At 40.0% G+C, this 57,671-nt stretch carries 57 protein-coding genes and 1 pseudogene (1 of these 58 only partly in view); 21 read left to right on the plus strand and 37 right to left on the minus strand.

The genetic code is table 11. The features are described 5' to 3' along the window. Nucleotides 1-120: 120 nt before the first annotated feature. From BST97_RS14130 to BST97_RS14140, 3 genes and pseudogenes are all read right to left on the minus strand, one after another. A pseudogene (locus tag BST97_RS14130) lies at nt 121-1,128 on the minus strand (ligase-associated DNA damage response exonuclease); the annotation flags it as partial. Nucleotides 1,129-1,179: 51 nt separating this feature from the next. Next, on the minus strand, nt 1,180-1,725 hold the full coding sequence (locus tag BST97_RS14135; RefSeq protein ID WP_085767845.1) for a hypothetical protein: 546 nt from the start codon (nt 1,723-1,725) through the stop codon (nt 1,180-1,182). Nucleotides 1,726-1,811: 86 nt separating this feature from the next. Continuing rightward, on the minus strand, nt 1,812-2,537 hold the full coding sequence (locus BST97_RS14140; RefSeq protein WP_085767846.1) for a hypothetical protein: 726 nt from the start codon (nt 2,535-2,537) through the stop codon (nt 1,812-1,814). Nucleotides 2,538-2,822: 285 nt separating this feature from the next. Between BST97_RS14140 and BST97_RS14145 the strand changes: the two genes are divergently transcribed. The 5 genes from BST97_RS14145 (at nt 2,823) to BST97_RS14165 (ending at nt 11,408) form a co-directional block, all read left to right on the plus strand. Then, nucleotides 2,823-3,794 (plus strand): NAD-dependent epimerase/dehydratase family protein, encoded by a 972-nt coding sequence (locus tag BST97_RS14145; RefSeq protein ID WP_085767847.1) that lies wholly within the window; start codon nt 2,823-2,825, stop codon nt 3,792-3,794. A gap of 89 nt (nt 3,795-3,883) precedes the next feature. Further along, nucleotides 3,884-4,312 carry a TerB family tellurite resistance protein gene (locus BST97_RS14150; RefSeq protein WP_085767848.1) on the plus strand — a complete coding sequence of 143 codons (429 nt, stop codon included), beginning with the start codon at nt 3,884-3,886 and terminating at the stop codon, nt 4,310-4,312. A 179-nt stretch (nt 4,313-4,491) separates the two neighbouring features. Next, nucleotides 4,492-5,052, plus strand: a complete 561-nt coding sequence (locus BST97_RS14155) for a hypothetical protein (RefSeq protein WP_157111683.1) — start codon at nt 4,492-4,494, stop codon at nt 5,050-5,052. Between the two features lie 92 nt (nt 5,053-5,144). Beyond that, the gene (gene secDF / locus BST97_RS14160; protein ID WP_085767850.1) at nt 5,145-8,228 is read left to right on the plus strand and encodes a protein translocase subunit SecDF; all 3,084 of its coding nucleotides are present in this window, start codon (nt 5,145-5,147) and stop codon (nt 8,226-8,228) included. A 177-nt stretch (nt 8,229-8,405) separates the two neighbouring features. Continuing rightward, nucleotides 8,406-11,408 (plus strand): T9SS type B sorting domain-containing protein, encoded by a 3,003-nt coding sequence (locus tag BST97_RS14165; protein ID WP_085767851.1) that lies wholly within the window; start codon nt 8,406-8,408, stop codon nt 11,406-11,408. A 76-nt stretch (nt 11,409-11,484) separates the two neighbouring features. Here BST97_RS14165 and corA read toward each other — a convergent pair whose 3' ends face one another. Continuing rightward, entirely contained in the window at nt 11,485-12,561 is a 1,077-nt protein-coding gene (gene corA, locus BST97_RS14170) for a magnesium/cobalt transporter CorA (RefSeq protein WP_085767852.1), read from the minus strand. Nucleotides 12,562-12,576: 15 nt separating this feature from the next. Further along, nucleotides 12,577-15,369, minus strand: a complete 2,793-nt coding sequence (uvrA, locus tag BST97_RS14175) for an excinuclease ABC subunit UvrA (RefSeq protein ID WP_085767853.1) — start codon at nt 15,367-15,369, stop codon at nt 12,577-12,579. Between the two features lie 237 nt (nt 15,370-15,606). Between uvrA and BST97_RS14180 the strand changes: the two genes are divergently transcribed. Together BST97_RS14180 and BST97_RS15890 are read left to right on the plus strand one after the other, a co-directional pair. After that, nucleotides 15,607-16,191, plus strand: a complete 585-nt coding sequence (locus tag BST97_RS14180) for an RNA polymerase sigma factor (protein ID WP_085767854.1) — start codon at nt 15,607-15,609, stop codon at nt 16,189-16,191. Between the two features lie 62 nt (nt 16,192-16,253). After that, complete coding sequence (locus BST97_RS15890; RefSeq protein WP_157111685.1) at nt 16,254-16,403, plus strand: hypothetical protein; 150 nt, start codon at nt 16,254-16,256, stop codon at nt 16,401-16,403. Between the two features lie 77 nt (nt 16,404-16,480). Here the strand turns inward: BST97_RS15890 and BST97_RS14185 are convergent, their stop codons facing one another. After that, a complete protein-coding gene (locus tag BST97_RS14185) occupies nt 16,481-17,173 on the minus strand; it encodes an endonuclease III domain-containing protein (protein ID WP_085767855.1) in 693 nt (230 codons plus the stop codon). Nucleotides 17,174-17,207: 34 nt separating this feature from the next. Here BST97_RS14185 and bcp point away from each other — a divergent pair, with 34 nt between their 5' ends. Further along, nucleotides 17,208-17,657 (plus strand): thioredoxin-dependent thiol peroxidase, encoded by a 450-nt coding sequence (bcp, locus tag BST97_RS14190; RefSeq protein ID WP_085767856.1) that lies wholly within the window; start codon nt 17,208-17,210, stop codon nt 17,655-17,657. On the opposite strand, the gene BST97_RS14195 is transcribed toward bcp, so the two are convergent. Further along, nucleotides 17,652-19,130 carry a nicotinate-nucleotide adenylyltransferase gene (locus BST97_RS14195; RefSeq protein WP_085767857.1) on the minus strand — a complete coding sequence of 493 codons (1,479 nt, stop codon included), beginning with the start codon at nt 19,128-19,130 and terminating at the stop codon, nt 17,652-17,654. The genes bcp and BST97_RS14195 overlap by 6 nt on opposite strands. 82 nt (nt 19,131-19,212) lie before the next feature. Here BST97_RS14195 and BST97_RS14200 point away from each other — a divergent pair, with 82 nt between their 5' ends. Both BST97_RS14200 and BST97_RS14205 read left to right on the plus strand, forming a co-directional pair. After that, on the plus strand, nt 19,213-19,986 hold the full coding sequence (locus tag BST97_RS14200) for an MBL fold metallo-hydrolase (protein WP_085767858.1): 774 nt from the start codon (nt 19,213-19,215) through the stop codon (nt 19,984-19,986). Between the two features lies 1 nt (nt 19,987). Then, nucleotides 19,988-20,491 (plus strand): hypothetical protein, encoded by a 504-nt coding sequence (locus BST97_RS14205; RefSeq protein ID WP_085767859.1) that lies wholly within the window; start codon nt 19,988-19,990, stop codon nt 20,489-20,491. Nucleotides 20,492-20,495: 4 nt separating this feature from the next. Here BST97_RS14205 and BST97_RS14210 read toward each other — a convergent pair whose 3' ends face one another. The 8 genes from BST97_RS14210 to BST97_RS14245 form a co-directional block, all read right to left on the minus strand. After that, entirely contained in the window at nt 20,496-21,167 is a 672-nt protein-coding gene (locus BST97_RS14210; protein WP_085767860.1) for an alpha/beta hydrolase, read from the minus strand. Further along, complete coding sequence (locus BST97_RS14215; RefSeq protein ID WP_157111687.1) at nt 21,164-21,514, minus strand: hypothetical protein; 351 nt, start codon at nt 21,512-21,514, stop codon at nt 21,164-21,166. Before BST97_RS14215 ends, BST97_RS14210 begins: the two co-directional genes overlap by 4 nt. A 2-nt stretch (nt 21,515-21,516) precedes the next feature. Beyond that, a complete protein-coding gene (locus tag BST97_RS14220) occupies nt 21,517-22,767 on the minus strand; it encodes a dihydroorotase (protein WP_085767862.1) in 1,251 nt (416 codons plus the stop codon). Continuing rightward, nucleotides 22,764-24,644: a BatA domain-containing protein gene (locus tag BST97_RS14225; protein ID WP_085767863.1), complete on the minus strand. Its 1,881-nt coding sequence runs from the start codon at nt 24,642-24,644 to the stop codon at nt 22,764-22,766. Before BST97_RS14225 ends, BST97_RS14220 begins: the two co-directional genes overlap by 4 nt. Before the next feature lie 74 nt (nt 24,645-24,718). Beyond that, complete coding sequence (locus BST97_RS14230) at nt 24,719-25,489, minus strand: TIGR02757 family protein (RefSeq protein WP_085767864.1); 771 nt, start codon at nt 25,487-25,489, stop codon at nt 24,719-24,721. A gap of 38 nt (nt 25,490-25,527) precedes the next feature. Further along, complete coding sequence (locus tag BST97_RS14235) at nt 25,528-25,935, minus strand: DUF2721 domain-containing protein (RefSeq protein ID WP_085767865.1); 408 nt, start codon at nt 25,933-25,935, stop codon at nt 25,528-25,530. Nucleotides 25,936-25,960: 25 nt separating this feature from the next. Further along, nucleotides 25,961-26,623 carry an ABC transporter ATP-binding protein gene (locus BST97_RS14240; RefSeq protein WP_085767866.1) on the minus strand — a complete coding sequence of 221 codons (663 nt, stop codon included), beginning with the start codon at nt 26,621-26,623 and terminating at the stop codon, nt 25,961-25,963. Nucleotides 26,624-26,673: 50 nt separating this feature from the next. Further along, the gene (locus tag BST97_RS14245; protein WP_085767867.1) at nt 26,674-29,136 is read right to left on the minus strand and encodes a DUF5916 domain-containing protein; all 2,463 of its coding nucleotides are present in this window, start codon (nt 29,134-29,136) and stop codon (nt 26,674-26,676) included. A gap of 113 nt (nt 29,137-29,249) precedes the next feature. Here BST97_RS14245 and msrA point away from each other — a divergent pair, with 113 nt between their 5' ends. After that, a complete protein-coding gene (gene msrA / locus BST97_RS14250; protein ID WP_085767868.1) occupies nt 29,250-29,780 on the plus strand; it encodes a peptide-methionine (S)-S-oxide reductase MsrA in 531 nt (176 codons plus the stop codon). Between the two features lie 13 nt (nt 29,781-29,793). Here the strand turns inward: msrA and BST97_RS14255 are convergent, their stop codons facing one another. Beyond that, the gene (locus BST97_RS14255) at nt 29,794-30,480 is read right to left on the minus strand and encodes a hypothetical protein (protein ID WP_085767869.1); all 687 of its coding nucleotides are present in this window, start codon (nt 30,478-30,480) and stop codon (nt 29,794-29,796) included. Nucleotides 30,481-30,623: 143 nt separating this feature from the next. Between BST97_RS14255 and BST97_RS14260 the strand changes: the two genes are divergently transcribed. Continuing rightward, complete coding sequence (locus BST97_RS14260) at nt 30,624-31,481, plus strand: phosphatase PAP2 family protein (RefSeq protein ID WP_211277439.1); 858 nt, start codon at nt 30,624-30,626, stop codon at nt 31,479-31,481. Nucleotides 31,482-31,542: 61 nt separating this feature from the next. Here BST97_RS14260 and BST97_RS14265 read toward each other — a convergent pair whose 3' ends face one another. Beyond that, nucleotides 31,543-32,079: an inorganic diphosphatase gene (locus BST97_RS14265; protein WP_085767870.1), complete on the minus strand. Its 537-nt coding sequence runs from the start codon at nt 32,077-32,079 to the stop codon at nt 31,543-31,545. 177 nt (nt 32,080-32,256) lie between these two features. Between BST97_RS14265 and BST97_RS14270 the strand changes: the two genes are divergently transcribed. The 3 genes from BST97_RS14270 to BST97_RS14280 all read left to right on the plus strand — a co-directional run bounded on the left by BST97_RS14270 (nt 32,257) and on the right by BST97_RS14280 (nt 35,561). Beyond that, nucleotides 32,257-33,402: a vWA domain-containing protein gene (locus tag BST97_RS14270; protein ID WP_157111772.1), complete on the plus strand. Its 1,146-nt coding sequence runs from the start codon at nt 32,257-32,259 to the stop codon at nt 33,400-33,402. Between the two features lie 156 nt (nt 33,403-33,558). After that, nucleotides 33,559-34,182, plus strand: coding sequence for a porin family protein (locus BST97_RS14275; protein WP_085767872.1), 624 nt, complete (start codon nt 33,559-33,561; stop codon nt 34,180-34,182). Nucleotides 34,183-34,217: 35 nt separating this feature from the next. Beyond that, a complete protein-coding gene (locus tag BST97_RS14280) occupies nt 34,218-35,561 on the plus strand; it encodes an MFS transporter (protein WP_085767873.1) in 1,344 nt (447 codons plus the stop codon). Nucleotides 35,562-35,608: 47 nt separating this feature from the next. Here BST97_RS14280 and BST97_RS14285 read toward each other — a convergent pair whose 3' ends face one another. After that, nucleotides 35,609-36,019: a glyoxalase gene (locus BST97_RS14285; protein WP_085767874.1), complete on the minus strand. Its 411-nt coding sequence runs from the start codon at nt 36,017-36,019 to the stop codon at nt 35,609-35,611. Between the two features lie 221 nt (nt 36,020-36,240). On the opposite strand from BST97_RS14285, the gene BST97_RS14290 reads away from it, so the two are divergent. The 4 genes from BST97_RS14290 to BST97_RS14305 all read left to right on the plus strand — a co-directional run bounded on the left by BST97_RS14290 (nt 36,241) and on the right by BST97_RS14305 (nt 40,474). Next, on the plus strand, nt 36,241-37,599 hold the full coding sequence (locus BST97_RS14290; RefSeq protein WP_085767875.1) for a UDP-N-acetylmuramate--L-alanine ligase: 1,359 nt from the start codon (nt 36,241-36,243) through the stop codon (nt 37,597-37,599). Between the two features lie 11 nt (nt 37,600-37,610). Then, nucleotides 37,611-38,453 (plus strand): 16S rRNA (adenine(1518)-N(6)/adenine(1519)-N(6))-dimethyltransferase RsmA, encoded by an 843-nt coding sequence (gene rsmA / locus BST97_RS14295; protein WP_085767876.1) that lies wholly within the window; start codon nt 37,611-37,613, stop codon nt 38,451-38,453. 68 nt (nt 38,454-38,521) lie between these two features. Then, the gene (gene mgtE, locus BST97_RS14300) at nt 38,522-39,871 is read left to right on the plus strand and encodes a magnesium transporter (protein ID WP_085767877.1); all 1,350 of its coding nucleotides are present in this window, start codon (nt 38,522-38,524) and stop codon (nt 39,869-39,871) included. A gap of 129 nt (nt 39,872-40,000) precedes the next feature. Then, nucleotides 40,001-40,474, plus strand: a complete 474-nt coding sequence (locus BST97_RS14305; protein ID WP_085767878.1) for a hypothetical protein — start codon at nt 40,001-40,003, stop codon at nt 40,472-40,474. Nucleotides 40,475-40,556: 82 nt separating this feature from the next. Here the strand turns inward: BST97_RS14305 and BST97_RS14310 are convergent, their stop codons facing one another. From BST97_RS14310 to BST97_RS14320, 3 genes are all read right to left on the minus strand, one after another. Beyond that, on the minus strand, nt 40,557-40,754 hold the full coding sequence (locus BST97_RS14310; RefSeq protein WP_085767879.1) for a hypothetical protein: 198 nt from the start codon (nt 40,752-40,754) through the stop codon (nt 40,557-40,559). Beyond that, nucleotides 40,754-41,356, minus strand: a complete 603-nt coding sequence (locus BST97_RS14315; protein ID WP_085767880.1) for a MarC family protein — start codon at nt 41,354-41,356, stop codon at nt 40,754-40,756. The genes BST97_RS14310 and BST97_RS14315 overlap by 1 nt, the downstream gene beginning before the upstream one ends. 93 nt (nt 41,357-41,449) lie before the next feature. Then, nucleotides 41,450-41,671: a hypothetical protein gene (locus tag BST97_RS14320; protein ID WP_085767881.1), complete on the minus strand. Its 222-nt coding sequence runs from the start codon at nt 41,669-41,671 to the stop codon at nt 41,450-41,452. Nucleotides 41,672-41,838: 167 nt separating this feature from the next. Here BST97_RS14320 and BST97_RS14325 point away from each other — a divergent pair, with 167 nt between their 5' ends. Continuing rightward, nucleotides 41,839-44,187, plus strand: a complete 2,349-nt coding sequence (locus tag BST97_RS14325; protein WP_085767882.1) for a T9SS type B sorting domain-containing protein — start codon at nt 41,839-41,841, stop codon at nt 44,185-44,187. Between the two features lie 10 nt (nt 44,188-44,197). On the opposite strand, the gene BST97_RS14330 is transcribed toward BST97_RS14325, so the two are convergent. From BST97_RS14330 to BST97_RS14380, 11 genes are all read right to left on the minus strand, one after another. Further along, entirely contained in the window at nt 44,198-45,112 is a 915-nt protein-coding gene (locus tag BST97_RS14330) for a hypothetical protein (RefSeq protein WP_085767883.1), read from the minus strand. Nucleotides 45,113-45,504: 392 nt separating this feature from the next. Further along, nucleotides 45,505-46,467, minus strand: a complete 963-nt coding sequence (tsf, locus tag BST97_RS14335; protein ID WP_085767884.1) for a translation elongation factor Ts — start codon at nt 46,465-46,467, stop codon at nt 45,505-45,507. 36 nt (nt 46,468-46,503) lie between these two features. Beyond that, nucleotides 46,504-47,283, minus strand: a complete 780-nt coding sequence (rpsB, locus tag BST97_RS14340; RefSeq protein WP_085767885.1) for a 30S ribosomal protein S2 — start codon at nt 47,281-47,283, stop codon at nt 46,504-46,506. Nucleotides 47,284-47,465: 182 nt separating this feature from the next. Continuing rightward, nucleotides 47,466-47,852 (minus strand): 30S ribosomal protein S9, encoded by a 387-nt coding sequence (gene rpsI, locus BST97_RS14345; protein ID WP_085767886.1) that lies wholly within the window; start codon nt 47,850-47,852, stop codon nt 47,466-47,468. A 1-nt stretch (nt 47,853) separates the two neighbouring features. Next, the gene (rplM, locus tag BST97_RS14350) at nt 47,854-48,309 is read right to left on the minus strand and encodes a 50S ribosomal protein L13 (RefSeq protein WP_085767887.1); all 456 of its coding nucleotides are present in this window, start codon (nt 48,307-48,309) and stop codon (nt 47,854-47,856) included. Nucleotides 48,310-48,517: 208 nt separating this feature from the next. Then, nucleotides 48,518-48,799: a DUF427 domain-containing protein gene (locus tag BST97_RS14355; RefSeq protein ID WP_085767888.1), complete on the minus strand. Its 282-nt coding sequence runs from the start codon at nt 48,797-48,799 to the stop codon at nt 48,518-48,520. Between the two features lie 6 nt (nt 48,800-48,805). Then, nucleotides 48,806-49,774, minus strand: a complete 969-nt coding sequence (locus BST97_RS14360; RefSeq protein ID WP_085767889.1) for an L-histidine N(alpha)-methyltransferase — start codon at nt 49,772-49,774, stop codon at nt 48,806-48,808. A gap of 59 nt (nt 49,775-49,833) precedes the next feature. Continuing rightward, nucleotides 49,834-51,000, minus strand: a complete 1,167-nt coding sequence (egtB, locus tag BST97_RS14365; protein WP_085767890.1) for an ergothioneine biosynthesis protein EgtB — start codon at nt 50,998-51,000, stop codon at nt 49,834-49,836. A 70-nt stretch (nt 51,001-51,070) separates the two neighbouring features. Next, complete coding sequence (locus BST97_RS14370) at nt 51,071-51,922, minus strand: hypothetical protein (protein ID WP_085767891.1); 852 nt, start codon at nt 51,920-51,922, stop codon at nt 51,071-51,073. Between the two features lie 74 nt (nt 51,923-51,996). Continuing rightward, nucleotides 51,997-52,449, minus strand: a complete 453-nt coding sequence (locus tag BST97_RS14375; protein ID WP_085767892.1) for a FeoB-associated Cys-rich membrane protein — start codon at nt 52,447-52,449, stop codon at nt 51,997-51,999. Between the two features lie 235 nt (nt 52,450-52,684). After that, nucleotides 52,685-53,509, minus strand: coding sequence for a thymidylate synthase (locus BST97_RS14380; RefSeq protein WP_085767893.1), 825 nt, complete (start codon nt 53,507-53,509; stop codon nt 52,685-52,687). A 256-nt stretch (nt 53,510-53,765) separates the two neighbouring features. Here BST97_RS14380 and BST97_RS14385 point away from each other — a divergent pair, with 256 nt between their 5' ends. After that, the gene (locus tag BST97_RS14385; RefSeq protein WP_085767894.1) at nt 53,766-53,990 is read left to right on the plus strand and encodes a hypothetical protein; all 225 of its coding nucleotides are present in this window, start codon (nt 53,766-53,768) and stop codon (nt 53,988-53,990) included. Between the two features lie 117 nt (nt 53,991-54,107). Here the strand turns inward: BST97_RS14385 and BST97_RS16190 are convergent, their stop codons facing one another. The 5 genes from BST97_RS16190 to BST97_RS14405 form a co-directional block, all read right to left on the minus strand. Beyond that, a complete protein-coding gene (locus BST97_RS16190; protein WP_245833588.1) occupies nt 54,108-54,494 on the minus strand; it encodes a nucleoside transporter C-terminal domain-containing protein in 387 nt (128 codons plus the stop codon). Further along, a complete protein-coding gene (locus BST97_RS14390) occupies nt 54,454-55,797 on the minus strand; it encodes a NupC/NupG family nucleoside CNT transporter (RefSeq protein WP_245833590.1) in 1,344 nt (447 codons plus the stop codon). The genes BST97_RS16190 and BST97_RS14390 overlap by 41 nt, the downstream gene beginning before the upstream one ends. A gap of 10 nt (nt 55,798-55,807) precedes the next feature. Then, the gene (locus BST97_RS14395; RefSeq protein ID WP_085767895.1) at nt 55,808-56,416 is read right to left on the minus strand and encodes a bifunctional nuclease family protein; all 609 of its coding nucleotides are present in this window, start codon (nt 56,414-56,416) and stop codon (nt 55,808-55,810) included. A gap of 100 nt (nt 56,417-56,516) precedes the next feature. Continuing rightward, a complete protein-coding gene (locus tag BST97_RS14400) occupies nt 56,517-57,485 on the minus strand; it encodes an electron transfer flavoprotein subunit alpha/FixB family protein (protein WP_085767896.1) in 969 nt (322 codons plus the stop codon). Nucleotides 57,486-57,555: 70 nt separating this feature from the next. Further along, nucleotides 57,556-57,671: the 3' portion of an electron transfer flavoprotein subunit beta/FixA family protein gene (locus tag BST97_RS14405; RefSeq protein WP_085767897.1), read on the minus strand. Its footprint extends 631 nt past the window's final position; 116 of the gene's 747 nt are visible here — the last part of the coding sequence; its start codon lies off the right edge, out of view; it ends in the stop codon at nt 57,556-57,558.

Here is a 57,671-nt window from a genome sequence, read left to right on the forward strand (position 1 = left end):
TTTATTTCCCCCTTTGGGGTTTGGGGGTGCTTTCTGAGAACTCGGTTTTGCTTTCGCGGTAGGATCTAAAAGCGATCCAGATCTTTGCGGTTTGTCAGAGGCATCTTCTTCGTTGTCTGCATCTTCTTTTTTGTCGAGCGATTCCCCTTCATACTGAGTGTGTTCACTTATGGCATTGAGACCTTTTTCCTCTCTCAAATAGCGGGCAAATATCTCTTGATACCCGTGGGTGGTAATCACATTTTCACATCCGGTAGCCTCAATACTGCTGAGCAATCCATCCCAATCACAATGGTCAGACAGGACAAATCCCTTATCAATCGCTCGACGGCGACGCGCTCCCCTGAAAGTCATCCAGCCGCTGGCACTTGCCGTTGCATATGGAACAAATCTACGCATCCAGGCCGAGCCATGTGCGCTGGGTGGTGCTACGATGATATGACCCTTAGTTTCTTCTTTAGGTGTTTCTCGAGTCACTAACGTTGTTTCTGGGAAATCGATAAGCTCTCTCAAGACTTCTGTCATTTTGAAGACCGCACCGTGACAGAAAATCTTCATTTGTGAAGTGTCTAGATGTTTGATCAATCGCTGGGCTTTCCCTAATGAATAGGCAAACAGTACAGATGTTTTTCCTTCTGCATGATTCTGCGCGCACCATTCATTCATATCCTTCATCACGTCTTCTTGGGGTCGCCACTTAAAGGCGGGTAGTCCAAAGGTGCATTCTGTAATAAAAGTATCACATTCCACGGGCTCGTAAGGTGTGGATATACCATCGTCTTCCGTTTTGTAATCACCGGTAAATACCCAAACTTCTCCCTTATGTTCAACCCTTATCTGGGAGGAGCCTGGTATATGTCCCGCTGGATGAAAGCTGAAGTTAACATTGTTGATATTTAAGCTTTCGCCATGAGCGACACCTTGAACATTGATATCTCCCAGTCTATGGGAAATAATAGGTACATTATCAAAGTGGGTAATGTATTTTTTATGTCCCCAGTAGCTATGATCTGCATGACCGTGGGTAACAAGGGCTTTATCCACAGGTTTCCACGGGTCTAGATAAACCTTTGCGGGTGGACAGTAGATTCCTTTTTTAGTGAACTTGAGTAAGGGCGTTTTTGCCATGGTTTTAAAATTATGGCAACACGCACGGGTAGTGAAGGAATTAAGAGAAGTTTAAATGCTGTCTTGTGCTATGGAATCACGTCGCTCGCGTTCTGCATCGAGTCGGCGCTCGCCTTTGAGCATTTCTATAAGCTCCTGACGACTAGGGTCGGTGGCGTTGAGTTTTATGTTGAGCTGGTTCTTGACTTCATCCCAAGCTGTGATCATTTCGTTGTATTTTTTCTCGTGATCAGCTGCCGTTTTTACCGTATAATTTAAAAATGAATTCAGCATGCCTACTCTTGTTCTGAGGATGAGTGTTCTAGACCTTATGGGAAGGTCGATCACGCTGCTATCTGCCGTTATCAGCATATCTGCGGTAGATTCTAGTAGTTGTTTGGTGCTGTTAGGACTATGATCGTAGTTTTCAAGTTGTGTTTTGAAATTTTGAAATCCGTTCCATTCCAGCGATTTTTTGAGTGCTTGGCCTTCAAGGTTTATTTGGCTCTGTTTTAATTTGAGATCTGAAACAGTATAGGTTTCTTGAGGCAGTTGAACTGAATTTTGCTCATCACCACATGAGACAAATAATATAAGGACTATCAGTAGGTATTTCATTTGAAGATTGAATGCAACAAAGATGCCTCATTTACAAACAAAAAAAAAGCACCGATTGTAACGGTGCTTCGAAGTGATTTATAAATTTAGTCATTCATTTCTTCATTGTATTCTTCCATGGCATCACGGTAGCGTTCTGACTGGGTCTTGTTAGACTTGTCTTTTATTTCTTCCATAAACTCTTCCATAGCATCTTTGCGGTTGTCTTCAAACTTTTTACGCGCTTTGATGATTTCTTTTTCCAGATTGTCAAATGCTTCCTGAATTTCTTTCACGTTTTGATCGTGTTCTGCGGGTGATGGGTTTTCTTTTGCTTTGTTCTCCTCGTAGTCCGTCAGCTCTTTTTCAACATCCTTGATTGCCTCGTTAACATCATCTCGCCTTAAATAATAAGGTATGGTGTTCTTAAATACATCAAAGCTTTCCCTTAAGGTAAATTCAGACTGTACCTCAGTTTCTGGAGTTGAATTTGCAAAAATGTCCAAATAATTACGCATATCAGAGTAATCGCTGTACCCGCGAATCTCTGAAATGGAACCGTCCGCTATGCGCACGTTGTATGTGATATCATCTGCCATGCGGTTTGCTTCGTCCTGTGAATAGTTTCTAGAAGATTTCCAGTCTTGTATATTGTTGTCGTATTCAGGTAAAACTCTCACCGAGTCAGTTTCCTTATCATCTCCTAAATCTGATTTCTCAGCAACCTCACTGCTGATGACAGATGTGGAATTTTCAGAATTGTTTTTACTGCTGTCCTTGCAGCTCATTAAAACGATTGTGGATAGGATTAAGGTAAAAAGCGTTTTTCTCATTTTGTCAATTCAAGTTTGAAATTTCAAAATAAGCTATGAAGATTGTATTAACACGTTTAATAAATGATAAAATATTAAATGATTTGATATGTAGATAGCGATATTTTAACGTTATGCACGTAAAAGTAGTTTTATATCTTAAAGTGTGGCTTAAGGTTAGGTAAGGACAGACCGTCTTGATCCTCAATTTTCTTGATATTCCGCTTTCGCGAAAGCGAAAACCATTTCAATCCTTTCCTCTATGAGGATATGCAGTCCATTATATTTGTAATTAAATACAGATTAATGACTATACTGGTAATAGGTGCCTGTGGGCAAATAGGTACAGAGCTCACCATGAAACTGAGAGAGATTCATGGAAATGATAGAATCATCGCTGCAGACATACGTGAAGGTAGTGAAGAGCTTATGGCTAGCGGGCCTTTTGAGATTCTTGATGCCATGAACAGTAGCCAGGTAGAAGATGTGTGTTTGCACTACGAGGTAGAGGAAGTTTATCTTATGGCGGCTATGCTCAGCGCCACAGGTGAGAAATTCCCAGAGAAGGCTTGGGATCTGAATATGGGCTCACTATTCATTATTCTGAATTTAGCAAAGGAAAAAAAGATCAATAAGATTTTCTGGCCATCGAGTATTGCGGTTTTTGGGCCTACAACTCCGCAAGTTGATACCCCACAGCATACAATCATGGAGCCTTCCACAGTTTATGGCATAAGTAAACAAACAGGTGAACGATGGTGCGAGTATTACTTTAATAAGTATGGAGTTGATGTGAGGTCTATAAGGTATCCAGGGTTGATATCTTGGAAAACGCAGCCTGGAGGAGGTACTACTGATTATGCCATCGACATTTTTCACAAGGCGCTCAATGAGAAGGAGTACGAGTGTTTTCTCGAAGCTGATACCGCATTGCCTATGATGTATATGGAAGACGCGATTAGAGCCACACTTGAAATTATGATGGCGCCAAAAGAACACATTAAGATCAGGTCTTCTTACAATTTGAGCGGAATGAGCTTTACACCTAGTCAGATAGCAGCAGATATCACCCGTCATATCCCTGAATTCAAAATAGATTATCGTCCAGACTTTAGGCAAGAAATTGCAGACAGCTGGCCAGGTTCTATTAATGACGATCGCGCACGTAAAGATTGGGGCTGGAAACATGTCTATGATCTAGAGACTACGGTCGAGACCATGCTTGAAAATTTAAGATCCACCACAGGTTCTTCTATTGATAAGCCGACCAAGTTCTGATCCCATTTTCTTGCTTATGAATTTTTTAAGTGAAGCGGTTACTGTGACTTCTTCAATAGAATTATATTTGTGGCCATAAACAACCCGAAATGTCCTATTCTAAATTATTTGAGTCTGGTGCAAGTACCAGAAACAAAAGCCACTTTGCTACACTTGTAAGCCTCGCTCAATCCAGTGGTGAGATCCACCCTGATCAAGAGAAGGCACTTATACGCTTTAAGTCGATTTTAGACATTTCAGATTCTAGTTATGAGGCCATCTTAAAAGATCCTTCTTTGTATCCCGTTACGCCGCCTAATGATAGCGAGGAGCGTATAGCATGGTTGCACGATCTTTTCAAGATAGTTTTTGCAGACCTTCACCTTCATGAGGAAGAGCAAAAGTTGTTGAGGAAATATGCACGTGCTTTAGGTTATAATGAAGAAGATGCCAATTATCTCGTGACACGATCCATTGAAATCTTCTCTGGGTCACTTAATCTAGAGGATTATAGGTATTTGTTGAATAAGAATAGGTAAGCTATCCTTCTTTAATTTTTTCCGCTTTCGCGATCCCGATAATTATCGGGACGAGATTTCTCAAAGACTTAGAATAGGTTTAAGTTAATTGGGATTTCAAGAATCTTCGGAATACGCTGCCCTACTTGATTGTTAGTAATAAAGGTTGTAAGAAATAGTCAAAAGACTATATTTGCCGCGTGAGATTTAAGCTTTTCATAACACTCTCAGTATTCTTATTACTCGGTTTCTTGGGTGCTCAGTTGTCAGAGCAGGCGCGGGAGCAGGAGTTGGTATTTGAGCAAGTCTCCATAGCTCAAGAAAGCAGCATAGAGCTTAGTTCCCTTTTTGAAAAAGCCCTTGAAAATTTAGGAGTGGATGTTCAAAGTATCGAGATCCATGATTCTGGGTTTAAAATCTCCTACGATACACATCTACAGGTAGAAGATGTTGAACTTGCACTAGCATCTTTACTTAAAAATGAGCAGGAAGATAAACCTTTTACCAATCTAGAGATTTCTTTTGCTGGTGAAAAGGGAAATGCAGCTTCTGGTGCAAAAGCCCTGGTTAATAAAGATTTTTATAACGACCAGTTCAGAAACGGGCAGTTAAAATTCTACTCTTCAGAACAGTGCCCTTCAAAGTTCACAATTGATGATTTAGACAACCCGGATCCAGTTTCATTCTATAAACTGGCCGTAACCTATTCAGGTTTATGTCCTCAAATTCCAGATTCTCGTGCTGGACCGCAATCTGTATAATTATCTAAGCTGTTTCAAGCGTGTTTTCAGTTTCTAAAACATGCGTAATTCTGTCTATATAAGACATTCATTAATTTATTTAAATTTTAATCATGCAAAACAAGGGATTGATACGCTTCTTTGCGATCATTTTTGCAGTAGTGAGTATCTACCAGCTCAGCTACACATACATTACAAATCAGGTAGAAGGAGATGCTGATGCTTATGCAGCTAGCGTTGTAGAGGAAGGTGTTGAAAACGAAAGCCTGCTCAAGGAAGAGGCTCGCAAAAAATATCTAGACAGCGTTGCTTCAAAAGATATCTGGGGTGGTTACACTGATTATACAACCGCCAAAAACCAAGAACTCAAGAAAGGTCTGGACCTTAAGGGGGGAATTAACGTAATTCTTCAAATATCTGTAAAAGACCTTTTAATAGGAATGGCAGATGGTTCAACAGACGCAAACTTCAGAACCGCTCTAGATCGTGCTGATGAGCGCGTAAAAGATGGTCAGGACTCCTACTTTAACTATTTTCTTGAAGAATTTAATGCCATTGAGGGAGCGCGTCTAGCTTCTCCAGACATTTTTGCAAATCAGGAAATGTCAGACCGCATCGAGTTTGATATGACTAATGATCAAGTAGAGCCTGTACTAAGAGAAGAGTTGAAAGAATACATGACCAGTGCTTTTGATGTCTTGAGAAAGCGTATTGATAAATTTGGTACAACTCAACCTAATATCCAGCAGCTGGGTGAATCAGGAAGGATTTTGATCGAGCTTCCTGGTGAGAAAGATGTTAAGAGGATCAAAGATATTCTTACTAAAGCGGCTAAGCTTGAGTTTTGGCATACCTTTAGAGGCAGCGACATAGCGCCTTATCTGGTAGCGGCAAACAGCTACTGGGCGACTAAACTTGCAGCTGAAAATGCGTCAAATGAAGAGTCCTCAACTGAAAATGAGGATGCAATGGTTGCGGTGGATTCTACAGAAACGCAAGAGTCGGACGATCTTTCTGATCTGCTTGACGATGAAAGTATAGATGAGGTAGCAGGTGCTGAGAGCGATGAACTCGCTATAGGAGATGATGAAAATCCTATCTTTTCTCGCATTATAAGTCCTGGTAGTGGTACAGGGCCGGTTGTTGCAGTTTTTCGCGCAAGCGATAGGGATTTGATTAACCAATACCTCAATGATGCTCAAGCTAGAGCAAATCTTGAGCCAGAACAAAGAAATGTGCGTTTTGCATGGGGACTTCCTGTTCTAAATGATGAGCTAGGATTTGAATTGATTGATCTCTATGCGATTAAAGGTAACAATCAAAATGAAGCTCCACTCTCAGGAGGGGTGATTACAAATGCTGCTCAAGATTATGATCAAGTGGCAAATGTCGTGGTAAGCATGTCTATGAATGGAGAAGGGGCTAAAATCTGGGAAGACATGACCACCGAGTCTTTTCAAAACCGTACACCTATCGCTGTAATGCTGGATAATACAGTATATAGTGCTCCAACTGCCAATAGTGGTCCCATATCCGGTGGAAATACCCAAATTTCTGGAGATTTTACTGTGGATGAAGCAAAGGATTTAGCAACTGTCTTGAGAGCGGGTAAATTACCAGCAAAAGCTGAGATTATACAAAGTGACGTGATCGGGCCATCATTAGGTCAAGAGGCGATCGACAGCGGTTTGATCTCGTTTGGTATTGCGCTAGTTCTTGTTTTGATCTGGATGATATTTTATTACGGGCGTGCAGGTTTATATGCAGATATCGCACTTTTGGTGAACCTTTTATTCATCTTTGGTGCACTTGCATCACTTAAGGCAGTATTGACACTTCCCGGAATTGCTGGTATCGTACTTACTATAGGTATTTCAGTAGATGCAAACGTGCTGATTTTTGAGCGTATACGTGAAGAGCTTGCCAAAGGAAAATCTCAAGCAGAAAGTATCAAGGATGGTTTCAACAATGCCCTGAGCTCAATTCTTGATGCTAACATCACCACTTTACTTACGGCGATCATTCTTTATGTGTTTGGTACAGGTCCTATTCAAGGATTTGCAACGACTCTTATGATAGGTATTCTTACCTCGTTGTTTACTGCAATATTTATCACAAGATTATTTGTAGATGGTTATGTGCAAAACGGTAAGACGATTGCCTTTGCGACAGGCGTGACTAAGAACTGGTTCAGAAATATAAATATTGATTTCTTGAGAAAAAGAAAGGTCGCATATATCATTTCTGGAATTTTGATTGCAGGGAGTTTAGCTTCTTTATCTACTAACAAGTTGAATCTAGGTATAGATTTTACCGGTGGTCGTACAACGATTGTGAGATTTGACCAAGAGGTAAGTGCCACAGAAATCACTGAGAAATTAAGTGCTGACGATGTTTTTGGTAGCGCTGAGGCGAAAACTTATGGAGCTGACAATCAATTGAAAATTAGTACTAAGTATGGTATTGATAGAGATGACAGTGAAGTAAGTCAGGAAATTGAAGACAAGCTTTATGCAACGCTACAACCTTATTTGCCGGATGGACTGTCTCAAGAACAATTTGCTGATGTAAGCATCGAAGACAAGCAATATGGTATCATGTCCACCTTCCAAGTAGGTGCAACCATCGCAGATGATATCCTTACAGGGTCGCTTTACGCTATCTTGGGATCTCTACTCGTGGTATTTCTTTATATTTTATTGAGATTTAGAAAGTGGCAATTCTCTTTAGGTGCAGTTGTGGCAGTTTTCCACGATGTAATTTTAGTATTGGGGGCATTTTCATTGTTCTATAAGTATCTTCCATTCAATATGGAGATCGACCAGGCGTTCATTGCTGCGATTCTTACCGTAATAGGTTACTCCTTAAATGATACGGTGGTCGTATTTGATAGAATACGTGAGTTTATCAATGATAGGGTAAGTCCAGTATTCGGGACAACGGTAAATCAAGCGATCAGCAGTACGATATCCCGTACTTTAAATACCTCCCTTACGACTTTAATCGTTCTTCTTTCGATATTCATATTTGGAGGTGAATCAATCAGAGGATTTATGCTTGCTTTGATTATAGGTGTGGTAGTCGGTACGTATTCTTCTGTATTTATTGCAACACCAGTCATGTTTGATACCATGAAAAAATCAGGAGGTAAGCTCGAGGCGAAAGCTGAAAAAGAAGAGGAATCTTCGACAAAATAGAGATTTTTCTTTCTCACGATTATTTGGAAACCGCTGCAATCGCAGCGGTTTTCCTATTTTATGAAAAATTGTTGATCGATACGTCTATATTTTCCCACTTTTTTTAACCGTAAATTAACTCAAATGGTTATTTTGCATGGAATTATAGCTTAAACGCTTCCCCAATAATTTAGTGATATGAAAAACTTTATTCTTTTTCTGTTTGCAATGATAGCGGCAACCGTGTCGCTTAATGCTCAAAACCCACCGCCAGATCCGCCAGAATTTCCTATGGGAGATATTCAATATGATGTTTGTTTGGGAACATTTACTGATTCTCAAGGGTCTGATTTGAATTATTTACCAGGTGAAACTTTGACTACGACTATTTGTTCACCTTTTCCTACGGACAGATCTTTTGTGAATTTTACTGCTTTTGATCTAGCGCCTGGGGATGTATTACTTGCTTATGATGGTGATAGTGCAAATGCGCCATTTATTGGAGCATACGGTTCTTTTTTAGCCCCCTCTTTAATCGAAGCATCATTAAGTAATACTTCAGGTTGCTTAACATTTGTTTTTACCTCTAATGCTGTGAGTCAAACAGCAGCGGGATGGGAGGCGACTATAGGATGTATCGATTCTTGTCAGACAATTGAAAGTCAGGTAACAGTTACCCCTGCGCCTAGTGTGGATGGAGTTGTAAGAATTTGTCAAGGAGATACAGTGACAGTAAACGGGACACCTGTATTTCCATCTGCGGGTACTCCTACTGAAGAAATACAATTGCCTGACGGTTCAGTGATCTCTGGAAACAGTGCAACTCAAACGATACAAGATCCTGGAGTTTATATTTTTGATTACATCGTTACTGATCCTTTGACTGGATGTAGAGATCGAACTATTGAAGATGTCGTGGTTCTAGTTTCTACCACCCCTGATTTTACGGGTACTGAAGCAGATAGTGAAATTGTCTGTTTTGGTGATCAAGTGGACATTACCGCAATGGTAGAGACGCAACAATTTGCTGCTCAAATTGCACCACCAGTTTCAGGAGCAACCTTTCTACCAGATTCCGCTGGTTCTATTTATACAACCCCTATTACAGTAAATGGTTTCAACCCTGGTCAAACATTTAATGCAGCAACTGATCTGCAATCTGTTTATATTAATATGGAGCACTCTTTTATGGGTGATTTAGATATTATTCTCAGAGCTCCAAACGGTGTAGAGGTATTCCTGATGGAATATCCTAATGGTGGGGGAGCTACATGGCTAGGTGAAGCTATTGATGTAACTCCAGTAACTAATGCGCCTGGAGTAGGTTATACATATACCTTTACCGAAGTTGGCGCAGGAACTCAGACGCTGGCTCAAGCTGGTCAAGCTTTGCCTGGAGCTGTCCCAGTCCCAGAGGGCGATTATTTACCAGAAGACCCTTTTGCAGATTTTATCGGTTCTGATTTGAATGGAGACTGGGAAATTGTTGTTATCGATAATTTATCTCTAGACAATGGATGGGTATTTGAATGGGGACTCAATTTTAACCCTAATATTATTCCACCTAACGATCGTACGTACGAGCCTCAGGAAGTTACTACAACGTGGCTCCCTAATCCTGACATTGTAAGTACTAGCACTGACGGCACCGTTATAACGGTAGCGCCATCTGTTGTAGGTCAAAACTGTTATGATCTTGAATTTAGTGATGACTTTGGATGTACTTATTTTGAAACGGTTTGCGTCGAAATGGTAGAAGAGATCATTACTGCAACACCTGCTGATATCGAAGTTTGTGCATCACTCGGAAATACGAATGTGAATCTTAATCCTCAAGGTACGATTGCATTAAATAATCTTGCTGTACTTGACTATAGAATTAGATACTATACAGACAGAACAGAGGCTGAGAATGGTGCCGCTACTAATATTACGAACACGAGTTCTTATCCCGTTACTGCAGATACTGAGATTTTTATCAGAGTTGAAAATGCAAGATCAGGATGTTTTGAAATTGAGTCATTCATGATTGATTTCTCTGATATCGTTGCAAACCCTGTCGCCGACTTGACTGAGTGCGATGCTTTCCCTTTTGATGATAGCGACGGTTTTGATCTTACTCAAGAGGAATCTACTCTTTTAGGTCCTAATCTTGATCCTACCACAGTAGACATTCTTTATTACTTGAGCGCTTCCGCAGCTCAAGCTGGAGTTCCAGGAACTGAAATATCAAATCCTACTAACTATGATTCAACTTCAGATGAGATCTTTGTAAGAGTTCAGGATAGTGCAAATCCTGGATGTTTTGATACTACCAGTTTCAATTTAATCGTAACACCATTAGCGCCTACCACCGCAGTAGCTGATGTTGAAGAGTGTGACACATTCCCATTTGACTTGACTACAGATTTTGACTTAGGTGTTAATGAAGGTTTGATTTTGAATGGTCGTGATGCGAATAATTTTACATTTCAATATTACACATCAGAGGCTGATGCACTTGCAAATGCTGGTGAGATCCCAGTAAATTACGAGGGAGATGATATGGAGCAAATTTTTGTAGTTCTTACTGAAACTGCAACGGGTTGTGCAGAGGTGTATACCTTCAACTTAACTACTCTTGATGCACCGCCTATAGGTGTAGCTCCAGATTTATCTGAATGTGATGAAGCACCATTTGATCTAAGACTTGAGTTTGATTTGAGCCAACAAGATGATGCGATTAGAGGTGGATTATCTCCTACTGACTACTCTGTTGGTTATTACACTTCTGAATCAAATGCGTTCAATGACGTTGATCAATTGCCTACTAATTATGAAGCTGCCGATGGTGAGATCATTTATGCAGCACTAACAGATCTTTCTACAGGTTGTGTCAATGTATCTTCATTTAGCATAACAGTGGAAGAATGTGAGGTCATTTTCCCTGAAGGCTTTACACCTAATAACGATGGAATTAATGACACTTTTGAAATCCCAAACATTCAGCAGTATGCAAATTTCAGTCTCAAAGTATTTAATAGATACGGGACTATGGTTTATGAAACATCTGCTTCTAATTACGTAGAATTTGACGGTGTTCCTAACTCCGGGTTGAATTCTGGAGATGGACTATTGCCCGTAGGAACTTATTTCTACACCATGGAATTTAATGACGGCCAAACTCAAGATATCGCGAGTTGGTTATACATTAACTACTAATAAATTCATGTTGAAATAAAGAAGGCTTCCCAAACGGGAAGCCTTTTTTATTTTACTTGTTTGATTCAATACTGATTTAAAGCCATTTTTTCCATTTGAAAAAGGCGATAAGAACCACAGCTATAAATCCGTTAATGATCCAGAAATAAGCATAACCATGTTCCCAAGTCAACTCTGGAATATGCTGAAAATTCATCCCATAAATTCCAGCTACAAAAGTCATAGGAATAAACATGGTAGAAACTACGGTCAATACCTGCATTACTTGATTCATTTTGTGGCTCACGCTTGAGAGGTACATATCACGTAATCCAGCATTAATCTCTCTAAAAGACTCTAAAGTTTCGATGATTTGAATACAATGGTCATAGGCATCTTGAAGAAAGGCGTGGGTTTTCGATTCTATGAGACTGCTGTCTTCTTTTAATAATCTACTTATGGATTCTCTTAACGGGTAAATCGCGCGCCTGAGATCTAAAAGCAATCTCTTATTGTGCTGGGCCTGGTTAAGGGAATCCTTTTTAGGGTCGTCAAAGATCTCGTCCTCGAGCTCATCCAGATAGTCTCCTATTTGTTCCATTACTATAAAATAATGGTCTATTATGCTGTCGATTAGAGCGTAAAATAAATAGTCTTGCTTGACCTTTCTAATTCTTCCTTTGCTATTTTCTAAGCGATCACGTACGTTTTCAAATACATCGCCAGTCTTCTCTTGAAAAGTAATCACCGCATCAGAGGTCAATATAATACTGACCTGCTCTGATTTTAATTCTTGGCTGTCGCGGTCATAAGAGATCATCTTAATGCATTGATAAATATAATCTCCATAGAATTCAGTCTTAGGTCTCTGTGTAGTATTGGCAATATCTTCGAGCAATAATAGATGTAAATGAAATCGCTTACCTACCTGCTCTAGAATATCCGTATCATGAACTCCATCAATATTAAACCAGTAGTGCAAGTCAGGATTTAGTTGCCCCTGCTTAATATTTTCAAGCTTTTCATATTCCTTTTCATTATAAATTATCGTTTCGGTCTCTACTGGTCCAGAACGTTCTTCCCCTACGTAACTTATCGTCCCAGGTGGGGTAAATACATTTTGAACAGCCTTAGGAGTAGCCCTGCGCCGCAGTCGGGATAAAGGGTTTTTCATGAAACAAAGTTTCTTCTAAGATAGTTTTTCTGCGATAAATGGTGCTGTAAAGCTTTGCTCGACTTGTGCAACCTCCTCCGGTGTGCCACTTGCGATGAGATGGCCACCTAGTTTCCCGCCTTCAGTTCCTAGATCAATTATATAATCAGCACATTTAACAAGGTCCATATTATGCTCAATAACGATTATGGAATGACCATTTTCAATGAGTGCATTAAAACTACTCAAGAGTTTATTGATATCGTGGAAATGAAGACCGGTGGTAGGTTCATCAAATATAAACAAGGTCTTATCTGGCGTGTCTCCTTTTACTAAGAAACTAGCCAATTTGATCCTTTGCGCTTCTCCACCAGACAATGTAGAGGAACTCTGGCCTAAGGTTACATAGCCCAGCCCCACATCTTGAAGTGGTTTCAGTTTTCTGATAATCTTGTTTTCCTTATGCTTCTGGAAAAACTCCATCGCATCGTTAATGGTCAGACTGAGTATGTCGTAAATATTGTGATCGTGAAACTTGACTTCCAGAATTTCTTTCTTAAAGCGCTTACCCTGGCAGGTCTCACATAAGAGGGTAACATCAGCCATGAACTGCATCTCAATAGTGACCTCGCCCTCGCCCTTACAAGTCTCACACCTTCCTCCATCTACATTGAAACTAAAATGCTTTGCTTTATAATTTCTGATTTTAGAGATCTTCTGTTGTGCAAAAAGATTTCTGATATCGTCATAAGCTTTGACATAAGTGACCGGATTGGATCTTGAGCTTTTACCTATGGGATTCTGGTCAATAAATTCTACAGACTTTAAATTCTCAAATTTTCCATTCAGTGACGTAAACTGCCCGGCCTTTTTGCCGTAGCCACCCAGCGACTTCAAAACTGCTGGATATAGAATATCTTTTACCAATGTCGATTTTCCACTCCCTGAGACTCCCGTGATCATGGTCAGAACACCCAGCGGGAAACGCACATCAATATTCTTAAGATTGTTTTGACGTGCGCCCTTAATGTCTATATAATACTTATGCTTTCTACGCTTTCGCGGAAGCGGAATCTCCATAGACCCATTTAAATATTGAGCAGTTAATGAGTCTGAAGCTAGTATTTCACCCAGTGATCCAGCTGCTACGACTTCACCACCGTGTGTTCCCGCCTTAGGGCCTATGTCGATGATGGTATCTGCTGCCTGCATGATTTCCTCGTCATGCTCCACAACAATGACCGTGTTGCCTAGATCCCGTAGATTTTTCAAGACTTTGATAAGTCTCGCCGTATCGCGAGGGTGTAAACCTATGCTGGGCTCGTCAAGGATGTACATACTTCCCACTAGACTACTCCCCAGTGAAGTGGCTAGGTTGATACGCTGCGATTCACCTCCAGAAAGAGTGTTTGATTTGCGATTAAGAGTAAGGTAATTGAGTCCTACATCATTCAGGAACGATAATCTGCTGTTGATTTCAATAAGGAGACGGTGCGCGATTTTGGCATCATTTTCATCAAGTTTTAAGTCTGCAAAAAATGGGGTGAGTTCACTAATAGGCAACATAACCAGCTCCGATATAGTAGTCCCGGCAATTTTTACGTAATCTGCTTCCTTGCGCAGGCGCGTTCCCCCACAAAGATTACATCTGGTCTTTCCTCGATAGCGAGAAAGCATGACGCGGTTTTGAATTTTGTAAGCTTTCGCTTCAAGCTCCTCAAAAAAGGCATCTAATCCATCAAAGTATTTATTTCCAGTCCAGACCAGTTTCTGTTGCTGGGCAGTCAATTCAAACCAAGGTCTGTGAATAGGAAAATCAAATTTATCGGCATGTTTGATCAACTGATTTTTATAGTAGGACATGCTCTCACCACGCCAAGGAAAAATGGCTTCTTCATAGATGCTGAGTCCTGTATTGGGAATGACTAGATCTTCATCAATTCCTATCACATCGCCGTAGCCTTCACATTTAGGGCAGGCACCATAAGGATTATTGAAACTAAAAAGATGGGGATTGGGTTCTAGAAATTCCATCCCGTCCAGTTCAAACTTATTGCTGAACTCACGAGTGGCTGATCCGTCCAAGTGCTCAATAAAAGCTAAACCTTTACCTTCAAAAAAGGCTGTGTCGATCGCATCGGCTAGGCGGTTGTAAAAATCTTCTCCGTCACGTTTTATGATTCTGTCAACGACAAGACGGACCTGATCTGAATCTTTGATTTTGAGTTCCTCATCATCGAAACGCTTTACATCATCATTTACCTTAATTCTAGTATATCCCTGCTGCAACAGGACCTCTAGTTGTTCAGAAGTCTTTCTCTTACCTTTTACAATCAAGGGGGTGGTCAGTAACAATCGAGCACCTTCTTCCTGTTCCTTAATGTAGTTGACCACATCGGTAACCGTATCTTTTTTTACCAAATCACCGGAAACGGGAGAGTAGGTTTTGCCTATCCTGGCAAAAAGTAATTTCAAATAATCATAGATCTCAGTGGTTGTTCCCACCGTTGATCTGGGATTGGTACTGTTGACTTTTTGTTCAATGGCTATCGCAGGAGCAATACCTTTAATGTACTCTACCTTTGGTTTGTTCAGTCTGCCTAGGAATTGTCTGGCATAAGACGATAGACTTTCAACATAGCGACGTTGTCCTTCAGCGTAAAGAGTGTCAAAGGCAAGGGAAGATTTACCGCTGCCTGATAAGCCTGTAATTACCACTAGCTGATTACGAGGTATAACGGCATTTAGATTTTTGAGATTGTGAAGCGCAGCTCCTTTAATTAGAATGTTTTTCTTGGGACTAAGTACATCAATATCTTCAAAAATCATAGAGGTTCCATTTAAGCGCAATCCACAAAGATAAAACGCGCGTAACCCGTATAATCTTAGTTACATCTATATAATTGTTAAAACTTCGAGGATTATTTTGTTCATTTGGAATAAATGTTGTTATATTTAACCCGTTAAAAATTTCAAAAAATTCGTTTATAGTAACAACTCTACTCTAAAAGATCTATTTAATTCCAATTAACCAAGGAGAAGGGTAGGTCATTCAAGTTGCTATTTATGAAAAATGAAATGATTAAGGATGCTGCGCTGGTTAGTCAGTATCTAGATGGTAGTGAGTCTGCACTAGAAACGCTTATCTACAGACACAAACAACGTATTTACAGTTTTATTTTCTCAAAGGTCCACGATCGTGACGTTACTGAAGATATTTTTCAGGACTGCTTTATTAAAGTGATCAAAACTTTGAAAAAGGGAAAATATAATGAAGAAGGAAAGTTCTTGCCCTGGGTAATGCGTATCGCACATAACCTTGTCATCGATCATTTTAGACGTAATAAGCGCATGCCTAAATTCCAATCGCGCAATGACTTTGACATCTTCGACGTTATAAGTGATGGAGATTTAAGCAAGGAAGATGATATGATACTGGATCAAGTTCACAAAGACGTGAAAAATTTGATCGACGAGTTGCCAGAGGATCAGAAAGAAGTTCTCACTATGAGAATTTATAAGGAAATGAGTTTTAAGGAAATCGCTGAAGCGACAGACGTAAGCATCAATACAGCTTTAGGAAGAATGCGTTACGCCCTTATCAATATGAGAAAGGTGATTGATAAAAATAACATAATTCTTACCAGGTAGTTCATTAGGATACAATAACCTGAGAGAGATGCCGTTATTAACATTAAATAACACTTTCCGATATGGCAAAACTCTACGATCCTAAACCACTTTCTAAACAAGTGAATCCTTTGCAACCCAAGGAAACTACCATACGTAATATTATGGCGTTTTCCGCATCTTATAGTGTGACAAAATACAAGAATATATGTTTTGACACCTTTAAAAATTGATTGATAACCTTTTAAATTTGACAATGCCGCGATGAATCGCGGCATTTTTTGTATTCAGCTAGTAAATAAAAATTACCTTATTTTTTTGAAGAGAGAATTTGATTATTTCGCTTTCGCGAAAGCGTTTTGTAGTAATCGTTCAGTACTGATTTTCTTCCCACCGTACTTGTTATAACATCTTTGTTGAGATCCCAGCCTCGAGCAGGGCTGTATTCCCGACCATACCATATGATCTGTAGGTGCAAATCATTCCATTTGTGTTCTGGAAACAACCGTTTTGCGTCCCGCTCCGTTTGAACCACATTCTTACCGTTTGACAGATTCCAGCGGTACATAAGTCTATGAATGTGAGTGTCTACTGGAAATGCTGGTATCCCAAAAGCTTGAGACAAAACTACCGCAGCAGTTTTATGTCCCACAGCGGGCAACTCCTCGAGTTCCTCGTAGGTTTGAGGGACTGATCCATTGTGTCTCTCAATCAGGATTTTTGACAATCCATGAATTCCCTTAGACTTCATGGGAGATAATCCCACTGGTTTGATGATTTCCCTTATCTCTTCAACACTTAACTTCACCATGTCGTAGGGGTTGTCCGCTTTCGCGAAAAGTAACGGCGTGATCTGGTTCACACGTACATCAGTACTCTGTGCACTCATAAGTACTGCAATCAGTAAGGTGTAGGGATCTTTATGGTCTAAAGGAACAGGAATAGATGGATACAGTTCTTCCAGCTTATTTATGATAAATTCAACCTTTTCTGATTTGAGCATAACTAATTTTATAGTGTAATTAAAATGTATTTAAATGACAAGCTTAAAAGCAGGCGATAAAGCCCCAGATTTCTCAATTCCCAATCAAGACGGAGATACCATCTCACTAGCCGATTTCAAAGGTAAAAAGTTAGTATTGTTTTTCTATCCTAAGGCAAGTACTCCCGGTTGTACCGCAGAGGCGTGTAATCTTAGAGATAACGTTGAGCAATTTAAAGCTAAGGGCTATGAAATACTAGGTGCAAGCGCAGATAGCCAAAAAAGACAATCCAACTTTAAAAACAAATATGAACTTCCATATGATTTACTTGCTGATGAGGATCACCAGTTATTAAATGCATATCAAGTCTGGGGGCCTAAAAAATTTATGGGCCGTGAATATGACGGAATCCACCGCACCACATTTGTTATCGATGAAAATGGAATTATAGAAGAGGTGATTCAAAAGGTAAAAACTAAGGATCACGCTGCTCAGATCTTATAGAGGAGCATCCTCTTCGTGATATTCTTCCTCATCTTCTAGTTGAGTCTCACACCCGAATAGGTTGTGGGACTCAATCAATTCTGGAATACCTTCTGGCACCATATCTTTCCAACCCTCTTCGCCATTTTCAATCATTCTGAGAACCTCACGAGAGAAAATATGTAAAATTTCAGAATCATAATCTTCTAGATCCTTGAGTTTACCATTGTATTTGAAGAACTTGTAAAGCTCTTTCATACGTGGATGCACCTTTAGGTTTTCACTAGTCGTAAGTTCTCCTGTTTCAGGATCTTTAAGTGGGTATAGGTAAACTCTCAGATCTTTAAAGAATAATTTTCCAAACGCTTCAAGAATCCCTCCACTTAGGTGCGTGTAATATTTTGTGTCAAAAACATCAATAAGGTTATTGACCCCCATTACGAGACCTATTCGCTCCTTAGTATAATTATTCAGATACTCAACCAGTCGATAATACTCTTTGAAATTAGAAATCATCACCGTCTGTCCTAATGAACAAAGCAGTTCAGCTCTATGCAAGAAATCTTCTTCATCAATCTCCCCACTAGCGCGCAGATTAGAAAGCGTGATTTCAAAAAGTGTCTCTAGTTTTTCTTCCTTGACTGTACCTGATTTTAAAAATCTGCGACGAGCAGTTTCATACATGTCCATGTTTACCTTAGTTACTGGTCTAAAGCTACCTCTTAGAGCAAGGACATTTTTCTTATAAAGGATCTTTGCACTCAGAATATTATTCCCATCTGGACCAAACATTACCGCCTCGGTCATACCGTTTTTGATCAACTGAAGACTCATCAAACGATTGTCCACATCTTTGAAGATAGGACCTTCAAAATTGATCATATCAATCTCGATCTTATCCTTGTCGATATGATCATATAAATATTGGAGCAATTTTTTAGGTTGATCGTGTTTGTAAAAGGCACCGTAAATAAGATTAGTACCTAATATTCCTAAGGTATTTTGCTGCAATCGAGCATCACGTTCTTTGAACCTAACATGTAATACAATTTCAGAAAACTCTTCTTCTGGATTGACCTGAAAGCGTATACCTAGCCATCCATGCCCCATGTAACGTTTGGCAAAATCAATGGTTGCGACTGTATTTGCGTAGGTAAAGAATAGTTTGGTCGGGTGTTTCTCTCGAGATAGGCGCTCTTCAATAAGACCCATTTCGTACTGAAGCATTTTTCTCAATCTTGCTTCAGTGACATAACGACCGTCATCCTGAATGCCATAAACGGCGTCAGAGAAATCTTTGTCGTATGCGCTCATCGCTTTGGCTATGGTTCCAGAAGCTCCTCCAGCTCTAAAAAAGTTCCGAACAGTTTCTTGTCCTGCACCTATCTCTGCAAATGTGCCGTAGATGTTCTGGTTCAGGTTGATACGTAAAGCTTTGTTTTTAATAGAAGGGACAGACTCAAAATCGTGATCGCCTAATAGACTTATACCCATGAGAATAATTTGAACGGTGTATACAAAGGTAAATAACCGCCTAGCCACATGAAAAATTATCAATACTTTTAACCTAAGATTTATGGAGCTGGAATTTACTTTTTTAGGTACAGGTACATCACAGGGTATTCCCATAATAGGAAGCAATCATCCAGTATGTTTAAGCGCTGATCCTAAGGATAAAAGACTTCGGGTAAGTGGACTTATCAAAATAAACGGAGTCAACATCGTCATTGATTGTGGTCCAGATTTCAGACAACAAATGCTTAGTAATCACGTCGATCGTTTAGACGCTGTGCTATTTACCCATGAGCATGCTGATCATACTGCCGGTCTTGATGATTTAAGACCATTTTATTTTAGGCAAGGAGATCTGGATTGCTATATGACAGAGCGTGTGAAAAAATCTCTTGAAGAGCGATTCCAGTACATTTTTACCACTGTTGATAAATATCCGGGTGTAGCAAATCTAGATGTACATGTTTTTGATGAAGATCCTTTTCAAGTGGGAGATGTACAAATAATTCCCATAGAAGCAGATCACGGCTATCTACCTGTTCACGGTTTTAGAATTGCGGATTTTGCTTACATGACAGATGTAAAGAAGATTCCATCCTACTCCATGAAAAGACTTAGGGGTCTAGACGTTCTGGTAATCAATGCTCTTAGAGAAGAAGCTCACAACAGCCATCTTAATCTTGAGGAAGCATTAGAACTTGTAAGCAGGCTCAAGCCTAAACGTACTTACTTTACACACATTAGTCACCATTTAGGGTTTCATCAAGAAGTACAGGAAAGACTACCTGAAAATATCTATCTCGCATACGATAACTTAAAAATCACATCACCTAATTGATATGAGAAAACATTTATATCTCTACTTATTCATTTTTGCTTCATTAATAGCTCTTGTATTTTACATTAATGGGAGAAAATATCAAGAAAAACTAGAGCAGCAAGTTGCAGAACTCCGAGAAGATATTGAAGAGAATAAACAACAATCTGGATCGACAGAAAGTTCATTACCTACAACTGGCGTGGAGCATCCATTCACACTAGCCTTCAACCCAGAAGCTGAGGAATACTTATATGATATGGATCTAACCACTCAAGAAGTAGAGCAGCAGGTAATGGATAAATTGCTGGAGCTTAATCTCAATGAGGGCGGTAACCCACTTATTCCTTACACCGGCGCGGGTCGCGGTTTCCAGATCAGCAATTCGTTTTTAGTCAATCACAAATGGGTTCTTGTGAATTTTTACGATGGCGATCAGTGGGGCGAGGCCATGATTCAGTATGATATCGATGCAGATAAAAATGTAGAGTTGAGTACGATTAAAGCTTTACTATATCTCAATTAAATACCTAAATGCGCTCCTCCAGCCACTTTTTCATGTCATAGAAGTTGTCTCTCGCAACGCCATGACCCGCAGGATAATCTTTAAAAACATAATCGGCGCGGGCTTCGTCCATGAGTGGAATGGCCTTTTTTGCCCAGTCAAAAGGTATCACTTGATCCATGGTTCCGTGACTTATGAAGTAGTTTGTGGGGTTCTCGCTTTCGCGAAAGCGTGCATTCAACCCTGCTCTGTCCTCAACAAGATCTTCGTTCACATAACCACTCATCGCAACTACGTTTTTGAACAAATTGGGATCTGAAAGACTCAAAGCGTAGGAGAGTATCGCACCCTGACTGAAACCGAGAATGTTCAAATTTTCAGGATCGATATCATAGGCAGTTTTGAGCTCATCAACAAATGTTCTAATAAGCTGCATGCTCTTGCGAGCTTGATCCAAATCACTGAACTTACCACCAGCTGCATCAAAATTAATCGCATACCAAGCAGCTCCATAAGGCGGCAGGTCGTAAGGCGCTCTGGCGCTCACAATAAATATACCCTCATCCAGCTCTGGTGAGAAGGAAAAAAGATCATCCTCATTACTGCCGTATCCATGCAATAGCAGGAGCAAAGGCGCGTTTTCTTGATTTGCAGGTCTTATACGATGTTGTAAACTTAAATTATTCGTGTCTGTCATTTTATGAAACTAAACCATTTTTGAAATGCCGCACCCACCACTGGTAATTCATCTTTTTGATTGCGTACCACGCTCATGAGCCCTAGCATTGCCATGATAACCACTAGAAAGATGATCACAAAGGCTAACCAATAGGCATTATCAGGAATTACTCCAGCAAAAATGCTCAAAAATAGGGCGATACAAGCAATACCTAGCATCTGTCTTATGTGGAAGGATACAAACTCGTTGTTACGATCATTGTTAAGAATGACGGCTACTCCCAGAACTGCTATGAATAATATGAAATGTATAAACAAGAGCAGCGAACTCAAATAAGCCAGCATAGCGATATTTTTATCTTTCATGATTAAAAATTGAATTGTGAAGCCTTGCCATTTATCGTTCCCAGAACTTTTCCTTTACACTGAAGTCCTATAGCCGCCGCATTTTTAGACTCAGAAAGAATGTTCTTTTTCTCAAACTTATAATTGGTTTCTGGATCAAATAAGGTTATGACCGCCTTGCTGTTTTCTCTTATTTCTGAACGTGCGATTCCATAAACGCTGTATGCGCTGGTGAGCAAATCGATCGTTTTTTCTAAACCTAGCTTTTCATTACTCAGTCCAAAAACGCTTTCTAAACCTATGCTACCCGCAGTAGCTTGGTCAAACTCCACATCTTTATGCTCAATATTGAGCGGTATGTGGTCGCTCGTAACCATATCAATCGTGCCATCTGAAATAAAATCCTTGAATTTTGAAACAGATTTTTTACTTCTCAACGGCGGCAGCAACTTATAATTAGTGTTGAAGTCTTCTAATGCTGAACTGTCTAATACCAAATGATGTGCAGAGATCGAGCAAGTGATTTTTAATCCTTGAGCTTTTGCATTTCTAATAAGTTCTAGCGACTCAATCGTACTGATGGTAGGTATGTGAAGATGCGCGTTTGTATAACGAGCGATTTCAATATCACGTGCCACTTGTAACGATTCCGCCAGAGCAGGTTGCGATTTGATACCCAAATGTATGGTCGTAGAATCTTCATTTACCATTCCCTGACCCGCAATAGCATTATGTACAGGATAGGAATGTACAATTCCATCGAAGCTTTTTGTGTATTGAAGCGCAATCTTAAGCAAATTTGCGTTTAAGATGCTCTTTTTGAAATCGTAGAAACCTGCACAACCCGCCTCATGCATATCAAACAGTTCTGCGAGATGTTCTCCATCTTGATTTAAGGTAAGGCTGCCTAATGGATGAACATCAACCAGTTTGTTTTTATATAGACTTTTTAAAGATCTAATTCCAGCGGCATTCTCTGGGTTGGGCTGGTTATTTGCATTAAGCAAAATGCTGGTAAATCCGCTTTTTGAGGCTGTCGCCAATCCATTTTTTATAGACTGACGCTCTTCATGACCCGGCGCTCCAAAACTCACACTGCTGTCTATCCAGCCTATACTCACATGTAGATTCTCATGCTCTATGATTTGAGCATCCTCAGCAGATAAATTATTGCCGATTTCTTTAATGATTCCCTGATCTATTAAAATGTCTTTTTTGCTATTATGATGATCAGATGCGGAATCAACGATGTGTGCATTTTTGAGAAGGATCATTTCAGGTATTTTAAAATCAGGATTTCACAAATTAAGAAAAATAATGCTCCATACAGAAACCAGCGCCAGAGCGTAGTCACCTCTTCACTGGCTGCAATTTCAGTAAAGACTTCTTCTAGGTTGTTTGCTGTATTTCCGCCTAGTTGATTGTCTGAGAGGTACCTCAGCTCATTTTCAGACCTAGGATAGTTGAATGCGAGCTGTGAGACCGTGTTTTCTTCATGTATTACCTCAATAACTCCGTCATCTAGGATATCATCTTCAGTGTTGATCTGCACGTAATTAGGGTAGCTGCGCTGTCTAGGAATCAGCTCGTTATTATCAAGTTTAAATTTTACCACACCATCATCTTTTATGGAATAGGGTATCGCAATTTCTGATGGAACTCCTGTTTGAAAGTACAGTTTGGGAAGTGGCAAACTACTCATAGCCATATTATAAAAGACAGGTACGATGAGTGGCGAACTTTGAAAGTTTGTATTTTCAACATTTAGCGGTGCGGTAAAGACAAATGTATTGCCGGCTTCATATAGAAACTCGCTGCCGTCTGCATATTCTAGGATCGCATTACCCGCACTGACCCTTGCCGATTTTTGAACGCTGGGATATTGAAAATTACTTACCCTTTTATTGAAAACATCGCTCATGACGGGATGGTCGTAATTGATACGAGTGATGTTTTTTTCTAATTCAACCATTTGAAAATTACGGGTCAGTCCACCTGTGACACCATTTTCGTTTGGAATAAAAATAATCTTACCGCCATTTGAAGTAAAAGCGTTGAGCTCACGTTTCAAAGATGCCGGTATGGTTTCCAATTCATTTAAAACTACTAGATTCTGATCCTTGATCAGGTTGTAATTCAGGTCTTTCAATCGATAGGCGGCATATTCAAATGGTCGGCCTTTAAAAATTCTATTTATAAAACCGCTTTCTGCACCGTTTATGGATAGGACTTTGATCTGACTGGAAGTATCATAAGCCAGGTAAAATTCATTGTCAAATTTGAGTCCGTTGTCAGTTATGCTCACTTTAGCGTTAAGACCTTCATCAGCTTCTACGTCAAAAACAGCTTCACCTTCTTGATCTTCTAAAGTCACGCTCGTCTTAGCCAGCAATAGATTTTTGTTGAACAATGAAACAGTTACCGGTTGCTCAAGGTCATAATTTGAAGAAATAGTCACTCCCAGTTGAACAGAACTATTGACACGCTTTTTTACAAAAACACTATCGATACTTAAGTTGTTAGTCTCCTGCGGCACATAACGAACCATTTTGAGATCACCGGTGAAGGTTGAGTCAGCTACCGCGCCATTCAATCGCTGAAAATCGCTCAATAGGATCAAACGCACGGCATCACTGTTTGCCAAAGTTCCGGCTTTGAGCTTCACTTGGGATAAGCTGTAAGATTCACTGGTATGACCTAATTTCAAAATCTGATTGGTCAGGCTTTGTCTCGTCTCATACCTAAAAACTTGATCGTTTGTGAAAACTGTGACTTCTCGATCTGCGTCTAGCGATGATAGCAGATCGGTCACTGCGACGTTGAGCAAAGTTCCCTCGCTGCCCTGGGTCTGCATCGAGAAGCTATTGTCAAGATAAATGATAGTCTCTGTTTGCTCGCTATTTTGATCTTCTGCAGGCAGGAAAGGTTGCGCAAATGCAAGAACCAGACAAGTGACGACTAATAATCGCGCGAGAAGGGATAGCCATTTTTTGAGCTGGCGGCTCTTTCGGGTTTGGCTGATGAGCGGTTTGAGGAAGGCAACATTAGTAAACTCTCTTTTTTTAAACCTACGTAACTGAAAAAGGTGAACTATAATCGGTACGATCAGAAAGAATAATCCGTAAAGTAGGTGCGGGTGTTTAAAAACCATTCAAAAGATCACTTTGCCAAAGATAGTAGAGTTCGCCAGCCTAAACAAGATGACAGACGTATCTTCAACGATCATTACAACTCTCTAAATGCACCTAATCCGAAAAGTGCAAAATCATATTTTACGGGATCTTCAGGATCCATTTTCCGCAGTTGCTTGTCCAGTTCAGCGACGGCCTTTGCGTCGTTTTGTTTGCGTTTGAGCAACTTCAATTTACGCGCGATGTTACCGGTATGTACATCCAGCGGTAAAGAAAGCGCTGAAGCCGGGATGCTGTCCCAAATCCCAAAATCCACACCCGCAAGATCTTTCCTCACCATCCATCGCAAAAACATGTTGATGCGTTTTGCGCTGCTCCCCTTCAGCGGATCGCTCACGTGTTTCTGCGTGCGTTTCTCGTGATCAATTTCAAAGAACAGCTGTTTAAAACTCGAGATGCCTGCCTGTAGGTCGCTGTTGTTTGAATGGTACGCTTTCGCGAAAGCGGACTCCAGACCAGCATGGTTCTTATAAATGTTTTGTAGGGCTCGCATAAAAGTTCGACAATCCTGAGCGTTGAACGTGCGGTGCACAAAGCCTTCAAACCGATCCAGATCTGTAGGCTCGTGGTTCTTGATGAAGTCTGCCGGTGCGTGATCCATGAGTTCCATCCATTTGTGGGCGTTGTTGATGATGGATTTGCGGTTGCCCCAAGAAATCGTGGCGATCAAAAAGCCCGAGATCTCAATATCTTCCTTGCTGGTAAATAGGTGCGGGATCTGAATGGGATCATGGGGGATAAAGTCTGGCACGTTGTACTGCAGCACCTTTGCGTCGAGAAATTCCTTGAGTTCGGCTTTTTTCAAGAGATCATTTTTGCATTACTGAACAATTCCCATGCCGATCATTTCTTCTTCAAATGCTCCTCAATATCACTGATATGATAGCCTAGCGCTTTGGTCGATATTTGAATTTCTTTAATGAGCAAAGCGAGTGAAATGATCAATAACAAAAGTGCAATACCAAAAATATAAATGGAGGCTTCTTGCTGCTCGATGTAGATCAAAAACATGGTTAGTACGCACAACAGGAGACTGGAAATACCAAAAATTTGCATGTAGCGCGTCAAGTCCAGTCGGGACCTCAAATTCTGAATCTGTCTCAGCAAAGTCGGATCGTGGTTTTCTTTGTACCTACCGTGTAGATTCCTGATTACAGAAGCGTAAGCAAGAAACCTATTGGTATAAGCAAGCATGATCAGAGAAATGGCTGAGAAAAGTAGGGTAGGAGTGGTGAGGGTTAGTTCTTTCATACCTTGATTTTAAATCTGAATTTATTCAGTTTACTATTAGTCCATCTACCATGGTAAGCTTGCGATCTGCCAGCTCTGCCAGCTCGTGATTGTGGGTTACAATAACAAAGGTTTGATTAAATTCTTCTCTGAGTTTAAAGATGAGGTTGTGCAGGTCATCTGCGGTATTGCTATCGAGATTTCCCGTGGGCTCATCTGCATAGATCACGCTGGGGTTGTTAATTAAAGATCTAGCCACGGCTACTCGCTGTTGCTCACCTCCTGAAAGTTCGCCGGGTTTGTGGTTATGTCTGTGGGATAGGCTCAAGATCTCAAGCAGCTCTTTGGCGCGTTTTTCCGCTTCTTGTTTTTTAGTTCCTTTGATAAATGCCGGGATACAAACGTTTTCAAGCGCGGTAAATTCTGGTAACAATTGATGAAACTGAAAAATAAAACCCAGTGATTCATTTCTGAAACGGCTGAGTTGTTTCTGATTCAATTTATTGATATCTGTCCCATTGATGTTGAGGACTGTATTTGGATTTTTATCGGCTTGTTCGAGTGTTCCTAAAATATGTAGTAAAGTGGTTTTACCGGCGCCAGAGCTTCCTACGATGCTTACAACTTCACCCTTTTTTATCTCTAGGTCTACACCTTTGAGAACCTGAAGTTCATCAAAAGATTTAAAGACATTTCTTGCAATAATCATAAGTCAAATGTACCACTAATCCATTTGCGTTAAACAGTATTGCCGAGTTTTTAAGAATTACTGCTGAACCATGATCTCGCCTGATTCACATCGAGAAAGTAGGTGATGCGTAACGAGAAATTATGGCGTATGGGGTTGTCAAACAAGTTGCTCACACTGTCTACGTAACTAATCTGCCCTTGTTTATCAAAGTTGTTTGCAGCGTTGCGATATAAAAAAGTCGCTTCACTTCCCGGTGCAAACCTCCAGCGGTAAGAGAAATCTAGATTCCAGACATTGAAATTTGCATCTGGATTTTCATCGTCCTGTAGAGCAAAATCACTTTCTGTGGTAGTACCATCATTTGTGAGCTCCTCAAATTCACGACTGAAATTTGCCCTAGACCAATTGTTCCTAAACGAAAGGCTCAGCGCATGTCTGTTATTGAAATTGTAGGTTCCACTGATGCGATTCTCTACTGTATGAGTGTTTCTCAAGCTGAGTATGCTGTTACTCCCATCATCAGTCCTGGTGACGTAACTCAGACGATTATTGTTTTTACGCCACTGATAAGTATAGACTAATAAAAACTCATCACTGAATCGATACCTAGGTGACAAGCGATAGTCATAACTTGTTTCAGGATCGTCGATACGTGAGAAGTAGCCAGCACGGGCATCGATAGCAAATTTTTTCCTATAGTCACTAGAGATGAAGCCTCCCATATAATAACTGGGCGCGTAGCGCACGACTTGTCCTGGGATGCGTGATTCAAACTGATCTTTTTGCTCTGTATTATATTGAAAATCTCCACCAAAACTAAATCGTTCCACTGTCGCAAAAAATGGGTTCAGCGTGATGTCTGATCCAGTGTGAAAACTAGGTGTTAACGCACGGCGGTGTCTCACCCTTAGCTCAATTTCATAGTAATTGAAGATGCCTTGCTGGGTTTGTTGCAAATAACTCAAATCAGATGCCAGAGTAAGATAATTAGTCTGGAATTGACGCCCTAAATCATTCGGATTATAAGAATCACCCACCCAGAATGCGCCTAAACGTGGTCGCCACTTACCAGTTGTTCTGCGCCATTGAGCCTCGCCGGCATAACCAGTTTCTGTACCGTCTGGGGTGAAACGGTTGCTCATTTGCAAAAGACCTCGATAATTATCACTGGCCTTTTTATTATTATGATTAAGTTCGAGTGCAGTGACATTTGCATCAGTAAAAGAACCGTTGCGCAATGTGCTCGCATTTGATAAGGCGATAGACGAGTTGTTACCGTACTGCTGATCTAGTACCAGCATGTTATAGTTTGTCAATGGTTCAGTGAGTACATTTCTAGTAGCTCCACTTTCAGAATTTCTTATGGTGGCTTCTGTGCGTTCTGTGATTGCATTTAGGACACCTATTCCTAGGCCTCCGTCAGTTCTTCCTGTAAATTTCAAAGCGTTGAGTAAATTGGCTGTAGAAGGATTGTCTATAATGTCTTCATTATCCAGCGTTTCGATACGTCCCGCACCGGTGGGAGTCTGGCCTATACGGCGTGAGAAGAAAATATCTCCCTTACTAAAAAGGTCTGCACCCTCTATAAAAAATGCGCGGTTCTCCCCAAAAGTTTGCTCAAATGGACCTAAATTCAATTCAACTCGATCAAAAGCTACCTGCCCAAAGTCAGGGATCAGTGTCGCATCAAGGGTAAATGCGTCACTTATCCCATATTTCAAGTCCATTCCAGCTGAAAATGTGAGTTCTTCTTCACCGTCAAATACATTATAAACTACCTGGCTAAAAGGATAAAGGTTTAAACGAAGTGGTGGATCAATATTTTCAACACCAGTAAGCAGTGCATCGTACTGCGTTTGATTTCCCGTAGTGATGTCTATAAAATTGTAGGAATAATCTTCGTTGAGGTGACGTATCCTACGTACTACTTGAAAACTCCAGTCCTGAACTTCATTTTCCGGGAACCTCAAAGTTCTATAAGGGATTTCCATCTCAACATACCAGCCGTTTTCATCTATGGTTGATTCTGAAAGGAATACTACATTGAAACTAAAATCTTGGCGGTCACCCTCTACGATAGCATCACCTAGGGCATTTCCAGAAGTAGCAAAGAAACGGGTCTGATTGATCTGATTGTTGTAGGTGTTGATATGGAATTCAAAGAGATCTGCCTGTACAAAGACGTTGTCACGTTGGGAGAACTGTCTTAAAATGCGCTCCGGCTCATTATCATACATATAACCTGCGACATAAAGAGCGTTATCATCGTAGGCAATTTTTACTTTGGTTTTATGAGTGTCTCGTTCCGGTTCACCGTTGCGAGGTTCACGCATGACAAAGTTTTTGGCGACCGGTATCTTGTTCCAGAATGCTTCAAAAGGTTTACCATCAATTACAGGACTTGTAGCGACTCTTGTTGCTGAGTATACCTTACGTTTTATTAATAGTGTGCTGTCTTCTTGTTGTAGGTTCGCTTTCGCGAAAGCGATATTAAAAAGTACTAATAAAAAGGAAAATAACTGTCGATTCATTCTTAAACTGAGAATTTTGTAAAACTAATTTGGTTAACAAAGCTTTTTGTCTAAATGCGTGTTAAGAAAAAGAACTTCACAAAACGCTGAACTAACTTGCGCTTAAAAAGAAGATGGAGAGAGCGATTTTTGCAGGCGGATGTTTCTGGTGTACAGAAGCTGTGTTTCAACGTGTAAAAGGTGTCGAGAAAGTAACTTCTGGTTTTTGTGGAGGGAATATCAAGAACCCACCCTACAGAGAAGTTGTGCAAGGACGCACCGGACATGCCGAGGCGGTTGAGGTTCTGTACGATAAGGAAAAAGTAAGCTTCCAGCAATTGATGGAGGTTTTTATGGCAACTCACGATCCTACTACCCTCAATCGACAAGGTTATGATGTGGGAACGCATTACCGCAGTGCTATTTTTACTCTAAATGATGAACAACAAAATCAGGCAGAGAGTTTTGTCCAAAAGTTAGGTGAGAGCGGCGCTTTTCAAGATCCTATCGTGACAGAAATCAAAAGAGCCACTGACTTTTATCCTGCGGAACAGGAACATTACGACTACTATAACAAACATAGAAGTCAAGGCTACTGTCAGGTGATTATTGATCCCAAAGTCAAAAAGTTGATGACCCAGTTTCCAGAAATTGCTCAAGAGTAATTGGGATCCATTATTAAGGATAGACTCTCACATCAGTAAGCGGTATTTCTAAACCATAGACTTCTCTTTTTTCTGGTAGCATAAAGCCGGCAGTGGTCTCGTACCAGCCTTTCCAATTTGCCTTAACGCCATCAAGCGGTATAATTTGCACCCACATCTTGAAGGATTCAGGAAGGTAATTCTCATCCAGTTTCCAGACATAGACATCGCCGGGAGTAGTTCCTCCAGTGGTATAGCGCACTAGTAATTCATTTTCTGAAATAAATTCCAGTTCAGTTCCGGCATCTTTCACTTTATAAGGGGCTATGAGCCAAAAGCTATCATTATTAAAGTTGCTTAAAGCATAGTCTAGATATTCTTGTTTATCTCCAGAATCTACAATATTACCTTTATAGAACACTGTACTCTCTTGTGGAAAATTTAAATCTAGAACTACTCGTGTGTCCTCCCATTTAACGCTTACAATATTGTTCTGAGGTTGCCAGTTGTATTCATTTACACCTCTGAATGTCCAAGTGATACTATCTGCATTCTTAATTTGTTCAGCATGTAGCGCTTCCAGAAGTTTATCTGCTAGAGCTACTGCTTTTTCTCCCTTTGTACCCACCGGTACGTCTTCATTAAAAGCTATTTTCAGGCCGATTATGGCCACTAAAATCAATAATAAAAGTATTCCTACAATTTTAAAAAATCGCTTCATTTTCACTCAGTTTGATGGCAAAGGTAAGTTTACGAAAGCTCTGCTAACAAAGCGAGCAGACCTATTCCTCAGCATTTTATGAATAGTATAGGAAATTCAGATACGCTAAAATTAATTTTCAGGGCTAACTTGCGCCTCTGTATATGGGAAAGTTATCTTTTATTCTGATTGTTCTGATGTCGGTTGTTTCTATGTCTCAGAACACCACCCACTTCTCACTAGACTTGGATCAAAATCAAGATCGCACGCTATGGCAGGATTTCACCTATGATATGGGAAACGTTTTTCTAGGAACGGGCTACGCATACACGAGACCACTTTACTGGCAGGGGGATGATTTTTTGAGATTTGGTGCTGTGGCTGGAGCTACGTACGGACTATACATGCTAGATACTAATATTGAGAGGAGTTTCAAGAAACACAAAAACGATGTTCCTAATATACTTTTAGATTACGGCTGGTACGCTGGAAGCCCTCAAAATAATTATGGATTAACGGGAGCAGTATATCTTACTGGCTTATTTACCAAAAATGAAAAATTAAGGCGTACGGGAGTTTTAATGATATCATCTGCGACCGCAACTGGATTTTTTCAACAGTTTTTGAAATCTGCCACGGGAAGAGCGAGGCCAGGAGCTGAACTCGGTAAGAACCACTTCAGACCCTTTGGCGGTAGTGTGGCTTATCGATCCTTCCCATCAGGACATGCCGTGCTATCGTTTACACAGGCTCATTCTATTGCCAAACAGTTTAAAAGTTGGTGGGTTAAAGCGCCTATTTATGCCGTAGGTGCCATACCTGGGTTGAGCCGTATTTATACTGATGCTCACTGGGCGAGCGATGTGTTTCTGAGTTGGGCGATGAGTTACTTTATGGTAGAGGCTATAGACATTTACCTCGATAAAAAGTATAAGGAAAAGTATAATGATAGTCCCAGAAAAAAATCCAGTCTAGATTTATCATTTTCTTTAACGACTGTAGGTGTGAGATATACTTTTTAGTGAAAAAAAGCAAAAATAAACTACTCAGAACGGTATGGGTCGTTCTGAGTAGTTGAAAAGATTATTTTTTGAACTTAACTTTATAGTCCTCGATCGCTTGGTTTACGATCTCGATGGCCTTGTCGCGACCCTGGAAATCTTCCACGTCCACAGTTTTGTTCTCTAGTTTTTTATAGTCTTCAAAGAAATTGCGCATTTCCTTTTTCCAGTATTCTGGGAGCTCGCTCACATCGTTAAAATGCGCTACGCTCATATCATTTGCAGCTACCGCGATGATTTTATCATCCATCTCGCCACCGTCCATCATTTGCATAACACCTATAACTTTTGCATCTACGAGACACATGGGAACAATCTCGATTTGAGATAAAACTAAAATGTCTAGTGGATCTTGATCGTCACAGTAGGTACGCGGTATAAAACCATAATTTGTAGGGTAGTACATGGAAGAATAGATCACTCTATCAAGTATCAACATTCCAGATTCCTTGTCTAGTTCGTATTTCGCACGAGTATTTTTAGGGATCTCTATACAGGCCGTTACAGTTTCCGGTGCATTCTCACCGTAACTCACATGGTGCCATGGATTTTTTTTCATGATATTTTTTTAAAACGGGCTGCAAAAGTAATATGGTTTTCGCTTTCGCGAAAGCGTAATCACAACAATCATAGTCTACTATACCAACTATATCTACTGATTTAGATTTCAAAAGAAGGCGTTAAAGTGTATGCCCAAGTTCAAGACTATAGGTTTAAGCATTAATTTTATGCGATGATGCAACAAGAACGGAGAGGTTTCAGGTTTGAGTTTTATGATCCAAAGGAAAAGGATCCATTTGATAAGTTGTTTGATATTTTCAAAGAACTGATTACCCATACTTCAGGGGATTTTGACGAAGCAATAAACTGGCTCAGGGAACTTGACAAAGAATATAAGCTCACTACTCCTGACTATACCGTCGATGACTTTATTGAAGATCTCAAACAACGTGGATACATAAGGGAGGAGTTTGATCCAGAATCAGGTCAGGATGGAGATGGATCAGGAGATCAAAGCGGTAGGTTTAGTATTACCGCAAAGACGGAGCAGCTGCTTAGAAAACATGCGCTGGAGCAAATCTTTGGTAACATGAGAAAAAGCGGAGCCGGAAATCACAAGACGGGCAAACTAGGTGAGGGCGATGCGCATTCTGGCGATTTTAGATCCTATCGTTTTGGAGATGGACTGGATCGCATTTCAATGACTGAAAGCTTGCGCAATGCTCAGATCAATCATGGAATGGGGAACTTCAACCTTACTGAAGATGACCTGGTAGTAGAAGACACACGTTTCAAAGCGCAGATGAGTACGGTGCTTATGATCGATATTTCCCATAGCATGATATTATATGGAGAGGATCGCATCACACCCGCCAAAAAAGTGGCCATGGCTCTCGCAGAATTGATTACCACCAGATATCCTAAGGATACGCTGGATATTTTGGTTTTTGGGAACGATGCTTGGACTATACAAATTGCAGATCTACCTTATTTAAAAGTGGGACCTTATCATACCAATACCGTAGCAGGCTTGCAGCTGGCGATGGACCTATTGCGCAGGAAGCGTAATACCAACAAGCAGATCTTTATGATCACCGACGGGAAACCTAGTTGTCTTAGACTTAAAGATGGGCGGTATTATAAAAACTCAAACGGACTCGATGAGTACATTGTCGAGAAATGTTATACAATGGCTGCTCAAGCAAGGCGATTACATATTCCTATAACCACGTTCATGATTGCAAATGATCCCTATCTACAACAATTTGTGGATGAATTTACAGAAGCAAATCAGGGTAAGGCATTTTACACAGGTCTCAAAGGTCTGGGAGAGATGATCTTTAGAGACTATGATGCTAATCGTCGTAGAAGAATCAAATAGTGCTTGATTGAGAAATTAGAAGTAATGTTGTGTCAATTGTCTTCTAAGATTATTGGTTAATCGATTATAAACCTTTAAATGAACGATAAATTCACCTACAAATGAACCCGTGATCATGAAATCTATATATTTGTCTATTAAGTTTAAAACTTGATCATGAAGCAAATCTACTTGTGTCTTACGTTGCTATTGTGTGCAAGCCAATTTTCAAAAGCTCAAAACAATATTGATGATGCTAATTTTGATGACTCTATCAAATACAGCATTTTTTACGGTTTGAATTATTCTTTCCTTGAAAATTACGGGAATGATGGATTCAAGGGAGAGCGTTCTGGTTATAACGCAGGTGCGCTTGCTGAGATGCCGTTTGCAAATAAGTGGTCGTTTGAAGCCTCTCTGTTTTTTTCAGTAGTGGGAGAGCAGCCTATAGTTGATGATAGGGTTGTGGCAAGATTTAGAACTTACACCATCAACTTACCGGTACAGTTTAAGTTTTATCCAGGGAAAAACAAAAGTCTCAGTTTCCACATCGGGCCTCAGTTGAGTTACAATTTTGAACCTAAAATATTTGAGAACCAGAATCAAGATTTTAGAACGCTGGAAGATGTTGTAAATACTGGATTTGATGGAACTGCCGGGTTTGGCTATAAATTACCTGGCTTCGGTTTATTTATTAAAGGTACATTCAGCTATGGATTTGCAGATATTTTTGTAAACCAAGATATTTATACTTCTGAGCGTTTCAAAGTGATCCGAATAGATATAGGATACCAATTCTAATTTTTTTCATGCAATTACCTTTCTGATAAATCCAGATGACTGAAATATTCAAGAAAGGTTCTAAAAAGGTTATTAATGCCTGGGCATTTTATGACTGGGCTAATAGTGTTTACTCGCTGGTTATAAGCAGCGCGATATTCCCATTATTTTACTCTGCAATAAGTAAAGATGCCTTTGAAAATGGTAACGTTCCTGATGTACTAGCTGACTTCAATAATGAGTCCATTATAATTATAGTCTCTGCGATAGGCTTTATAATTGTAAGCATACTGTCGCCTATACTCTCTGGTGTGGCAGATTATAGTGGGAAAAAGAAAACATTTCTCAAGCTCTTTTGCTATCTGGGTAGTTTTAGCTGTATAGGTCTAGCTTTTTTTAGTTTTGACTATTTATACTTGAGCTTAGTCATTTATGTACTGGCGCTCATTGGTTTTTGGGGTAGTCTGGTTTTTTATAATTCATTTCTGCCAGATATAGCACACCCAGATCAACAAGATGGTGTAAGTGCTCTGGGCTTCTCCATGGGATATATAGGTAGCGTTCTATTGCTTGCTCTTTGCTTGGGTCTCATTATGTCTGGGATCTGGCCAGAGGAAGGCTTTTTTCCCTATAGTCCCATCCTAGAATTAGACGCTGTTCAGTTTTCTTTCATTTTAGTAGGAATCTGGTGGATGGGATTTGCGCAATATACTTATGCATACTTACCTGAGGGAGTTTCAAAAGATCGTACGGGAGTAAAGAGTATTTGGACCAGCGGTTTCAAAGAATTAGGTAAAGTTTACAAACAGTTGATGCAAAACCTGAGTATGAAGAAATACCTAAGTGCTTTTTTCATCTACAGCATGGCGGTTCAAACGGTTATGTATGTAGCTACGTACTTCGGTACTGAGGAGGTGGTCTGGGAAGGTATTGACCAGACTTTTGGCCTTATTGGAAGCATTCTCCTCATTCAATTAGTAGCTATTCTAGGAGCCTGGCTGGCAAGCTTGCTTTCTAAGCAGATCGGTAATATCAAAACACTCATCGTTATCAATGTAGTATGGATGCTGATCTGTGTTTACGGTTATTTTGTGATAACACCCATTCAATTTTTCATCACTGCTGGATTTGTAGGGCTGGTAATGGGATCCATTCAGTCGCTCTCCAGAAGTACTTATTCAAAAATGCTCCCTGAAACCACAGATACGACCAGCTTCTTCAGTTTTTACGATGTTGCAGAAAAAATAGGCATTGTCATCGGTATGCTGTTGTTTGCAATAGTTGGTGAAATCACGGGAAGCATGCGCGGCCCTATTTTATTTTTGATCGTATTCTTCATCATAGGAGTAATTATACTTTCCACCATTCCTACTTTAAAAGTCAATAAGGAATCTGAATAGCGAGTTTTAAGTCTCGCTTTCGCGAAAGCGTATTCAAAATAAACCTCTTATAGCTCCACCGTCCTTCTTTCAAGGAGTTGAATATTGCTGATCAACCGTTCCCTGACCAGATTCATCATGCGTTTGTTAAGTGCGCTAGAGTTCTGGATGTAGGTTTCATATTCAGCCAGGGTGAATTGACCTATGATAATGCCTTTAAGGCTGTTTCTAAACTTTTGATCACGGTTTACCGCATTCTCGATGTAGTCGATTCTTTTTGGGGCAGTAAGACCATGGAAAACATTCTTGTGCTTGCGGATGTAATTTCTGAAAACTTCGATCAATAAGTCGTTTTGAAGCTTAACGATAGGTCGTAAAGTCTGATTTTGAAAGCGCTCCTCACTACTCATTTTCTCATGGATGAGCATGCCTGGAATTTCAGGTCTTAGAGCTACTAGGTATTCATCTCGATTTTTCATCACGGCAGTTTTGTCTAAATTACAATTCTGTTTTGTCTATAAGGGTCGTGCTTGAAACGGCTTCTTAACAGGATTGTTAACAGCAAGCCGATTATTAAGGCTATTATCAACAATGAGGTCGACGCATTATATAGTTTTCAACTTAAACTTAGATTTATACTACAGCTAATTGTTAAACTTAATCTAGTTGATTGCCTATTTTTACATCTTAAACACAGAATATGCGCGTACATTTCATCGCGATAGGCGGTAGCGCCATGCATAATCTTGCACTGGCACTTCATCATAAGGGTTATAGAGTAAGCGGCAGCGACGACACCATTTTTGAACCCAGTAAATCGAGACTGGAACGGCAGGGTTTGTTGCCTGAAGAATATGGCTGGTTTCCAGAAAAGTTGACGGAAGATCTAGATGCGGTAATCTTGGGTATGCACGCAAAACCTGATAACCCTGAATTGTTGAAGGCTCAGGAGCTTGGTCTGAAAATCTATTCCTATCCAGAGTACCTTTACGAGCAATCAAAAGAAAAAACCAGAGTCGTCATAGGTGGTTCTCACGGCAAGACCACTATAACCAGTATGGTACTGCACGTTTTACACTATCACGGTCACGAGGTCGACTATATGGTAGGTGCCCAACTGGAAGGCTTTGATACGATGGTTCACTTAACTGATGAAAATGAGTTTATCATCCTCGAGGGAGATGAATATCTTTCCAGTCCTATAGACCGTCGTCCTAAATTCCATTTGTACAAGCCTAATATTGCTCTTATTTCCGGAATTGCTTGGGATCATATTAACGTATTCCCTACCTGGGAAAATTATGTGTATCAGTTTGAAGTTTTCGTAGATAAGATGAAAAATGGGAGTATACTGGTTTATAATGAAGATGATCCCACTGTCAAAGAAATCGCTGAAAATGCCACCCAACCCACGAGAAAACATCCATATACTATACCTGAGCACGAAATCATAGATGGGATAACCTATCTAGAAACACCTGAAGGCTCAATGCCGGTAGAGGTTTTTGGTAAACATAATTTGAGTAATCTTGCTGGTGCAAAGTGGATCTGCCAGCACATGGGAGTAGATGAAGAAGATTTTTATGAGGCCATAGCAAGTTTCAAAGGAGCGTCTAAAAGACTTGAAAAAATAGCTTATGACAGTGACACGGTAATCTTTAAGGATTTTGCCCACTCACCAAGCAAAGTAAAAGCAACAACTGCTGCAGTCAAAAATCAATATCAAAATCGCAAACTCATTGCTTGTCTGGAACTGCACACGTACTCCAGCCTCAATCCTGAATTTTTAAAAGAATATGAAGGCGCATTAAACCAAGCTGATGAAGCTGTCGTTTTTTACAGTCCAGATGCGGTAGCGATAAAAAAGCTAGATCCTGTAAGTGAATCTCAGATAAAAGATGCTTTTCAACATACGGACTTGATCGTTATGACCGATCCTAAAGAATTTAAAAACTGGTTGTTTCAGCAAGGTCTAGAAAACAAAACGGTTTTGCTTATGAGCAGCGGTAACTACGGTGGTCTTGATTTTGATGAGGTCAAAAATTTAATAGCAAAATAAAGTCTCGCAATTTGTCAAAATACAAACACAAACACTCAAAAAAATCGTTTGATAAAGGCGTTCAGGCAAAGAAACATCTAGGTCAGCATTTCCTCAAAGATGAAGGCGTGGCGTTGCGTATCGCAGACTGTTTGAGTTATAAAGGTTATGATCAGGTACTTGAAATAGGTCCCGGTACAGGTGTTTTGACAAAGCACGTTTTGCGCAAAAATATCAAGGTCACTGCGATGGAACTGGATAGTGAGTCTGTCGTTTATTTGAAACACAGTTTCGGGCTAGAGCATCCCAAGATCGTTAGCCCAAAGACTTTTGAGGTGATAGAAGCTGACTTCCTTAAAGAAGATCTTTCTGAAATCTATGGAGATCGAAGTTTTGCGATTATAGGCAACTTCCCCTACAATATTAGTACGCAAATTGTTTTTAAGGCGCTGGAATATAGAGACCAGGTCATTGAATTCGGTGGTATGTTTCAAAAAGAGGTTGCTCAACGCATTTGTGCACCACATGGTTCAAAAACCTATGGAATTCTATCTGTTTTGTCTCAAGCTTACTATGACGCTGAATATTTGTTCACCGTAAAACCTGGAGTGTTTAATCCACCGCCCAAGGTGGATAGTGGAGTGTTACTGCTTTCGCGAAAGCAAGACTACAACAATCTACCCTGCTCTTATCAAACGCTAAGCAGAGTTGTAAAACTAGCCTTTCAACAAAGGCGTAAAACTTTACGTAATTCATTGAAATCGCTTAATCTGCCTGATGGATTGCGGGAAGACAAAATTTTTGATTTAAGACCAGAACAAATTAGTGTTGAAGACTTTATTGGGTTAGCTGCGCGCATAGAGAAACTATCCTGAAGTATCATTCTTGATTTAAATATAATTCCTAGGTCTAAATACTATATTTGTAGCTAAGCCCAGTCGTCATGCAGTTTGCTATATCAGAAGATTTTCTTGACAAAATAATAGGTTTGATTGAGCGCGAGGATCGTGCCGAGCTCACGATTATTTTGCAAGATCTTCACTTTGCTGATATCGCTGAGATCATAGACGAGCTCAATCTTGAACAGGCAGTCTTCTTAGTTAAGTTACTGGATTCTGAAAAAACATCTGAAGCTCTTATGGAGCTGGATGAAGATCAGCGAGACCGTGTACTTAATGCACTCAGTCCTAAAGAAATTGCTGGAGAGTTAGGTGAGATGGATACTGATGATGCCGCAGATATTCTTAATGACCTTCCTGATGACGTTGCACAAGAAGTCATCAACCAGATGGAAGATGAGCAGCACATCGAGGATATCGTGGACTTGTTGCGCTATGATGAGAACAGCGCAGGTGGTCTCATGGCAAAAGAATTGGTTAAAGTCAATGAGAACTGGACAGTCACTGGCTGTGTAAGTGAAATGCGCGCACAAGCTGAAAATGTGACCCGTGTCCATTCCATTTATGTAGTCGATAATGGCAATAAACTAAAAGGGAGGTTGTCGCTCAAAGATTTACTTACCAGTAGCGAGAGTACACCCATTAAAGAAGTTTATATACCTAAAGTAGATAAGGTAAATGTTAATACCACGGGTGAAGAGGTTGCTCGTATCATGCGTAAATACGATCTAGAGGCCATTCCAGTGGTTGATGAACTGGATCGTCTAGTAGGTCGTATAACCATTGATGACATAGTAGATTTCATTACTGAAGAGGCAGAAAAAGATTACCAGCTCGCCTCTGGTATATCACAAGATGTTGAGGCAAATGATAGTATTTGGGATTTGACTAAGGCGCGATTACCCTGGCTCGTTCTTGGACTAGTGGGTGGAATAGGGGCTGCCGCCATCATGGGGAGGTTTGAACACATGATTGCAGAGCATGCCATACTATTTCTGTTTACACCACTTATTGCGGCCATGGCGGGCAATGTAGGTGTACAATCCAGTGCTATTATCGTTCAGGGTATTGCAAATGATGATTTAAAGGGAAGTATAGGGAATCGACTATTGAAAGAGGTGCTGCTAGCCATGCTTAATGGCTTTATCCTAGCGATCTTACTATTTGCCTACACGTTCATTACAGAGGGTGGGATTCTCACCGCTTCAGCCATTTCTGTATCTTTGTTTGCGGTAATTATTGTTGCGGGTCTCATTGGAACTTTTGTACCACTTTTTTTGCATAAGCGTGGAATTGATCCAGCTTTGGCAACGGGACCATTTATAACGACCAGCAATGACATTTTTGGAATTTTGATTTATTTTATGATCGCTAAGACGATTATAGGCATTTAAAGTGTGGATGAATCTTGCGCTTTCGCGAAAGCGGAATTATCTAAGATTACTGAGAGATTAAGATCCCTTTAAAGCTAAAAAGTCTAGTCAACACAAATCAGTATTCATGAATTCCAATATTGTAAGAAAATGAAGGCAGCCGGAGTTAGAGAACTGAGAAAAGAACTGGAGTACCGCAGTCAAGAAGATCTAGTGAAAATCATCCTGCGCCTATCGCGTTTTAAAAAGGAGAATAAAGAGCTTCTTACTTATTTGCTTTTTGAGGCAGAGGATGAGCAGCATTACATAGAAGGTGTCAAATCCCATATTTCACAATCACTCGAGACGATCAATACATCTAATTTGCATCGTGCTAAAAAGGCTGTGCGTAAAGTGTTGCGAGAGACTAAAAAGTTCATTCGGTACTCTGGAGATAAGGAAACCGAGGTGCAATTACTCTTGCATTTTTGTACTGAAATGATTGATCAACATCAAAAATTATTGCGTAGTAAAGTATTGAGGGATTTAATAGAGCGTCAAAAGTTATTGATCAAAGTACGCATTTCAACACTTCACGAAGATCTACGGTTTGATTATACCCGCGAGTTGAACTTAATGGATTAAGAATTTTTCGCAAAAGAGGCCTCCAGGGGGTTAAGGGAGCATTGACCTTTAAGCTTAAACTTAATCTTAATCTTATACTTCTTCAGCCTTCTTGCTGCTCATTAATCTTCAAACTGATCAACATAATTCCAGAAAGGACACTTACACATAGAGCTGCTACGATACTAATCACTGCGACCTGACTTTCTCCAACTAAGAGATTAGCAAAATTCAATTTTGTGGCATTAAAAACAATGCTCAAAATTGATAATACAAGTATGATGTAATAAACAATCTTCATTAAAATAGTTCTTTAATATTAGTCGCAAAAAGTTTGACAGCTATCGCTAGCAAGATAACACCAAAGATTTTTCTCACTACACCTATACCTTGTTTACCTAGAACTTTCTCGATGCGGCCGGAATTTTTCAGCACAATAAAAACAAATACGATGTTGAAGATAATAGCCAGGATGATGTTGATCGCAGCATATTCTGAACGTAGAGAAAGAACAGAAGTCAAAGTTCCTGCTCCAGCAATCAAAGGAAAAGCTATAGGAATGATGGCGGCAGTTTCTGGAGCGTCATCTTTATAGAGTTGCACTCCTAGAATCATCTCAAGGGCAATGAAAAAAATGATGAATGCACCTGCCACGGCAAAACTATTCACATCAATACCGATAAGTTTGAGCATGCTCTCACCTACAAACATGAATACGATCATAAGGATACCTGCGACAATACTAGCTTTCTCACTCTGAATATGCCCCACTTTGCGCCTTAAATCAACTATAATAGGGATGCTGCCTATAATGTCTATTACGGCAAATAAGATCATAGTAGCTGTAAAGATCTCTTTAAAACTGATCGCTGCAAAAAAGTCATAAAATCCAGAAAAATCCATAACCCTTGGTTTTCAGGGCGCAAAAGTACTTCTATTTTAAGGATAGGTATGTTTACATTATGGTTAAATATTTAAGAAGATTGCTTGACTAACCTACCACACCATTTTGTAAAGCTCAGCATCACTTTGAGCCTCATCTTCACCCAGTTTTATAGCCGCTGCTTCGCTGCTTAGATAAAATACCTGTTTGCCTTTTTTATCTTTGTAGGCGTAAGGGATAGCTTCTACTTGAGCACCGTTCTTGATGGGTAATTCATAATTTGACGTGATTAGATTATCGCGATATAGTGCAACTTGGAGTGTTAATTCATTCATGTATTCTAGGAATAGAAATACCTCTTAAATTTTTTATGTGAAAAATAAGGTACTAAAGTCCGAAACATGTTGTTTTTAGTTTTCTAAGATGTATAATTGAAATCCTGAGCGATTGCACTATTACATTGTTCCTGTTTTAGAAATAAACTCGTTGTTTTAAAGGATTTATGAATAGATATTTGTTTTTAATCATACTGTTGCAAACCATTTCATCATTAGCTCAAAATGAAGCTAACATTTGGTACTTCGGGCAAAATGCTGGCCTTGATTTTAATGGTGGAGTTCCCGTCCCAATAGATGATGGACAATTAAATACTAATGAAGGTTGCTCAAGTATTTCAGATGAGAATGGTGATTTGTTGTTTTATTCAGATGGAATAACGGTTTGGGATCGTAACCATTTACCGATGCCTAACGGTTCTAATTTGTTAGGAAGTCCTTCAGCCACTCAATCTGGCTTAATTGTTCCTCTGCCAAACTCAACGACTATTTACTACATTTTCACTTTGGATAACGTAGCCAATGACAACGGGTTGCGATATAGTGTTATAGATATGAGTTTAAATAATGGTTTGGGAGATGTGACTAATGAGAAAAATATATTGCTCATTACTCCCATTAAAGAAAGTATAACTGCTGTTAACCAAGCAAACGGTAATGATGTTTGGGTGGTGACTCACGGCATGTTTAATGATGAGTTTTATTCGTTTTCAATTACCGATCTTGGAATAGATACTAATCCTGTAGTTAGTGCTATAGGACATACACCTACTAATAATCTTGAAGCCATAGGAGGTATTAAGCTCTCTCCGAATGGGAGTAAAATTGCAATTGGGTATGCAAACAGCGCTATTTTTGAGCTTGGAAACTTTGATATTAGCACTGGTCGGGTTTCTGAAATTATTACATTTGATAGATTTGCCACGTCACCGGTACCCAATAATTATGCATATGCATTTGAATTCTCTCCAAATAATAAATTGTTATATCTTAACAATAACAATTTAGGATTATTCCAATATTCTATACAGAACTTTACAGAAACGGAAATCCTAAATACTGAAGTACCTATAAGTCTAAATTTAAGCTTAGGACCTGGAAGTGGATTGTTTTACGGTCAACTTCAACTGGGTCCGGACGGAAGAATATATAGTGCGATTTCTGCGAGATCCAGTCTAAGCGTTATCAACAATCCGAATGAAGTTGGAATGCTATGTGATTTTCAACTAGACGCTGTAAGGCTTGCTCCCGGAACTCAAAGCAATCAAGGTCTCCCACCGTTTATCACCACCTATTTTTTTACTACCATTAATGTGGAAAATGTCTGTGTAGGTGATTCCACTTTAATTTCTTTAAATACTCAAAGGGATGCTTTACAAGTAGAATGGGATTTTGGGGATGGAAGCACTGGAACAGGGGTCGATGTAAGTCATAGCTATTCACAAGAGGGCAACTATGTTATTACAGCTGAGGTTTTTATCAATTCTCAAACTTTTACATTTAGCAGAACAATTTCTGTAGGTACGACCCCCACAGCAACAACACCTCCAGATATTGAAGCCTGTGATGACAATGGCTCTGGTCTGGCCCTATTTGATTTAACCAGTAATGACTCATTTATATTAAACGGTCAGGACCCCAACGCTCATCGAATTACATACTATGAAAATAGATCGGATCTCGATAATGGGTTGTCTATTATTGAACCAGATTTATTTATGAATACTCAGGCTCAGACTACGCAGAGGATTTTTGCCCGTGTTCAAAACACTATGGGAGATTCTCAGTGTACTCAAACAACCAGTTTTGAAATTAAAGTCAGACAAAGTCCAGAAACTGGAATGATTGAACCTATTACTTTATGTCCTGATGAATCCATTCAGTTGACGGTAAGTTCATCATTTGATAGGATAGAATGGTCAAATGGATCCAGAGGACCATCCATAGAAGTCAACGAGCCTGGAAGTTATACCGCAGTGGTAATAAATGACTATAACACGATTAGCTGCAACACAGAAGTGACATATGAAGTTATAGAGCCTGAGTTGGTGGATTCATTTGAGGTGCTTGTTGAAAATTGGTCTATAAACAATAATTCAATTGAGGTTGTAATTCCTGATCAAGACGACTATGAATTTGCTGTAAATTTCGGGCCTTTTCAAGATTCGCCGATTTTTGAAAATCTTAGGGCAGGTGTTTATGAGGTATTGGTACGAAGCAAATATGATTGTGCTGAACTCTCTCAACTAGTGAACGTATCCACCTTTCCAGGGTTTTTTACTCCCAATGATGATGGTTACAATGACATCTGGAATGTAAACAACCCTAATCCGGATGAAGATTTACAAATTTTCATCTTTGATCGCTATGGGAAATTTCTTGTTGAGATTAATTCTAACGGAATAGGGTGGGATGGTAACCTTAACGGACAGCCTCTGCCTGCATCAGATTATTGGTTTAGAACGGTACTTACAAGTGGAAGAGAATATAGGGGGCATTTTACTTTAAAACGGTAACAGGATAAACTTACCAAACCATCTTGTAAAGCTCAGCATCACTTTGAGCTTCATCTTCACCTAACTGAATGGCAGCTGCCTCACTGCTGAGGTAATACACTTGTCTACCGTTATTTTCTGTGTAGGCGTACGTTATAGCTTCTACCTGAGCGCCATTTTTTAGGGGTAATTCATACTTTTCGCCAAACTCAAAACCCCCATTCTTATCTACCACTTTTACCACAAACGGTATCAAATTAGAACTATAGCCACACAAAACAATGGTGTCTTGACGATCAAAAGTGGCTCCTGTAATTAATCCTTTAATAGGATGGCTGGTGATTCTTTCGGCTTGTTGTTTTGAACTATTCTTATTGATGCGATAAACGACGGTTGAAAGTTCTTTCCAGTCTTTAGAGAATACAAACAAATAATCGCCTACCGAAACTAGGGACTCTGCGTCGTATGGATGACGTTGCTCGTTTTTTTCAAAGATTGTTTGATCAGGATATTCAATATGCATTTTAGAAACATCAGCATCTTGATTGCCCAAGGATTCAAGTAGAGTCTTATAAATAGTCAAATCTCTACGATCTCCATAATTATTTCCTATATCGGCGATGTATAGATACTTCTCGTCGCGGCATATATCCTCCCAATCGATAGCTTTCATCTTATTAAATTGGGTTTGCCTAATGCCGTTGCCTAAAGTGTCTAGAAAATAAATACGCGGTAGATCCCCACTATCGTTGTGGGTTATAATTTCACCGTCGAGGTATTCTAGGCCTGAGGTTTCTGTGTATTTCTTGTTGAGAATGGTTATCTTTTCAAATGCGAAAGGCAAACTGGATTGATCTGATTTTTCCGAGGTCTGAGATATAACTTTTGCGTTTCTGCATCCTACTAGAAAAATTACACTTACTAGAATGGTGAAAAATGGTTTCATATTGCTAAGATGCGAAATGAGCTTGGAAATTGTATTTTCGAAAAGTTAAGTTGTTAAATATGTTGCTTAGAACGAATTTAGTGGAGCGGTCGAGAAGTATAATTGATCTCGATATCAAAAAGTTCTCGATACAATTTCTCGTTGCCTCGAAATCACTCGAACTGACAACACTATGATTTTACATTTTAGCTGGCTTTTCTCAAGTGTCACTTCGATTAAATTTTACCGCGACGATATGAGCGGTTAAATTTGTACCCAGACGTAATAAGCACCTCGATACTAATGGTTATCGATACAATTTTCTCTAGCTTAGCTCGATAAATCACTATAACTTGCACAAAAAAACCACCCTCAAAATGAGAGTGGTTCCTAAAATGTATTGCTGTTAAGAATTAAGCGAGGCTTACTCTCTTAAATCCTACTACGTCAGCATTTTTTGAGTCTACATACTCAGCGACCGTTTTCTTATCGTCCATGATGAAGTTTTGGTCAAGCAAAGCTTGTTCTTTATCAAGAGAAGAGTTGTCTGCGATGTAACGATCAATCTTTCCAGGAATGATGCGATCCCAGATTTTTTCTGGTTTACCTTCATCGGCAAGTTCTTTTTCAAATCTCGCTTTCGCGGAAGCGATAGCATCATCAGTCAACTGTGATCTAGAGATAAACTCTGGTACGTTTTTAAGAGGTTTGCCCAAACGTCCCAACTCGATATTATCTTTCTCGATAGCAGCGATACGAGCCTCAGTCTCAGCTTGTACATATGCTGGGTCAAAATCTTTGTAAGAAAGGGTAGTGGCACCCATAGAAGCAACCTGCATTGAAACAGATTTTGCCACTTCTTCTTGATTCTCGCTATTTGTAGAAAGACCAGTTAAAGCACCGATTTTGTTACCGTGTACATAACCGCCTACAAATGGTGCCTCTAATACTTCAAAACCACCTATCTCAAGTTTTTCACCTATTACTCCAGTCTGCTCAGTAAGCTTTTCTTCAACCGTCATATCACCTAGTGATGCAGAAAGAAGTTCTTCTTTAGAGTTGCACTCGATAGCTTTATCACCTATCTGGTTTGCAAGCTCTACATAAGAGTCATTCTTTGCAACGAAGTCAGTCTCACAGTTCAGAGAGAAAACAACACCTCTCGTGTTATCATCATTGATCTTTGCAACAACAACACCCTCAGCAGTCTCACGGTCAGCACGCTTAGCAGCTACCTTTTGACCTTTTTTTCTAAGGATCTCGATTGCTTTATCAAAATCACCTTCAGCTTCTACGAGGGCTTTTTTACAGTCCATCATACCAGCACCGGTGGTCTTTCTCAATTTACCTACGTCAGCAGCAGATATTTTAGCCATTTTTATATGTTTTAGTCTAGCTGTGCTAGGGGTTATTTATTCTTCTTCGTCTTTAGATTCAGCAGTCTTCTTAGCTTTCTTTTCAGCTTTATCTTTAGAAGATTGTTCATCATCATTTTTAGAACTCTTACGCTCTTGGTGACCTTCGATGATGGCATCAGTAGCCGCCTTCACAATAATATCGATAGACTTGCTCGCATCATCATTTGATGGGATCACAAAGTCGATCTCACGAGGGTTAGAGTTAGTGTCAGCCATTGCAAAAATTGGAATACCCAATTTCATAGCTTCTTTTACTGCAATGTGCTCACGTACTGTGTCCACGATGAAAAGAGCTGCAGGCATGCGAGTCATGTCAGAGATAGAACCAAGGTTTTTCTCTAGCTTAGCTCTCATACGGTCTACTTGAAGACGTTCTTTCTTAGAAAGTGTCTCGTAACGACCGTCCTTCTTCATGCGATCAACCATAGCCATTTTCTTAACGGCTTTACGGATGGTTACAAAGTTAGTAAGCATACCACCTGGCCATCTTTCTGTGATGTAAGGCATGTTAGCATTACCAGCGTGCTCTGCTACGATATCTTTTGCTTGCTTCTTAGTAGCAACAAAAAGGACCTTGCGACCAGAAGCAGCAATCTTGCGCAATGCATTTTTTGCTTCTTCAAGCTTTGCAGCTGTTTTGTAAAGATTAATGATGTGGATCCCGTTACGCTCCATGTAGATGTACGGAGCCATGTTAGGGTCCCATTTACGGGTAAGGTGACCAAAGTGCACCCCTGCGTCAAGAAGACTCTTGACTTCTGTGTTATTTGCCATGTTTAATAGTTTACGTTCTGTCGATAGCAATAATCAAGTGGTTGCAACGCTCTCGCGCTGCGCGCCTTAATCATTTAGATGCTAAACTAGCTCTGGTGGCAACCAGGCGTGACAGCAAATTAAAAAAATATAAAAAAGAACAAATCCCGATCAATGTGTGAAATGATCGGGATGAAAATTGTTTAACGTTTAGAGAACTGGAATTTCTTCCTTGCTTTCTTCTGACCAAATTTCTTACGCTCGACCATTCTTGGGTCACGAGTCATAAGACCTTCTGGTTTTAATGCTTTGCGATTCTCTTCATCAAGCTCTACAAGAGCTCTTGAGATCGCAAGTCTTACAGCTTCTGCCTGACCCGTAATACCACCACCATTTACGTTGATGCTTACATCATAGTTACCCATGGTTTCCGTAAGCTGGAAAGGTTGAGTTACCTTATACTGCAATACACCAGTGGTAAAGTAGTCTTTAAGATCTTTCTTGTTAACCGTTACATCTCCTTTACCTTCAGAAAGATAAATTCTGGCTACGGCTGTTTTTCTACGTCCTATTTTGTGTAAGGTATCCATATTACTTTACCTCGTTAAGATTAATAGTTCTAGGCTGTTGTGCTTCTTGATCATGTTCTAATCCCACATAAACCTTTAAGTTACGATAGATCGCACTTCCAAGTTTGTTCTTTGGCAACATCCCTTTAATGGCATTTTCAACCACTCTTGCTGGATCTTTGTCATAAAGCTCCTGAGCAGTAAGACTACGCTGACCACCAGGATAACCTGTATGTCTTAAGTAGGTCTTGTCGTTCCACTTGTTACCACTCAACTTGATCTTCTCAGCGTTGATGATTATGACGTTGTCACCACAGTCTACGTGAGGAGTGTAGTTAGTCTTGTACTTTCCTCTCAAAAACTTGGCAGCGATAGATGCCATACGTCCCAAAGGCTGGTCAGCCGCATCAATCAATACCCATTCCTTGGATACTGTCGCGCTGTTTGCTGATACCGTTTTATAACTTAAAGTATTCACCTTGAAATAATTTTATTGCGTGTTCAGATTTTAGATGCTAAAATCGGGCTGCAAATGTAATCTTTTTAATTTGATTGACAAGTAACTGCGTTTTTTTTATCAAAGTATTTAAAGGCATATTTTAAAATAGAGACGCCGTTCTCAACAATTGATTTGTGATTTGTGAAGTTCTCGCTTTCGCGAAAGCGAGATAAACACTCACTTTATGCTACTCTTTAACCTCAACACCTTTCCAAAAGGCAACGTAATCTTTAATTTCCTCGGCCGCATGCTTTGGGTCTGGATAATACCAAGCCGCGTCTTTACTTTCCTTTCCATCTACGGTGATGTGATAATAGCTGGCAATGCCCTTCCATGGGCATTTTGTGTGCGTATTGCTTTCAGAAAAGTAATTTTCTTTGATACTACTTGCCGGAAAGTAGTGATTCTTTTCAATTACGATGGTGTCATCGCTTTCTGCAATTACTTGATTGTTATAAATAGCTTTCATTAGGCTTTATCGATTTTTACTGGTAAAGGTGTAATTTTTAAAAAGCTTCTGATCATCTTCATAGATGCTCGAGATCTCAAGCCCTGCCTCACTGGCTAACCAATCCACCACCTCGTCATCATATTTTTGAGAGACTTCTGTATGGATGGTTTCCCATTTCTTGAATTCTACTTTAAGGTCGAGATCTTTAATGTGTACCTTACAGGGTTCAGTAGCAAGTAAAAAACTCTTAGCGGTACCGGTTTCTGGATCGTAGGATTCCCAGTGGTCAAAGTCATTTACGGGAAAATCTGCTGACATCTCCTTATTGAGTCTATGCAATAAATTGCGGTTGAACTCCTGAGTAACCCCAGTTTTATCGGCATAGGCGTTCTGGATGACAATAGGGTCCTTTTTCTGGTCAAAGCCCATAAACAAAGAGTCTTGGGGAGACATAAGCTCTCTTATCTGATTCAAAAAATCAATCGCTTCAGGGTGTTTAAGATTGCCTATATTAGATCCCAGGACCAATATGAGCTTAGGTCGTTTATTATATCGCGCCAGGTCTTTCAAAACATTAAAATATAACCCTTGTTCACCCTGAACATCCATTTCTGGCCACTTTTTCTTGAGAGATTTAGTTAATTCATCAATACTGTGCTTGCTTATATCAATAGGTATATACGTGAATTCTACTTGATCCTTGTGCAGCTGTTCCAGTAATAACTTTGTTTTCTTACCATCTCCAGCACCCAATTCTATTAAGTCAAAACCACCGTTTACCTCAAACTTGCTGCTGATGTCTTTTTTATACTTATCGATGATGTTGTATTCAGCATTAGTTAGATAGTATTCTGGTAGGTTCATGATCTGCTGAAAAAGTTCATCACCGCGATCGTCATAAATATATTTTGAACTTAAGTACTTAGGATAAGAGGTGAGACCTTCTCTCACGTGATCTTTGAATTCTTGAATAAAGCTTTCTTGTTTGGTCATGCCAATTGCGTGATTGGGGTTAGGGTTAAATAGAATTGATTCTTAACTGAAAAGTAGATTTATAGAGATTTTGCGAGTCTAAGTCCAGTAAATTGCCATCTAAGATAAGAATGAAAGAAATTACGGTAGGTTTTTCGCACATGATGGTCGGGAGTTGCGATGGAACTACCACGCAATACTTTTTGATTTACCATAAATTTTCCATTGTACTCACCCAGCGCTCCGTCTGGTTTTGAATAGTTGGGGTAGGGTAGGTAGGCGCTCTCCGTCCATTCCCACCTCTTGCCGTAGTCAAATTTTGACGAGGCGACTTCCCACTCAAATTCTGTAGGCAAGCGCATACCTTTCCATTGTGCAAAGGCAAAAGCCTCGTAGTATGAAATGTGGGTCACGGTCGCGTTTGGGTCGATTGCCTTTGCACCGCCTAGCAGGTATTGTTTCCAGACACCATTTTCCTGGAACCAATACATGGGATGCTGAATATCGTTCTTCTTAACCCAGTCCCAGCCCTCAGTATGCCATAACAATACGTTAGCATAGCCACCGTCATTAATGAACTCCAGCCACTCTCCATTGGTCACCAATTTGTTTGCAATTGCGTAGGGTTCTAAAAATACACGATGCCTGGGTAGCTCATTATCATAACAAAAATCCTCGCAGTCGTGGCCTATGTGATAGATACCATCTTTTATCGAGATAAATTCAGTTTTGCTGTTTTCAATAAACTCCTCACTTTCCACTTCACCATAAACTGGTAACAGTGGATTATTCCCGAGAATATATTTAATATCAGTAAGTAACAATTCTTGATGCTGCTTCTCGTGATGAATTCCTATTTCAAGGATGTGTCGATTATCTTCATCGAGGTGGTTTTTGCAAAATTCCTTCATCGCCTCTGTGACATGCTGGCGGTAGGCATAAACCTCCTTGACGCTGGGCCGGCTTAGGTTACCTCTATCGGTTCTTACCACACGTTTTCCCACGCTCTCATAATAGCTGTTGAATACATACGCATATTCAGGATGGTAGCGTTTGTAGCCCGGTATAAAAGCGTCGAGCAAGAACTCTTCAAAAAACCACGTGGTATGACCCAGGTGCCATTTGGGTGGCGATACATCCACAATGGGTTGTACCACATAATCTTCCGTTTGTAAAGGTTGACACATTTCCTCGGTACGGGATCGTGTAGACAGGAAAAGTTCGCAGAGTTGAGCTGTAGGAATCATTCTCATCAAATGTAGGATGAAAAATAGAATTCCGCTTTCGCGAAAGCGTTAACATAAACCTAAACCAGCTCTAGTGTCTCTCGCCGCCGTATCTAATACTATATTTTAATTGAAAAGATAGTCGTAGAGGAACGGGTGAACCATCGCTTCCTACTGCTGGCTCTATTTCTGGAAGTGTTTTAATGACGCGCTCCACCTCTTCACGGATTTTCTCATGTTTGTTTACCACCTTCACATCAGCTGGACGTCCCGAAGGGTCTACGGTAAGATAAATATGAATGTTGAGTACGCTCTCTTGTACGCCAGGCAAATTGGCAATGCGGTCATCCATATTTTCTACTATGTAATCCATTATGGATTGTTGCAAGCACTGAGCAAGTTTTGAATTATCAGAGCCTTTGCAGCCGGGATATACGGCCACCTTTGTAATTTCTAATTCTGATCCGCCCATTAAATCACTTATCTCCTCAGAGGAGAGCGGTCGGTAAAAAACATTCTTAACCTCGTCGCCGTCCAAAATGAGTTCATAGCGTAGCACGGATCTGAAACTAGACGATACTCCATAATTCTGAACGTCTTTTGGCATATTCATACGTGGCAATGTAAGGTTTGCCATATCCAGTGCATCCAGCGAGGCAGACTCGCCTTTGGTATGGACAAAATTCCCATCTTCATCAAACAACAGGTTAAGACCTATATAACAGTATATCTTGCCATCAACCTGCTCCATGGGTTCAAAATAATCTTTAGGTAGATTTTGAAGATAAAATTGCGCAAGCTTATTATTCATACAGCGCGCTTTATTCTTTGCTCTGATACAGCCCGGATAGACTAAGTCAGCGTAAACCGTGTTCTCAAAAATCTGAGACTGAGTGGTCATTGAAAATAAAGCTAATGTGATGGCAAGTAAAGTTTGTTTCATTGTCTTATAGTTTGGGCAAGGGTTTTATTTTTTATTGCTTTCGCGAAAGCGTAAATAACTAACCTTAATAAAAACTAAGGTCGATTTTCAAAATCTTTGTCAAATTCTCGATTGTAGTCAGAAGTTACCGGCTTCTCTTTTCTCTTCTGAATAAAATAAATGATCAGTACAACCACTGATGCTAGAACGCCAAAGATGATAAAGGTGATGATCCCACGCGCTGTGCTGAAGAAATTATGGGTACGCTCCTGCTTTTGTTGCTCGGCATTACGCAGCTTTTCATTCTCTTGAAAAATAGAATCCTGTTTTTTCTTGGTCTTTTTTATTTCAAGATTGATTGCTGTGTTTTTGGGAGCGAAATTTCGTTCTCGCGCCTCGCTCAAGGAAATACTGAGAGGGATACCCTGCCGGTGTTTAGTAAGTGGTAGAACAGTAAATTCTCCCTGTTTTGGAAAAATCGCTCTCCTGCCGTTGTGTTGCTGGCGGTATAACAGCGAGTCTGACTGTTCATCACGTACCTCGATCATAAAATAATGAACATTGCGATGTGCTTTCCACCGCAGTTCTATTTCTGATCAAGTCTCTAACTCTTTAATGTTTAAATCCCTTACATATAGACGCTTAGCAACAGGCAGTGAGGTGGTGTCTATTTCATAGTTAGCATACTCTTGTGCATTAAGCACAGAGGTGAGGGCTAACCAGCAAGTGGTAATGGTGAATTTTAGGGTTGAGATGGGTAAATGGTTTGGGTTGTAAAATGTTTTATACTGCTACGATTCCTTTTATCGCTGGGTGTGGATTGTAGTTCTCAAGGGTAAAATCTTCATAACTGAATGAAAAAATGTCTTTAACTTCTGGATTGATACGCATTTCTGGGAGTGGTCTACAATCTCTGGTTAATTGTAGCTTCACCTGATCCATCAAATTATTATAAATATGCACATCGCCGAAGGTATGAATGAAATCTCCAGGCTCAAAACCACAAACCTGAGCCATCATCATGGTCAGTAAAGCATAGCTTGCAATGTTGAAAGGGACGCCTAAGAAAACATCTGCGCTGCGCTGGTAGAGCTGACAACTCAATTTGCCATTTGCTACATAAAATTGGAAAAACGCATGGCAAGGTGGTAATGCAGCTTTGCCTTCAGCAACATTTTGAGAAAAACTTTTATTTGTATCAGGCATCACGCTGGGATTCCAAGCGGTCACCATCATGCGGCGGCTGTTTGGATTATTTTTGAGTGTTTCTACCACTTCTTTGATCTGATCGATTCCCTCGCTGTTCCAGTTGCGCCATTGATGACCGTAAACGGGACCTAAGTCACCATGTTCATCTGCCCACTCGTTCCAGATACGTACTTTATTCTCTTGAAGGTACTTTATGTTTGTATTGCCTTTCAATAACCACAAAAGTTCATAGATAATAGATTTGAGGTGAACTTTTTTTGTTGTGACAAGGGGGAAGCCTTCAGCGAGGTCGAAACGCATCTGGTGACCGAAAATGCTGCGCGTTCCCGTTCCAGTACGATCTCCCTTATCGACACCTTCATTTATAATAAGTTTCAGAAGATCATGGTATTGTTGCATGCTATCAATTTAGTTTTGAAAAATAAATTCCTGAGGCATTACTTCCAAATCTACCTTCTTTTTAATTCAATTAGTTTTCAACTTGGATGAATCTCTTGCATTTCAAGACTCCTGCAGTAGGCACGATTATCTTATTTTAGAAGACTTAATGAAGGATTCTGCCCATGAAATGGCACTGTCCATGCTCCCAAAGAAACTGAAAGAGCCTGTGTAAAAGTGTTTGTTCTAAAGATGCTTGATCGCGTAATTTCTGACCTTGACCTACGATAGCGATCCCTGTCAACTTTTTGGGATTAATGAGCTTATAGATTTCTGGTTTGATATTACAAAAAAGTGGTCTTTTAGAGATGTTAACAATCTTTTTGGTTTTATAAAACTCATGGATTTCAGTAAACATCTTCTTGACACTTACGGTATTAATTTAGGCGGGATCATTGAAATCGCTTATTACATAGTTTTCAAAACAGTAAATATCCCCTAAAGAGTAATCTAACTTTTTTATGTAGCCAGAGAATTCCAAAGAATTGTTTTATGAAATTGATTAGGTTGCCTCAAAGACAAAAGTGGATCGAAAAAACCTAATAAGATCTTAAAATTACTATCCGAATAGCATTCCCGCTATAGTTGCGGTAAGAAGTGCGGCGCAGGTTCCACCTATAAGAGCTTTGATACCAAAAGCCGCAAGATTCTTGCGCTGACCTGGAGCTAGAACTCCTATACCTCCTATCTGAATACCGATTGAGGCAAAGTTTGCAAAACCACATAGAGCATAAGTGGCAATCACTATTGACTTTTGATTCAATATCTTTCCTGCGACCTTAAGATCCTTTAAAGATCCGTAAGCGATAAATTCATTTAGGATCGTTTTCTCGCCGAGTAACTGACCTATTAAAACAATATCATCTACCGGTACACCTATAATCCACGCGATAGGGGCAAAGAGGTTACCTAATATATTGAAGAGAAAATGAGGTGTAACGACCATCTGTATAATCTGTAATAACACCATTTAACCCGGTAGCATCACCTATCAAGTCTCCCAAAAACCAGTTGAATACAGCGATCAATGCCGTGAATACGAGAAGCATAGCCCCAACGTTTACAGCCAGCTTAAGTCCATCTATGGTACCTTTTGAAATCGCGTCTAGAATATTAGAACCGATTTTATCCTTAGAAACATTCAAGGATCGATCAACATTCAGTTCTTTAGATTCTGGATAAAGCATTTTTGCAATCACGATCGCTGCAGGGGCACTCATGATTGAGGCCGTAAGCAAGTGTTTTGTGAAAAGGATTTGTTGAGAGACATCATCGCCTCCTAGAAATCCTATGAAAGCCGCCAGCACTCCACCGGCAATAGTGGCCATACCACCTACCATGAGACAAAGCAGTTCTGACTTCGTCATTTTCTCAAGATAGGGCTTGACCACAAGAGGTGCCTCAGTCTGTCCTATAAATATGTTTGCCGCTGCTGCCAGAGATTCTGCACCACTTAATCGCATGGTTTTGCTCATTACCCAAGCAAACACATAAACTACCTTTTGCAGAATACCTAAATAATAAAGTACTGAGGTAAATGCAGAGAAGAAGATAATCGTAGGCAGAACCTTGAAAGCAAAAATATATCCTATGGAAGAGGTGTCGTCAATTAAACTACCGAATAGAAATTCAGCACCTGCCTCGCTCGTATTCAAAAAGGCTACGATTCCTTCAGAGATTCCTTCAAAAATACTGGCTATAAATCCTACTTTGAGTACGCCTAAAGCAAATACTATCTGCAGGGATAATCCCACGGCAACCAGTTTCCAATCGATGTTTTTCCGGTCTTTGCTTAGTAGAAATGCAAAAGCTAATATGAATGCTACTCCTATTAGTCCACGATAAAAACTTTCAAAACTAAAACCTAAATTCTCTGAGATCGCGACATTGGTATTTTTCACAATGCTGGTCTTAACCAGGTTGTAAGATCCTAACTGACCGTCTAGAGCTAGCCGATCTTGATCCAGTCCTAGATCAAATTGATACACTTGATTCTCATTAGAAGATGGAAATAATGCTAAAAAGTTATTTTGAAGCATAAACTTTCCCTGTTGATTCAAACTATCAGTAGATGCGTATAGTTTATAATTTTGATTTGTAAAAACTAGACTATCAACATTGAACTCAGCCTGTGACCTCTCTTCAATGATCCATGTCCCTTGAAGATCAATTATTTCTTGTGCGACTAGAGAGTCACTATTGCTAAAAATGAAAAAGCAGAAAAATAGAAATTTGAAATAGGTATTCATGAGTCTAGAACTATCGTTTTGAAATCTCGTCCCTCAATCTTGCGGCCAGTTCGTAATTCTCGTTATTCACGGCATCCTCTAGCATCTCATTGAGTTCCTTGATTCCATATTTGGAATAATCTGTAGCTCCAGATTCTTTTATAAGATCATCGATAAGCTCGTCCTCATCATCAACATCAACAGCCTCTAATTTTTTATCAGGGGTAATTTGCTGCTGGATACCTGCTTCTTCAAGAATATTCTCGTATGTAAAAACAGGTGCCTTGAAACGTACTGCAAGAGCGATGGCATCACTGGTACGGGCATCAATAATTTCTTCGATTTTGTCTCTCTCACAAATTAGGCTACTATAAAATACTCCATCGACTAATTTATGGATAATCACCTGTTTGACTAAAATGTCATACCGCTCTGCAAATGTTTTAAATAAATCATGAGTGAGTGGTCGTGGTGGACTGATCTCTTTCTCTAGAGCGATGGCAATGCTTTGTGCTTCAAAAGCTCCTATGACTATAGGTAGCTGTCGGTCACCCCCTACTTCTTTCAGCACTAGCGCGTATGCTCCGTTCTGAGTTTGACTATAGGAAATGCCTCTTATATTAAGTCTCTTTAGACTCATTTAGTAATGATGGAGTTAAAAAAAAGCTGTGCAAAAATGAGGTTTTTCTCTTATTGCACAGCCTTAAATCTAAGAATTCTTAACTAAATCTAAATTTGTGTTAGGAATTTGAAGCTTTAAAAGCTTTTAATTTTTCTGTCAGAGCAGGAACTACTTCAAATGCATCACCTACGACACCGTAATCTGCAGCCTTGAAGAATGGGGCCTCAGGATCAGAATTGATTACGACTTTAGTTTTTGAAGAGTTGATTCCAGCAAGGTGCTGTATCGCTCCTGAAATACCTATGGCAATATACAAGTTAGATGCCACTGGCTTACCTGTTTGACCTACGTGCTCACTATGCGGTCTCCATCCCATGTCACTCACTGGTTTAGAGCAAGCGGTCGCTGCACCTAGAACATCAGCGAGTTCTTCCACCATGTTCCAGTTTTCTGGACCTTTGAGTCCACGACCGGCACTTACCACGATTTCTGCGTCTGCGATGGTAACTTTATCTGTAGCTTTATCAACCGATTCTACTTTTACTTTAAAATCGCCTTCTTCTATGCTAGGTGCGAAATCCTTAACTTCACAATCCACTGCGTTTTCTTTAAGACCGTAAGCGTTTTTACTAAGACCTACCAGCTTTCTATCAGTAGTAATTGATGTGTTTGCAAAAGCTTTATTAGTGAAAACGTTTCTTTTTACGGTAAATGGATCTGCGCTGGATGGTAATTCCACCACGTTAGATACATAACCTGCATCTAGGTGAACGCTGAGTAATGATCCCAAGTAACGCGCATCTGCACTGGAGCTTATAACCACCACCTTCGCATCTTCTGCCTTTGCTGCTTCAGCGATAGCTTTTGCATAGGCACTAGCTGTGAATTTCTCTAATGCACTATCTGTTACGTTGTGAAGTCTATTTACGCCGTAAGTTCCCAAGTCACCGGCACCTTCTGCATTAAATGCAACGGCGGCAACATCAGTACCCATCATATCTGCAATTCCTTTTGCATAGCTGGCTACTTCATAGGCGGTTTTCTTGAACTTTCCGTTTTCTGATTCTGTATATACTAAAACTGACATATTTCTAAAATTTTGTTTGTGGTTTTCTCGCTTTCGCGAAAGCGAGATCTTTTACAATCTACTTATTTGATTAAATAGCTTTTGCCTCGTTGTGAAGCAAGTCGATGAGTTTATCGAGATTGTCGGCATCTACCAATGTTACTTCTCCCTTTGGTGCTGGTTTCTCAAATGATTGAGTCGCAGTCT

Source organism: Nonlabens spongiae (assembly GCF_002117125.1).
GTDB classification, from domain to species: domain Bacteria; phylum Bacteroidota; class Bacteroidia; order Flavobacteriales; family Flavobacteriaceae; genus Nonlabens; species Nonlabens spongiae.

Coding starts and splice junctions, on each gene's coding strand:
- BST97_RS14135 (WP_085767845.1), bottom strand. CDS start 1,725: ATGAAATACCTACTGATAGTCCTTATATTATTTGTCTCATGTGGTGAT.
- BST97_RS14140 (WP_085767846.1), bottom strand. CDS start 2,537: ATGAGAAAAACGCTTTTTACCTTAATCCTATCCACAATCGTTTTAATG.
- BST97_RS14145 (WP_085767847.1), top strand. CDS start 2,823: ATGACTATACTGGTAATAGGTGCCTGTGGGCAAATAGGTACAGAGCTC.
- BST97_RS14150 (WP_085767848.1), top strand. CDS start 3,884: ATGTCCTATTCTAAATTATTTGAGTCTGGTGCAAGTACCAGAAACAAA.
- secDF (WP_085767850.1), top strand. CDS start 5,145: ATGCAAAACAAGGGATTGATACGCTTCTTTGCGATCATTTTTGCAGTA.
- BST97_RS14165 (WP_085767851.1), top strand. CDS start 8,406: ATGAAAAACTTTATTCTTTTTCTGTTTGCAATGATAGCGGCAACCGTG.
- corA (WP_085767852.1), bottom strand. CDS start 12,561: ATGAAAAACCCTTTATCCCGACTGCGGCGCAGGGCTACTCCTAAGGCT.
- uvrA (WP_085767853.1), bottom strand. CDS start 15,369: ATGATTTTTGAAGATATTGATGTACTTAGTCCCAAGAAAAACATTCTA.
- BST97_RS14180 (WP_085767854.1), top strand. CDS start 15,607: ATGAAAAATGAAATGATTAAGGATGCTGCGCTGGTTAGTCAGTATCTA.
- BST97_RS15890 (WP_157111685.1), top strand. CDS start 16,254: ATGGCAAAACTCTACGATCCTAAACCACTTTCTAAACAAGTGAATCCT.
- BST97_RS14185 (WP_085767855.1), bottom strand. CDS start 17,173: ATGCTCAAATCAGAAAAGGTTGAATTTATCATAAATAAGCTGGAAGAA.
- bcp (WP_085767856.1), top strand. CDS start 17,208: ATGACAAGCTTAAAAGCAGGCGATAAAGCCCCAGATTTCTCAATTCCC.
- BST97_RS14195 (WP_085767857.1), bottom strand. CDS start 19,130: ATGGGTATAAGTCTATTAGGCGATCACGATTTTGAGTCTGTCCCTTCT.
- BST97_RS14200 (WP_085767858.1), top strand. CDS start 19,213: ATGGAGCTGGAATTTACTTTTTTAGGTACAGGTACATCACAGGGTATT.
- BST97_RS14205 (WP_085767859.1), top strand. CDS start 19,988: ATGAGAAAACATTTATATCTCTACTTATTCATTTTTGCTTCATTAATA.
- BST97_RS14210 (WP_085767860.1), bottom strand. CDS start 21,167: ATGACAGACACGAATAATTTAAGTTTACAACATCGTATAAGACCTGCA.
- BST97_RS14215 (WP_157111687.1), bottom strand. CDS start 21,514: ATGAAAGATAAAAATATCGCTATGCTGGCTTATTTGAGTTCGCTGCTC.
- BST97_RS14220 (WP_085767862.1), bottom strand. CDS start 22,767: ATGATCCTTCTCAAAAATGCACACATCGTTGATTCCGCATCTGATCAT.
- BST97_RS14225 (WP_085767863.1), bottom strand. CDS start 24,644: ATGGTTTTTAAACACCCGCACCTACTTTACGGATTATTCTTTCTGATC.
- BST97_RS14235 (WP_085767865.1), bottom strand. CDS start 25,935: ATGAAAGAACTAACCCTCACCACTCCTACCCTACTTTTCTCAGCCATT.
- BST97_RS14240 (WP_085767866.1), bottom strand. CDS start 26,623: ATGATTATTGCAAGAAATGTCTTTAAATCTTTTGATGAACTTCAGGTT.
- BST97_RS14245 (WP_085767867.1), bottom strand. CDS start 29,136: ATGAATCGACAGTTATTTTCCTTTTTATTAGTACTTTTTAATATCGCT.
- msrA (WP_085767868.1), top strand. CDS start 29,250: ATGGAGAGAGCGATTTTTGCAGGCGGATGTTTCTGGTGTACAGAAGCT.
- BST97_RS14255 (WP_085767869.1), bottom strand. CDS start 30,480: ATGAAGCGATTTTTTAAAATTGTAGGAATACTTTTATTATTGATTTTA.
- BST97_RS14260 (WP_211277439.1), top strand. CDS start 30,624: ATGGGAAAGTTATCTTTTATTCTGATTGTTCTGATGTCGGTTGTTTCT.
- BST97_RS14265 (WP_085767870.1), bottom strand. CDS start 32,079: ATGAAAAAAAATCCATGGCACCATGTGAGTTACGGTGAGAATGCACCG.
- BST97_RS14270 (WP_157111772.1), top strand. CDS start 32,257: ATGCAACAAGAACGGAGAGGTTTCAGGTTTGAGTTTTATGATCCAAAG.
- BST97_RS14275 (WP_085767872.1), top strand. CDS start 33,559: ATGAAGCAAATCTACTTGTGTCTTACGTTGCTATTGTGTGCAAGCCAA.
- BST97_RS14280 (WP_085767873.1), top strand. CDS start 34,218: ATGACTGAAATATTCAAGAAAGGTTCTAAAAAGGTTATTAATGCCTGG.
- BST97_RS14285 (WP_085767874.1), bottom strand. CDS start 36,019: ATGAAAAATCGAGATGAATACCTAGTAGCTCTAAGACCTGAAATTCCA.
- BST97_RS14290 (WP_085767875.1), top strand. CDS start 36,241: ATGCGCGTACATTTCATCGCGATAGGCGGTAGCGCCATGCATAATCTT.
- mgtE (WP_085767877.1), top strand. CDS start 38,522: ATGCAGTTTGCTATATCAGAAGATTTTCTTGACAAAATAATAGGTTTG.
- BST97_RS14305 (WP_085767878.1), top strand. CDS start 40,001: ATGAAGGCAGCCGGAGTTAGAGAACTGAGAAAAGAACTGGAGTACCGC.
- BST97_RS14310 (WP_085767879.1), bottom strand. CDS start 40,754: ATGAAGATTGTTTATTACATCATACTTGTATTATCAATTTTGAGCATT.
- BST97_RS14315 (WP_085767880.1), bottom strand. CDS start 41,356: ATGGATTTTTCTGGATTTTATGACTTTTTTGCAGCGATCAGTTTTAAA.
- BST97_RS14320 (WP_085767881.1), bottom strand. CDS start 41,671: ATGAATGAATTAACACTCCAAGTTGCACTATATCGCGATAATCTAATC.
- BST97_RS14325 (WP_085767882.1), top strand. CDS start 41,839: ATGAATAGATATTTGTTTTTAATCATACTGTTGCAAACCATTTCATCA.
- BST97_RS14330 (WP_085767883.1), bottom strand. CDS start 45,112: ATGAAACCATTTTTCACCATTCTAGTAAGTGTAATTTTTCTAGTAGGA.
- tsf (WP_085767884.1), bottom strand. CDS start 46,467: ATGGCTAAAATATCTGCTGCTGACGTAGGTAAATTGAGAAAGACCACC.
- rpsB (WP_085767885.1), bottom strand. CDS start 47,283: ATGGCAAATAACACAGAAGTCAAGAGTCTTCTTGACGCAGGGGTGCAC.
- rpsI (WP_085767886.1), bottom strand. CDS start 47,852: ATGGATACCTTACACAAAATAGGACGTAGAAAAACAGCCGTAGCCAGA.
- BST97_RS14355 (WP_085767888.1), bottom strand. CDS start 48,799: ATGAAAGCTATTTATAACAATCAAGTAATTGCAGAAAGCGATGACACC.
- BST97_RS14360 (WP_085767889.1), bottom strand. CDS start 49,774: ATGACCAAACAAGAAAGCTTTATTCAAGAATTCAAAGATCACGTGAGA.
- egtB (WP_085767890.1), bottom strand. CDS start 51,000: ATGATTCCTACAGCTCAACTCTGCGAACTTTTCCTGTCTACACGATCC.
- BST97_RS14370 (WP_085767891.1), bottom strand. CDS start 51,922: ATGAAACAAACTTTACTTGCCATCACATTAGCTTTATTTTCAATGACC.
- BST97_RS14375 (WP_085767892.1), bottom strand. CDS start 52,449: ATGATCGAGGTACGTGATGAACAGTCAGACTCGCTGTTATACCGCCAG.
- BST97_RS14380 (WP_085767893.1), bottom strand. CDS start 53,509: ATGCAACAATACCATGATCTTCTGAAACTTATTATAAATGAAGGTGTC.
- BST97_RS16190 (WP_245833588.1), bottom strand. CDS start 54,494: ATGGTCGTTACACCTCATTTTCTCTTCAATATATTAGGTAACCTCTTT.
- BST97_RS14390 (WP_245833590.1), bottom strand. CDS start 55,797: ATGAATACCTATTTCAAATTTCTATTTTTCTGCTTTTTCATTTTTAGC.
- BST97_RS14395 (WP_085767895.1), bottom strand. CDS start 56,416: ATGAGTCTAAAGAGACTTAATATAAGAGGCATTTCCTATAGTCAAACT.
- BST97_RS14400 (WP_085767896.1), bottom strand. CDS start 57,485: ATGTCAGTTTTAGTATATACAGAATCAGAAAACGGAAAGTTCAAGAAA.